This window comes from Delftia sp. CH05, from assembly GCF_009827015.1.
Lineage (GTDB): Bacteria > Pseudomonadota > Gammaproteobacteria > Burkholderiales > Burkholderiaceae_C > Comamonas > Comamonas tsuruhatensis.
In genome coordinates this window covers 1-55,377 of sequence record NZ_WUMG01000011.1, presented here as the reverse complement: position 1 = coordinate 55,377, position 55,377 = coordinate 1, and the positions used below count along the sequence as shown (strand labels likewise).

Below are 55,377 nucleotides of genomic sequence, written 5' to 3'. Positions count from 1 at the left end.
CCACGCCCAGTTCCACCACCAGCGCCATGGCATACGACAGCATGGGCAGCGGCAGGCCCGCCTTGGCGATATAGGCCATGGTGCCCTCCGGCCCCATCAGCTTGCCGATGCCGCTGTAGATGAACAGCAGGCTCAGCAGCACCCGGGCCAGCAGCGGTGCGAAGTCGGCCCAGGGCGATGCGGCGGCATGGGCAGTGGAATGCGTGGCGGCGCGCGTCATCGCATCAGCCCGGGACACGGCCGGAACCCTGGCCTTCGGCCGCTTTCACCGAGCCGCCCAGGCGCTGCACTTCGGCCAGGTACTCGGGGCCGCTGCGCATGCGCTGGTACTGGGCCAGGCGCTGCTGGTAGTCGGCATCCCAGTGGTTCACATCGGACTCGCGGTAGACGTTGAGGCCGGCGCGGTTCCACAGGGCCAGGTCGGCCTGCACTTCGGCGCGCGACCGCGCGGGGCCGGAGCTGGCGGGCTCGGCGCCGAACCAGGTTTCTGCAGATACCGTGGCGGCCGGTGCGGCCGAGGCCATGCCCGGCCACAACGCGGAGGAAAGTGCGGCAGAAAGGGCGGTGATGGCGAAGAGGGTCTTTGCGTGCTTCATGGCGAATCCTTTGTCAAATCCTGCAGCGCGTGATTGCGTTCTGCATGGCTGCAGTCTCGTCTTCGCCCGCCTGCACGTCAGTGCCTAAACGCACAGCTTTGCGCAAACTCTCCGGTTCCCGCGCCCACCATCCACGCTCAGGGCCACTGCAGGCCGGGCCGCGCCACATGCAGGGCCTGCAAGGGCTCGGAGCGCCCGCGCACCTGCACCTGCCGGACTTCACCCAGGCCATCGGCCACGCCCGCGCGGCGCGCCACCTCCAGCGACAGCACCAGCCGCGCCTGGGCGCTCTTGGTGTATTCCTGCAGGCGGCTGGCCGTGTTGACCACCTCGCCCACGGCCGTGAAGGTGGTGGTGTGCTCGAAGCCCACGCGCCCCACGGCGGCGCGCCCCGCGTGCAGCCCCATGCCGAAATCCACCGGCTGACCGAACTGCGCCTCGAAGCTCGCGCTCCACTCCTGCATGCGCCGGTCTATCAGGGCACTGGCCTGCACGGCCTGGCGGCAGGCCGTGTCCAGGTCGGTGTCCAAGCCGAAGATGGCCATCACGCTGTCGCCGATGAACTGGTTGGCCATGCCGCCGCTGTCGTGCACGGCCTGGCCCACGCGCTCGAAATACTGGTCCAGCACCCAGGACAGGTCCACGGGCCATTGCCGCTCGGCCAGGCCGGACCAGCGGCGCAGGTCCACGAACAGGATGGCCACCTCGCGCACTTCGCGGACCTCGCGCTCCTGGCCCGCGCGCCCGGCCTGGGCGGCTGCCGGCGAGCGAAACAGCGGCGCCACCTGCACATCGCCCGTGGGCCGCAGCTGGCAGGCCAGCCGCACGTCCTGCGGCGCACCCACGCGCTCCAGCGTGAGGCGCTCATCGCGCCCCGGCGCGGGCAGGTGGGCCGCCGGGCCGGACACGCGCACCCGGCAGGTGGAGCAGCGCGCCCTGCCGCCGCACAGCGACAAATGGGCAATGCCATGCTCGCGGCTGGCTTCGAGCACGCTCATGCCCTGGGGCACCTGCACCGTGCGGCCCGGATAGTGCAGCAGCACCTGGCGGGCGCCGCGCAGGCGCATGCGCCGCCACAGCCAGGGGCCGGCCAGCAGCGCGGCCAGGCAGGCCAGCCAGCCCTGGCGCAGCCCGGTCGTCAGCGCGCGCAGCCACTGCGATGCCTCGGGCGAGGGGCCGGCCGGCGCTGGCACACCGGCCGCCGCGATCTCGCGCGCCATGGAGACGATGCCCAGCGCCGCCAGCACGGGCAGCAGCACGGCGGCCGTGAGCAGCAGCGGCTGCCAGCGCCGCCACCAGCCGCGCGCACGCAGGGCCATGTGCAGGCCCATGCAGCCATGGGTCCAGGCAGCCGTCATCAGCAGCAGCTGGATGGCCATGCTGGATGGATTCCAGGAAGAACGCACGATGCGCGCATATGAGGGGTCCACGCCCCAGGCCTCCTGTGCCAGCCGCGTGGCCGGCACGTGCAGGGCCAGCAGCAGCGGCAGGCCCAGGCCCAGCAGCAGCCGCACGGCCTCCAGCGCCGGCATGCGCAGGCTGCGCCGCCGCGCCAGCGCCTGCAGCGCCAGCCCCATGTGCACGGCCAGCGCGCCGTAGAGCAGCAGGCTGCCGGGCAGGGATCGCCACACGCCGTGGATCACCTCGCGCACGGCCTCGGCCGTGGCCAGCGAGACCAGGCCCAGGGCATGGTTGGACAGGTGCAGCGCCGCATAGGTCCACAGCACCAGGCCGGTGGACCAGTGGAGACTGCGCAGGGACGGAGGAAGGACACGGGCCATGGAAACGGATGATGCGCCCGACGGCAGGACAAGACAGGAACAATGGCGGCTTGAAGGAACTTGGGACAGCGCAGCCCGATCCAGAATCTTTGTACATTCCGCCCGCTATTGGTTCCATGGCCCACCCCACCCAGCCCTCCAGCTTCGCCCTGCGCGGCATCACCCTGTTCGAGGGCCTGGGCACCGCCAGCCTGGACCGCATCGCCGCCGACTGCGAATGGCGCCCGCTGCAGGCCCGCCAGCCCGTGTTCAACCGCTGCTCCACGGGCAGCGACGTGTTCTTCCTGGTCAGCGGGCGCGTGCGCATCACCACCTATTCGCCGGGCGGGCGCGAGGTCAGCTTCCGCGACTACGGGCCCGGCGAGCACTTCGGCGACCTGGCGGCCATCGACGGCCAGGCCCGCTCCACCGATGTGGTCACCCTGGAATCCTCGCTGCTGGCCAGCCTCTCGCGCCAGGACTTCCTGGCCCTGCTGGCGCGCGAGCCCGCCGTTGCCCTGCGCATGATGGAAGGTCTGGCCGGCCTGGTGCGGCGGCTGACCGACCGCGTCATGGAACTGAGCACCCTGGGCGTGCCCACGCGCCTGCACAGGGAGCTGCTGCGCCTGGCCCGGGAGGCGGGCGTATCGCCCGAGCACACGGCCCTCATCAGCCCCGTGCCTTCGCACTCGGTGCTGGCCAGCAAGATCAGCACCAACCGCGAGCAGGTCACGCGCGAGCTGGGCGCCCTCACCCGGCGCGGCCTGCTGCGCAAGGAGGGGCGCCAGGCGCTGCTGGTGACCGATGTGCGCGCACTGCAGGCGCTGATAGCGCAGGAAAGCTAGGCGGGCTCCATTCGCCAGCCCTGCGGCGACCACACCAGGCGTTCGGTCAGCCCGATGGCCTGCAGAAAATCCTCGTCATGCGAGACCACAACCAGCGTGCCGGCGTAGCCGCGCAGCATGGCCTCCAGCGCCTGCAGGGAAGGCAGGTCCAGGTGGTTGCAGGGCTCGTCCAGCAGGAGCAGGGGCGCGGGCGGCTCGGCATGCAGCGCGCAGGCCAGGGCGGCCTTGAGCTGCTCGCCGCCGCTGAGCCGCCCCGCGGGCTGCTCCACCTGCCGGGCCGCCAGTCCGAGCCAGGCCAGGCGCGTGCGCAGCACATCCACGGGGGTGCCGGGGCAGGCGTCCTGCAACTGCTCCATCACCGTGCGCCCGGGCTGCAACAGGGACAGGCGCTGGTCCAGGTAGGCACAGGCCTGCATGCGGCGCACCTCGCCCGCCTGGGGCGCAAGGCGGCCTGACAGCACATCGAGCAGGCGCGTCTTGCCGCAGCCGTTGGGACCGGTCACGGCCAGGCGCTGGCCGCCGTACAGAGACAGGTTCAGGCGCGGCCCCGGGGAAAACGGCAGCAGCACATCGTCCAGCAGCGCCACCACGTCGCAGGCAGCGCCTACCGGTGGCGGCGCCTGCATGCGGATGCCGGCCTGCAGATCGATCTGGCGCGCCGCCTCGCGCACGCGCTGGTCCAGCGCCTCGCGCGTGTCTGCATGCTGGCGGCGCAGGCGGCCGGCCGACGCTTGGCTGCGCTCCTTTTGCCGGTCCAGCAGAATGCGCGCCTGGTTGGCCTCCTGGCCCTGGCGGCGGCCGCGCGCCTCGCGGCGCTGCTGGCGCTCCTGCTGCTCGCGCAGCTGCTGCGTTTCGCGGCGCCGCTCCAGCTTGCGCTGCTCCAGCAGTTGCACCGCCGAGGCCATCTCGCGCGCCTTGGCTTCGGCATAGAAGGCGTAGCCGCCGCCGTAGCTGCGCAGCCCCTGCGGCGACAGCTCCACGATGCGTTCCATGCCCTGCAGCAGACTGCGGTCATGGCTGACCACGACCAGGCCACCGGGCCAGCGCTGCAGCTGCGCGGCCAGGGCCTGGCGGCTTTCGCGGTCCAGGTGGTTGCTGGGCTCGTCCAGCACCAGGTGGTCGGCGCCCGACAGCAGCGCGCCCGCCAGGGCCGCGCGCATGGCCTCGCCGCCGCTGAGGGCGTGGCCCGGCGTATCGGCACGCAGATGGCCCAGGCCCGCCAGCTCCAGCTGGGCCTGCAGGCGCTGGCGCAGGTCCCAGCGGTCGGCCAGCAGCTCGAAGTCGCGGGGCTCGCAACTGCCGGCCTCGATGCGGGCCAGCGCCTCCAGCGCGGGCTGCAGCCCGGCCAGCGCCGCCACCGAAGGCTGGTCGTGCCAGTCCGTGCGCTGGGCCAGGTACAGCACCTGCCCCGAGCGCAGGCAGCGGCCCTGCGAGGGCGCATCCAGCCCGGCCAGGATGCGCGCCAGCCGCGACTTGCCCACGCCGTTGCGCCCCACCAGGCCGGTGCGGCGGTGGTCCAGGGTTTCGGAAAGATCGGAGAAAAGGGGGCTGCCATCGGGCAGCACGCAGGAAACGCCGTCGAGCGTGATCGTGGTATTCGTCATATCGCGGTTCATGGATGCCAACGCAGTTCCTTGCCGCTTTGCATGCATTGCGCGTGCGGTGGGCAGGGTCGGGAAAAGCGGGCCGCTGGGACAGCGGCAGCATCAATGGCGCATGGGACGAATACCTCCTGCAATGGTGAACGAAGCCGCCATTATAGAAATCATGGGACGGACGTGCTGGCCGTGCCGGAGGGGGCGCCATCGGCGCCGTCGGCGCCAAGGGGGCCGGCATGCGCACCGGCGTTTGCACGCGGCGGCTCGGGTCCGGTGGGCCCGGCCTGCCGCGCGGGGGCTGCAGGCGCCGATGGCGCGCAAGGGTTCGAAGACTGTGCCGGCGGGCGGCCCTGAAAGCACAGGGCGTTGAGCGCGATCCAGAGGGGCATGTGTTTATGTTCCGGGGTCCGCAGCGGGCGGCGGCCGGCGCGCGCTGCCGCGCGGCCCGGCGATGCGCCGCTGCCATTCAAGGACGAAGACGAAGAAGACGGGCACGAAGAACACGGCCAGCACCGTGCCGCTGACCATGCCGCCGAACACGCCCGTGCCGATGGCGTGCTGGGTCTCGGCGCTGGCGCCCGAGGCCAGCATCAGCGGCACCACGCCCAGCGCAAAGGCCAGCGAGGTCATGAGGATGGGCCGCAGCCGAAGGCGCGCGGCCTTGATGGCGGCCTCGCGCAGGTCCTGGCCTTCCTCGCGCAGCTGCTTGGCGAATTCCACGATCAGGATGGCGTTCTTGGCCGACAGGCCGATGATGGTGATCAGGCCCACCTTGAAGAACACATCGTTGGGCATGCCGCGCAGCAGCACGGCCGCCACCGCGCCCAGCAGGCCCAGGGGCACGACCAGCATCACCGACAGCGGGATGGACCAGCTCTCGTACAGCGCGGCCAGCACCAGAAAGACCACCAGCATGGACAGGGCCATGAGCAGGGGCGCCTGCGCGGCCGACTGGCGCTCCTGCAGCGACTGGCCGGTCCAGGCCACGGCAAAGCCGGGCGGCAGCTGGGCCACCAGCCGCTCCATCTCGGCCATGGCCGCGCCGCTGGATGTGCCGGGCGCAGGCGTGCCCGAGATGCGCGACGCCAGGAAGCCCTGGTAGCGCACCAGCTGCAGCGGCGTCTCGGACCACACGGGCGTGGCGAACTCGGCCAGCGGCACCATGCCGCCCGCAGCGTTGCGCACGTTCAGCCGGAGCACATCATCGATCTGCATGCGCGCGGGCGCGTCGGCCTGCACGATGACCTGCTGCATGCGTCCCGCGTTGGGGAAGTCGTTGACGTACAGCGAGCCCATGGCCGTGGACAGCGTCTCGCTGATGGCGGCAAAGCCCACGCCCAGGGCCTGGGCCTTCTGGCGGTCGATCTCCAGCCGCACGCTGGTGCCCGAAGGCAGGCTGTCCTGGTAGGCCGAGCCCAGCACGCTGCTGCTGCCGGCCAGCGCCAGCAACTGGTCGGTGGCCGACTTGAGCGCGGCATGGCCCTGGCCCGTGCGGTCCTGCAGGTACATGGTGAAGCCCGAGGAAGTGCCCAGCTCGTCGATGGCCGGGGGCTGCAGCACCATGATGGCGCCCTCGGGCGCGTGTTCCATGGCCTTTTGCGCGAGCGAGACTTCCTCGCCGGCCGTGGCGCCGTTGCGCTGGTCCCAGTCCTTGAGCGTGGTGAAGGCCATGGCCGCGTTCGGGCCCGAGCCCGCGAAGCTGAAGCCCAGCACCGAGATGCTGGAGGCGATGCCGGGGCGCTGCGCCACATGCTCCTCATAGCGCTTTACCACGTCCAGCGTGCGCTCGGCCGTGGCATCGGCCGGCAGCTGGATGGAGGTCATGAAGTAGCCCTGGTCCTCCTCGGGCAGGAAAGCCGATGGCAGCTGGCGCAGCGCAAACACCAGGATGGCCACGATGGCCGCGAACAGCAGCATCATGCGGCCCGTGCGCCGGACCAGGCCCGTGACATGGGCCTCGTAGCGGTTCGTCAGCCGCTCGAAGCCGCGGTTGAACCAGCCGAAGAAGCCTTTCTTCTCGTGGTGGCCTGCCGCCACCGGCTTGAGCAAGGTGGCGCACAGCGCCGGCGTCAGGCTCAGGGCCAGGAAGGCCGAGAACAGGATGGACACGGCCATGGACAGCGTGAACTGCTGGTAGATCACGCCCACCGAGCCGCTGGCGAACGCCATGGGAATGAACACCGCCGTCAGCACCAGGGTGATGCCGATGATGGCGCCCGTGATCTCCTTCATGGCCTTGAGCGTGGCATCGCGCGGCGACAGGCCCTCCTCGGCCATCAGGCGCTCCACGTTCTCGACCACGACGATGGCGTCATCCACGATGATGCCGATGGCCAGCACCATGCCGAACATGGTCAGCACGTTGATGGAAAAGCCCGCCACCAGCATCACGGCGAAGGTGCCCAGCAGCGCCACGGGCGCCACGATGGCCGGGATCAGCGTGTAGCGCAGGTTCTGCAGGAACAGGTACATCACCAGGAAGACCAGCACCATGGCCTCGACCAGGGTCTGCACCACCTTCTCGATGGAGATCTTGACGAAGGGCGCGGTGTTGAACGAGATGGTGTGCTGCATGCCCTTCGGCAGGATGGAGGCCAGCTCGGCCATGCGCTTTTGCACGGCAGCGGCCGTGCGCACGGCATTGGCGCCGGGCGACAGCTGCACGGCGGCGCTGGTGGCGGGCTTGCCGTCCTCGCGGTTGGAGAAGGCATAGGACTGCGCGCCCAGCTCCACGCGCGCCACGTCGCCCAGCACCAGGCGGGAGCCGTCGGCATGGGCGCGCAGCACGATGGCCGCGAACTGCGCGGGCGAGGTCAGCTGGCCCTGCACCGTCAGCGGCGTGGTCACGCGCTGGCCCGGCGCGGTCGGCGCATCGCCCACGCGGCCCGGGGCGATCTGCATGTTCTGCTGCTGTATGGCCTGGGTGAGGTCGCCCATGGACAGCCCGTAGGAGATCAGCTTGGCCGGATCGACCCAGACGCGCATGGCCTGCTCGGTACCGAACAGCTGCACGCGGCCCACGCCCTCGATGCGGCGCAGCTCCTCCACGATGTTGCGCGCCATGTAGTCATTGAGTGCCAGCTCGTCGAACTCGCCGCCCGGCGAGATCAGGCCCACCAGCAGCAGAAAGCTCGACGTGGCCGACTCCACCTGCAGCCCGTTCTGGCGCACGGCCTGCGGCAGGCGCGGCTCCACGGCCTTGATGCGGTTTTGCACATCCACCTGGGCCAGCTCCGGGTTGGTGCCGGGCTTGAAGGTGGCCTTGATCTCGGCCGAGCCCGAGGTGTCCACCGAGGACTCGAAGTACAGCAGGTGGCGGACGCTGGACAGCTCGCGCTCGATCAGCGAGACCACGGAATCATTGAGCGTCTTGGGCGTGGCGCCCGGATAGGTGGCATACAGGCTCACCGTGGGCGGCGCCACCGTGGGATAGCGCGATATCGGCAATTGCGGGATGGCAAGCACGCCCAGCAGCACGATGAACAGCGCGATGACCCAGGCAAAGACGGGCCGGTGAATGAAGAACTGTGGCATGGACGCGAGGTCTGGTTTTCAATGCGCGCCAGGGCGCGCTGCGGAAAAAATACGGCGCCTGGCGCCGAATCATCTGAGGGGCCATCCGGATGCAAATCCAGATTGCCAGGAGGCATGGGGATGAAGGAAACTCCTGCCGGTGCGGCTTCGGCCTGCGGCGTGTTGCCGCAAGGGCCATTCACTCAGGGAGCCGCTGCAAAAGCTGAACGCTCCACCCGCTCATACGGCACTGCCGCTGTGACTTCATATTCATCGCTTTGTTTCGCATGCCGGCCAATGGCGGCGGCACAGGGAAACAGCTTGCGTTCTTTCGATGGCATTTCGGCCCGGGAAATGTGGAAGAACGATGGAGATGAACACAGCCGCCGCCGCGACCCAAAATGGCTTCTATCATTGCCCAGCCCTTGCCTTTCCAGCCATCGACATCGCTCATCCTCGTTGCCGAGGACGAGCCCGAGATCGCAGACATCCTGTGCGCCTACCTGGCCCGCAGCGACCTGCGCACCGTCCATGCCGCCGATGGCCAGCAGGCCCTTGAACTGCACCACCACTTGAAACCCGATCTCGTTCTTCTCGACGTGCAGATGCCACGCCTCGACGGCTGGCAGGTGCTGTCCGAAATCCGCCGGCGCGGCGACACGCCCGTCATCATGCTCACCGCCCTCAACCAGGACGTGGACAAGCTCATCGGCCTGCGCATTGGCGCGGACGACTACGTGGGCAAGCCCTTCAATGCGGCCGAGGTCGTGGCGCGCGTGCAGGCCGTGCTGCGCCGCTGCGGCCAGGGCCGGCTCCGCGATACCAAGCTGCTGCAGGCCGGCCCCTTTCGCGTGGACCTGGACAGCCGCGAGGTCAGCGTGCAGGTGCAGGGCGCCACGCACGTGCCCGAACTCACCGTGACCGAATTCAACCTGCTGGCCAGCCTGGTGCGTTCGCCCCGGCGCGTGTTCAGCCGCGCCGAGCTGCTGCTCAGTTGCCTGCCCGAAGGCCACACGCTGGAACGCACCGTGGACAGCCACATCAGCAAGCTGCGCAAGAAGCTCGAAGGCCTGGGCCTGCAGGGCATGCCCGACAGCGTGCGCAGCGTGGGCTACCGGCTGGGGATGGATCCATGAGCGCAGTGCCGGGCCTGCGCCGGCAGGTGGTGCTGACCATGTCGGCCGTCACGCTGGCCGTGGTCGTGCTGTGCGTGCTGGGTTCGTACGCCTTCTATGCACTGCTGCTGACCTTTCACCCGGCCAGCGTCTCCGACGGCTGGATGCCCTCCAGCGTGGAGCTGGCCTGGGTGCTGCTGACCCTGGTCATCGCCCTGCTGATCGCCATCTTCGTGGCCACGCGGCTGTCGCGGCGCATCCTGCCCTCGCTGGACTCGGTGGCCATCAGCCTGCGCCAGCTGGCCCAGGGCGACCTCTCGGCGCGCGCGCACACCGACGACAGCGCGCTGCACGAGGCCGCCCAGCTGGTGCACGACTTCAACAGCCTGGCCCAGCGCCTGGAAGGCATGGCGCAGGAGCGCGCCTTCTGGAGCGCGGCCATCGCCCATGAGCTGCGCACGCCCGTGACCATCCTCAGCGGACGGCTGCAAGGCCTGTCCGATGGCGTCTTCCTGCCCAGCAAGGACATGCTGGCCAGCCTGATGACCCAGGTCGAGGGGCTGACCCGCCTGATCGACGATCTGCGCCTGCTGGGCCTGCAGGACAACGGCCACCTGCATCTGGAGCTGCGCCAGACCTGCCTGGCCGGCGAGGTGCGATCGGTGACCCTGGCCGTGGGGCCGGCGCTGGAGCAGGCGGGCCTGCAACTGGCGCTGGAGCTGGACGAGCAGCCCGTGGTCTGCGACCCCGTGCGCATACGCCAGGCCCTGCTGGCCCTGCTGGAGAACGCCATGCTGTATGCGCAGCCCGGCCCCCTGCTGGTGGCCGCGCGCGTGCGCCAGGGCCTGTGCACCGTGCGCGTGGAAGACAGCGGCCCCGGCGTGGCGGCGGACCTTGCGCCGCGCATCTTCGACGCCTTCCAGCGCGGCGAAGGCGCCCGCAGCCGCAAAAACGCCGGCGTGGGGGCCAGCAAGGGCAGCGGACTGGGCCTGGCCGTGGTCCAGGCCATTGCCCAGGCCCATGGCGGGCGGGCGCAATGCCTGCCGGGCGAGCGCGGCGGCGCGCTGTTCGAGCTGAGCTGGCCGGCCTGACCTCGTCAGAGCCGCAGATCAGCCTGCGAAATCATCGGCCCGCACATGGCGTGCGTCCCAGGCGGCGGCCAGCGCAGCCGCCCGGCCCAGGCGCACGCGGTCCGATTCGAAGTCCACGATGCCCGCCTCCTGCGCCGCCGCAGGCCGCGCGGGCCGCTCGCGCGTGCGGCCGTCGGTGAGCAGCCACAGCCAGCCCTGGCAGGAGGCCTCTGCGCCGCAATGGCGCTGCAGCAACTGGCCCGCCTGCTCCACGGCCGCCTGCAGCGGCGTGCCGCCGCCCCCGCCGATGGGCGCGATCCAGTCGTCATTCCAGGCCGCAGCCTTGCGCGGCGGCAGGCGCAATTCCACGCGCGTGCCCGCAAAGCAGATCAGCGCCACCTGCTCGCGGCGGCGGTAGGCCTCTTCCATCAGCGATAGCAGCACGCCCTTGGCCCGCGCCAGTGCGCCGCTGGCGGCCATGGAGGCCGAGCAATCGAGCACAAAGCAATGCAGCCGCGTGGCCTGCGGCGGCTCGCGGCGGCGCTGCAGATGTTCGGGCGCCAGCGCCTGGGCGCCGCGCGCGGCCAGCGTGCGCGGCCAGTCCCAGCTGCCGGTGGGCGGCCCGCCTTGCGCCTGGGCCAGCCGGGGCTGGCTGGCCGCCTGCTGGCCCGCCCTCGCATCCCTTGCCTGTGGCGCGGGGCCGCGAGGGCTCAGGCTTTTTTTGCGGCGGGCGCTCCGGGCTTTGCGGCCTCGCGGGCCAGCAACGAAGGCACGGCGACACGCAGCAGGCCCACGGGCTCGGGCGGCATGGCGCCCCAGTCGGCCTCGGAGGGTTGGCTGCCGCTTTCGCCGTTGGCCGTGGCCTGGTCAGGCGGCCGGCTTTGTGCCGGCGACTGCGAAGGCGGATTCGATGGCGCCTGCTGTGGGGATGGCTGCTGCGGCTGTGGCTGCTGCGGCTGCGGCGCCCCCGGCTTGCGGCGGTGCACCAGCACCAACTCGGCCACGGCCTGCACATGGTCGGGCGTGACCTCGGCATCGCCCAGCCAGGCGGCCCAGGCGCGTGCGGCACGCAGCAGCACCAGGTCGGCCCGCAGGCCATCCACCTGGGCGGCAATGCACAGCGCGCCTGCGGCCTGCAGCACCGCGTCGGACCAGGGCAGCGCGCCGGCCGGCTGCAGGCGCTCGCGTGCCGTGCGCAGCTGCGCGGCCAGCGCGGCCTGGGCGTCTGCATGGCGGGCGCGGAAGGCTGCGGGGTCGGCATCGAACAGCAGCCGCGCACGCACGATGGCCTGGCGCTGGGCCGCATCCTGCACATTGGCCAGGCGCACGCACAGGCCCAGGCGGTCCAGCAGCTGCGGGCGCAGCTGGCCTTCCTCGGGGTTCATGGTGCCCACCAGCACGAAGCGCGCCGCGTGGCGGTGCGAGATGCCGTCGCGCTCGACCACGTTGACGCCGCTGGCGGCGGCATCCAGCAGCACATCGACCAGGGCATCGGGCAGCAGGTTGATCTCGTCCACATAGAGCACGCCGCCATGGGCGCGCGCCAGCAGGCCGGGCGCGAATTTGAGCGCATGGCCGGCCATGGCCTGGCCCAGGTCCAGCGAGCCGGCCAGATGCTCCAGCGAGGCGCCCAGCGGCAGCGTGACGAAGGGCGCGGCATCGATGAGCTCGGCCAGCGCGCGCGCGGCCGTGGACTTGGCCGTGCCGCGCGGCCCCTCGATCAGCACGCCGCCCAGTTGCGGGTCGATGGCGGCCAGCAGCAGCGCCTGGCACAGCAGGGGCTGGCCGGCAATGGCGGCAAAGGGAAACAGCGGCGGCAGCGCGGGCGGGGCGCCGCTGCCCAGGTCAGGAGATGCGGTCATGCGCGCAATCCTTCGAGATGGTTTTCATGTTCCAGCAGCAGGTCTTCCAGCTGCTGGCGATAGTCGCCAGGCTGCTCCCACAGGCCGCGCTGCATGGCTTCGAGCAGGCGCTCCAGCATGTCGCGCAGGGCCTGCGGATTGTGCTGCACGAGAAAGTCGCGCGTGGCCGCGTCCAGCACATAGGCGTCGGCCACCAGGGCGTACTGGTGGTCGCCCACCTGCTGCGTGGTGGCGTCGAAGCCGAAGAGATAGTCCACCGTGGCCGCCATCTCGAAGGCGCCCTTGTAGCCATGGCGCTTGGCGCCGTCCATCCACTTGGGATTGGTGACGCGCGAGCGCACCACGCGCGCAATCTCCTCCTTGAGCGAGCGCACGCGCGGCTGGGCCGGGTTGGCATGGTCGCCGTGGTAGAGCGCGGGCTGGCGGCCCGAGAGGTGGCGCACGGCCGAGGCCATGCCGCCCTGGAACTGGAAGTAGTCGCCCGAGTCGAGGATGTCGTGCTCGCGGCTGTCCTGGTTGTGGGTCACCACGTCGAGCTCACCCAGGCGGCGGCGCAGCGCATCGCCTGCGGGCACGCCCTCGGCGTCCTGGCCGTAGGCATGCTGGCTCCAGCCCAGGTAGGCCTGGGCCAGGTCGGCATCGCCCTGCCAGTCGCCGCTCTGGAACAGTCCGCCCAGGCCCGATCCATAGTGGCCGGGCGGCGCGCCGAACACGCGCCAGCCGGCCTGCAGGCGGGCCTGCACGGCGTCCATGCCCTGCGCCTGCAGCTGCTCGGCCTCGGCCAGGATGCGCGCGCGTATGGGGTTGTCCTCGGCGTCCTCGTCCAGCGCGGCCACGGCCTGCACGGCCGCGTCGAACATCTGCACGGCGCCGGGGAAGGCATCGCGGAAGAAGCCCGAGATGCGCAGCGTCACATCCACGCGCGGCCGGCCCATGCCCACGCGCGGCACCACCTCGAAGTCCACCACGCGCTGGCTGCCGGGCGCCCATCTGGGGCGCACGCCGATCAGCGCAAAGGCCTGGGCGATGTCATCGCCGCCCGTGCGCATGGTGGCCGTGCCCCAGACCGACAGGCCCAGGGTGCGCGGGTACTCGCCATGCTCCTGCAGATAGCGCTCCAGCAGCCTGAGCGTGGCCTGCTGGCCCAGCTCCCAGGCGGCCTGGGTGGGAATGGCGCGCGTGTCCAGCGTGTAGAAATTGCGCCCCGTGGGCAGCACGTCGGGCCGCCCGCGCGAGGGCGATCCGCTGGGCCCGGGCGGCACGAAGCGGCCCTGCAGGCCGCGCAGCAGCTGGCGCAGTTCCTCGCCGCCGCAGGCATCCAGCGCGGGCGCCAGCACGGCATGCACCTGCGCCAGCGCGGCGCGCGTCTGCGGCCAGTCACCGGCCGGGGCCTCACCTTCCAGCAGTTGCTGCGCCAGCAGCTCCAGGCGCTCGCGCGTGTCGCCTTCATGGCGCCAGGGCTCGTCGCTCACGGCCTGCAGGGCGGCGGGGCGCGCGCCGGTCCAGGGGCGTGCGGGCTCCATGCGCAACGGGTCGAACCCGGGGCTGTCCAGCAGGTCGGCGGCCAGCGCCTGTATCAGGCCCTGGCCTTCGTCCGACGGGAAGCGCGCCAGCGCCAGCAGCGTGTCGCGGCGCTGGCGGCCCTGCGGCGAGGCGCCGAAGACATGCAGGCCGTCGCGGATCTGGGTTTCCTTGAGCTCGCACAGGTAGGCGTCTATGCGTTCGAGCACGGCATCGTCGTCCTGCGCGGCACCGGACGCCAGGTCCAGCTCCTGGTCCAGGTGCTGGCGGCGCACGATGTCCAGGATCTGGCGGCGCAGCAGCGCGCCGCGCCGCGCATCGACCAGCAGGGCGTCGTAGTACTCGTCCACCAGGCGCTCCAGATCCTGCAGCGGGCCGTGGTTTTCGGCGCGCGTCAGCGGCGGCATCAGGTGGTCGATGATCACGGCCTGGCTGCGGCGCTTGGCCTGGGCGCCTTCGCCGGGATCGTTGACGATGAAGGGGTACAGGTGCGGCAGCGGGCCCAGGATGGCATCGGGCCAGCACGCGCCCGACAGCGCCAGACTCTTGCCCGGCAGCCATTCGAGGTTGCCATGCTTGCCCACGTGGACCATGGCGTCCACGGCAAAGCGGTCGCGCAGCCAGAAGTAGAAGGCCAGGTAGCCGTGGGGCGGCACCAGCTCGGCATCGTGGTAGCTCGCATAGTCCTGCGCGCCCATGCCTTTACCGACCAATGCACGCGCCGGCTGTATGCCGACAAAGACATGGCCCAGGCGCAGGCCCGCGATCATGAAGCGGCCCTGGCGCAGCAGCGGGTCGGCCTCGGGCGCGCCCCAGCGCGCCGTGATGGCGTCGGCCATGCCGTCCGGCAGCGCGGCCAGGCGCGCCAGGTACTCGTCCAGCGCATAGCTTTGCCAGGCCGGGCGCAGCGGCCACTGGGCCGGGTCGTTGGCAATGCCCTGCTGCAGGGTGTGCATCAGCGCCTCGCCATCGGCGGGCAGCTGCGCGGGGTCGCCCAGCTCATGGCCTTCGGCCGCCAGGTGCTGCAGGATGGCGATCACCGAGGCCGGCGTATCCAGCCCCACGCCGCTGCCGATGCGGCCTTCGCTGCCCGGATAGTTGGCCAGCACCAGGGCCAGGCGCTTGTCGCGCGCGGGCAGGCTGCGCAGGCGGCACCAGCGCCAGGCCAGGTCGGCCACGAAGTCCACGCGGTCGGGCTCGGGCTGGTAGGCCACCACGTCGGCCTGGGTGAAGGCGCAGCGGTGGGACAGGCCCTTGAAGCTGATGGCGCGCGTGATGATGCGGCCATCCATCTCGGGCAGCACCACCTGCATGGCGATATCGCGCGGGCGCAGGCCCTGGCTGTCGGCCCACCAGTCCTCGCGGTTGCCGCCGCTGGCGATCACCTGCAGCACGGGCGCATCGCCGGCCAGGGCCGTGCCCGATTCCAGCGCCGAGAACGCCGTGGTGTTGAGCACCAGCTGCACGGCATGGTCTTCGCAGAGCTGGCGCAGGGTGGCCAGGCACAGCGGGTCCTTGAGCGAGTCCAGCGCCACGGGCAGCGGGTTCATGCCGCGCTGCTGCAGCGACAGGGCCATGGCGTCGAAGGCCGCCGTGTTGCCCGCCAGCAGGTGGGAGCGGTAGAACACCAGGGCCACCGTGGGCGCGCCCGGCGTCCAGGCGCGCTGCAGGTCGTCGATGCCGGCCACGTCATGGGCCTGGGCCTGGGCCTGGACCTGGGCATGGCTCCTGGCAGCGAACAGCGCCGGGGGAACGTGGACAGCCGCCTGCGGCAGGGTGCGCGGCGGCAGCGGCGCCTCGCCCCGGTCCAGCCCGTGGTAGACGGTGGCCTTGAGGAATTCGCGCGCATTGGCCGCGCCGCCCGAGCGCAGGTACTGCCACAGCTGGCGGCAGGCGGCGGCCGGCAGCGTGCTGCGCGCCAGCAGGTGCGGGTCTTCCTGCAGGTCACCCGAGAACATGGCCAGGCGCTGCCCCTTGCGGCGCGCCAGCGAGCCGATCTGCTCGATGCCGTAGGGCCAGGCCGATTCCGAGCCCAGGTGGTCCACGATGACCACGCGCGCATGGCGCAGCACCTCGTCCACATACAGGTCCAGCGAGGCCGGCTGGCGCAGGTACAGCAGATTGGCCAGCCGCACCGAGGGAAAGTCCGCCGACGCCCCGGCCAGCGCGGCCACGGCCGAGGACAGCAGGGCCAGCGTGGTGTCGGCCGAGCTCAGGATGACGATGTCGGCCGGCGTCTGGTCGAGGCGGGTGACGATGCTCTCGTCCTCGACAAAGCCGCCGGGGCGCGTGGACAGCAGGTGCATGGAACAGGTTTCAGTACGGAATCGGAAGGTCAGGCGGCCACATTCTCCAGGCCCTTGCGCAGCGCTGCTTCGTCAAGGTCTTGCCCGATGAACACCAGGCGCGTGCCGCGTGCCTCGCCCTCGCGCCAGGCGCGGTCGAAGTGGTGGTCGAAGCGGCGGCCCACGCCCTGCAGCAGCCAGCGCATGGGCTTGCCCGGAATGTCGGCAAAGCCCTTGACGCGCAGGATGCTGTGCTGCTCCACCAGCGTCTCCAGCGCAGCCAGCAGGCGGTCGCGGTCCACGGCGGGCAGGTCGATCACGTAGGAGTCGAAGTCGTCGTGGTCATGGTCCTCGTCGTGGTCGTGGTGGCTCACGCGCTGGTCGATGGTGGTCTCGGCCGCCTTGGCCAGGCCCAGCACCACGTCCAGCGGCAGGCGGCCCTGGGACGATTGCACGATCTTGACCTCGGGCGGCAGCTCCTCGCGCACCAGGGCGGTCACGCGCGCCAGGGCATCGGCATCGGCCAGGTCGGTCTTGTTGAGCACCACCAGGTCGGCCGCGCCCAGCTGGTCCTCGAAGAGTTCGTGCAGCGGCGATTCGTGGTCCAGGTTGGGGTCGGCGCGGCGCAGCTCGTCCACGGCCTGGGGATTGGCGGCGAACTGGCCGCTGGCGGCCGCCGGCGTATCCACCACGGTGACCACCGCGTCCACGGTGAACACGTTGGCGATCTCGGGCCACTGGAAGGCCTGGACCAGGGGCTTGGGCAGGGCCAGGCCCGAGGTCTCGATGATCACGGCGTCGATCTGGTCGCGGCGCTCGGCCAGCGCGCGCATCACGGGGAAGAACTCTTCCTGCACCGTGCAGCACATGCAGCCGTTGGCCAGCTCGTACAGCGCGCCTTCGCGCTCGTTGCCCTCGTCGTCGCAGCCGATGCCGCAGCCCTTGAGGATCTCGCCGTCGATGCCCAGCTCGCCGAACTCGTTGACGATGACGGCAATGCGCCGGCCGCCCGCGTTGTCCAGGATGTGGCGCAGCAGCGTGGTCTTGCCGCTGCCCAGGAAGCCGGTGACGATGGTGGCGGGAATCTTGGCGGTTTGCATGGAAGGTTCTCCAGAAAAAAGAGGAAGTCAGACGGTGGCGAAAGGCACGGCGCTGCGCAATGAAGGAAGAACCTCCTGCGCAAACAGCTCCATGCCGGCGAGGGCCTGGGCGTCGCTCCACAGGCCGTTGGCGTTGAAGACGCAGCGCAGCTGGCCAATGCCCGTGCGCTCGCGCAATGCGGTGATCTGCGCATGGCACTGCTCGGGCGTGCCATGGATGAATTGCTCGGCCAGCACGCGCGTCACATCGATGGGCAGCACCTGGTCGGCCGGCACGCCGCGCTTGCCCGCAAAGTACACGCGCCGCTGGTACAGCTGCGGCCACAGCGTGGCCAGCTGGGCCTGCACGGCGGCCTCGTCGGCACCGATGCAGACATAGCGCGCCAGCGATGAACGCGCACGCAGCGCGGCGGCATCGCGCCCGCGCTCCCGGGCAGCGGCCTCCAGGCGCTCCAGCTGCATGCCTTCGGGCGGCTCCAGGCTCAGCAGCAGGGGCAGATTCTGATCGACGGCAAAGCCCAGGGTCTCAGCCGTGGAGCCGGCCACATACAAGGGAGGATGCGGACGCTGCACGGTCGAAGGCAGGGCGGGCCGGTCCTCGAAGCTCCACGGCCCCTGCCCCGCCACGATGGGCTTGCCCGACAGCGCCTCCACCAGAATGCGGCAGGACTGCTCGAAGCGCTCGCGCGTGCTGTCAGCATCGATCTGCAGGGCGCGCAGCGCGGCCGGCTCCGTGCCCCGGCCCACGCCCACGTCGATGCGGCCCGCGCTTTGCAGGTCCAGCTGGGCAATCTCCTCGGCCAGCATCAGCGGATGGTGCAGCGGCAGCACCAGCACCGAGGTGCCCACGCGCAGCCGCTCGGTGCGCGCCAGCACGGCGGCGGCCAGCAGCAGGGGCGAGGGATAGGGCCAGGCGGTATCGGGCACGCGGAATTCGTTGAACCACACGCCCTGGAAACCCAGGCGCTCGGCGCGCTCGAACAGCGCCAGGAATTCACGGTGGTCGCCGCGCGTGGCGTCGCGCGTCCAGCCGGCCAGATCGATGCGCATGGGGTCAGTTCTCCTGTTTCAGCCGCGCGCGCAGCAAGGTTTGCGGGGGTGCGTCGATGCGCTCGAAATCCACGCCGAACACGGCATCCAGCCCCGGCGCATGCAGCAGCTCGGCAGGGTCCCCATCGAGCGCAATGCGCCCCTGGTCCAGCACGATGACGCGCCCGAAGTGCGCCAGCGCCAGGTCCAGGTCATGCATGACCACCAGCACCAGCCGCTCGCGCCCGCGCTGCGCCAGCGCCTGCACCAGGGCCAGGCGGTGGCGCACGTCCAGCGCGGCGCCGGGCTCGTCGGCCAGCAGCACGGGCGGGTCGGTGGCCAGCACGGTGGCCAGCAGGGCACGCGCCTGCTCGCCGCCGGACAGCGTGGACCAGCGCCTGCGCGCGAAATCCTGCAGCCCGGCGCCTGCAATGGCCGCCTCGACATCACCCCGGCCCGCCAGCCGCATGTGCATGAGCTCGGCCAGCGTCAGGTCCCAGTGCGGCGCAAAGCGCTGGGGCATGTAGCCCACGCGGCGTGCGCGCTCGGCCACGGGCAGGGTTGCAATGTCTTGCCCGTCCAGCAGCACGCTGCCGGATGCAGGCGCCTGCAGCCCCGCCAGCAGGGACAGCAGGCTGGACTTGCCCGCGCCATTGGGTCCGACCAGGGCCACGGCGCCGCAGGCGGGCAAATGCAGCGAGACGGCGTCCAGCACACTGCGGCCACGATGGCGCAGCGTGAGGGACCGGGCCTGCAGGCGCGGTGTGACGGAAGGGATGGCACCGTTCATGCGGACCTCAGCCTGCGCGCCAGCAGCACGATGAAGAAGGGCCCGCCGGCCACGGCCGTGACCAGACCCAACGGGATTTCGGCCGGCGGCAGCATGCTGCGCGCAATCGCATCGGCCAGCGTGACGATGATGGCGCCCGTGAGCGCCGACGCCGGCAGGGCTGCGCGGTGCAGCGGTCCCGCCATCCAGCGCGCGATGTGCGGCGCAGCCAGACCCACGAAGGCCACCAGCCCGCCATAGGCCACGGCCACGGCCACCACCAGCGAGCCGGCCAGCACGGCCAGCGGCGTGAAGCGCGCCACATCCAGGCCGAAGCCCTGGGCCGCATCCTGCCCCAGGCCCAGCAGGTCCAGCCCGCGCGCCAGCGCCATGGCACCGGCCAGGCAGGCCAGGGAGGCACCGGCCAGCAGGCCCAGGCCGCTCCACGACGGCGTCTGTATGCCGCCCAGCACCCAGCTGAGCACCACCTGCAGGCTCACCGTCTCATCGGACAGCGCCAGCATCAGGAACGAGCGCAGCGCGCCCAGCACGGCCGCCAGCGCCACGCCGGCCAGCAGCATGCCGGCCGCATCGGTGGCACCGGCCACGCGCGAGACGGCCAGCACCAGCACGGTCGAACCCCAGGCGCCCGCAAAGGCCAGCACGGGCAGCGTCCATGCCTGGGGCAGGCCGAACAATAGATGCATGGGAACCAGCAGGGCGACAGTCGCCCCCAGTGCCGCGCCGCCCGAGGCGCCCAGCAGATAGGGCTCGGCCAGCGGATTGCGGAACACGCCCTGGAAGATGGCGCCCGACAGGCCCAGCAGCGCGCCCACCAGGGCGGCTGCCAGCACGCGCGGCACGCGCCACTGCAGCAGCAGCCGGCTGCGCAGGCTGTCTTCGCCGCCCAGCGCGGCCAGCAGGTCGGCAGGGCTGGCCCACTGGTGGCCCGCGCAGGCGGCGATCAGCAGGCTGGCCAGCAGCAGCAGGACCGCACCGGCCCAGGGGCGCCACGCAGGTGGATGTGAAAGGGAATTCATGCGGCCTCCCCGGCCCAGGCCGCAGGGTGCAGCCAGCGCGAGAGCTTTTCCACGCCGCCGAAGGTGCGCGGCCCGGGAATCAGGAACTCGGCACGCGCCACCGTGGTGGCCCGGCCGCCGCGCACGGCACGCAGGTCGCGCCAGCCGCGCTGGCCGATCAGGTCCTGCATGGCCTCCTGCGTGCCCGCGAACAGCAGCACATCGGGGTCGGCGGCCAGCACGGCCTCGGGCGAGACCTGGGGCACGGTGCCCAGGCCGTCCAGCGCGAACGAAGCGCCCGCGCGCACCATGGCCTCGCCGGTATAGGTGCCAGGGCGTGCCGCCAGCAGCATGCCGTTGCCCAGCCGGCCCGTGACCATGAGCGCGCGCGGCCGGGGCTGGCCGGCCACCTGCCGGTCCACGCGCAGCAGCCGCGCCTCCTGCGCCAGGGCCAGCGCCTGGCCGCGCGCCTGCACGCCCGTGGCGCGGGCCACCAGGCGCAGGTTGTCCATCACCTCGGCCAGCGAGCGGCTGAGCAGCACCATCACCGGCACGCCGATGCGCTCCATGGGATCGACCAGCTGGTGCGCCGCCTGGCGCGCGGGCGTGACGATGACCAGGTCCGGCTGGCGCGCCACCACGGCGTCCACCGAGAACCCCAGCCGCCCGCCCACCTTGGGAATGCGCTCCACGCCCGGTGGAAAGCGCGTGAAATCCTCCACGCCCACCACGCGGTCCAGCAGGCCCAGCGCGGCCACCAGCTCGGTATTGGAGGCAAAGATGGAGACGATGCGCTGCGGCGGCGCGGCAATCTCCACGCGCCGGCCCAGCGCATCCTGCAGCACCACCGGACCGCCTGCAGCGACGGTGTCGGCCCAGGCCGCGGGCAGGCCGCAGGCCAGGGCCGCTGCCGCGCCCTGGCGCAGCAACTGGCGGCGCGTGGTGCTGGATTGCCTCATGCCATGGTCCTCAAAACTCTGCTTGCAGGCCGACCATGAGTTCGCGGCCCGCCATCGACGTTCCGCAGCCGCCGTTCTGGTACGCCGGGTTGGCGATGCAGGGCGCACGGTCCAGCGCGATGAAGATGGGGTGGCGGTTCAGGTCGAACAGGTTGTTCACGGCCGCGAACAGCTTGACGCCCGGCGACACGCGGTAGTCGGCACGCAGGTTCCAGATGGTGAAGGCGCCCTTGCGGTGGATGAAGGTGCTGCGGGGCTCGCCCTGCGGGATGAGCAGCGACTCTTCCGTGTCGTACCACATGGGACCGCGCAGCAGCGTGGACAGCTGCAGGCTCCAGTCGCCCTGCAGCCGCCCGCTGCCGCGCCCGTAGCGCACGCCGGCCGAGGCCTCGTAGCGGTACATGCGCTGCACCTTGTCGGTATTGGCCGACGCCGGCGATCCCTTGTCCCGCATGCTGAAGTGGTAGTAGCCGCCAGCCCAGGCCTTGAGCTGGTGGCCCGTCAGGTTCAGCGCCCGCGCCAGGTCCATGTCGGCCTGCATTTCCAGGCCGCGCGCCACGATGTCGGCCGCGTTGTTGGCGTAGTCCGAGGTATTGGTCGTGGCCCCGCGCGAGACGGTGATGATGCGGTCGCTGATGGTGTTCTGGAACAGGGCCGCATCCACGCGCCAGCCGGGCTGCTGCAGCGCGGCGCCGACCTCGATCTGGCGGCTGGTCTCGGGCTTGAGGTTGGGGTTGCCGAAGGTGCGGCCACCGCCGACGGCCGTGAAGTCCGAGGCCAGCTCCGTGGCCGTGGGCGCGCGAAAGCCCGTGGAGGCCGCAGCGCGCAGCGTGAGCCGGTCCGTGGCCTTCCAGGTGGCGCCGGCCGACCAGGTGTGGTTGTCGTAGTCGCGCGTGCTGGCCTGGGCCAGGGCCAGGTTGGGCGTCTCGTCGAAGCGTGTCGTGCCCCAGGTCTTGCGCAGGCCGGCGCGCAGGGTCAGGCGGTCGTCGAACAGGGTCTGCGCGTCCTCGACGTACAGCGCGTGCACCTGCTCGGTCTGGTTGTTGTCGTAGGGCGCAACCTGGCCCGCCGGGCCGCCCGGCATGGCCACGCGCAGGCGGTCGGAGCGCAGCTTGCTGCGCTCCCAGTCGAAGCCCATCAGCAGGTCATTGGTCTGGCTGACACGCAGGCGCGGCTGAAAGCGCAGGCCCGTGGCGTCCAGCTGGCGGTGGTTGTAGTCGCGCGCCGTGCCGGGCACGGCGCTGTTGCCCGAGCGGATCACGGGCGATGCCCAGTTGAACTCATCGGTATCGACCAGGCTGTAGAGGTGGGTCGTCCAGCTCAGGCGCTGGCCGGGCAGTGCGCCCTCGTAGGTCAGGTCCAGCGAGCGGTTGCTGCGGTTGTCTCGGCTGTAGATGTTGGCGCCCGATCCGCGAAAGCCCGCGTTGTAGATGCCGTCCGTGCGCAGCTGCAGCTCCACGCGGTGCAGCTCGTGCAGCTGCCAGCCCAGGGCGCCGCTGGCGCCGCGCCGCTTCCAGCCCGTGTTCTCCATGCGCGTGCCGCCATCGCCCGACTCGTAGTCGCCGCGCCCGCCTGCGCTCACGCCGAAGTACCAGTCGAAGCGGTCATTGGCGCCGGCCGTCTGCGCATCGGTGCGCCACAGGTCCCACGAGCCGGCCTGGACCTGGGCACGCGTGCCGGGCGCCGTAGCCCCCGTCTTCATGATGATGTTGACCACCCCGCCCATGGCCTGGCTGCCGTAGATCACCGAGGACGGGCCGCGCACGATCTCGATGCGCTCCACATCCGAGGGGCTGAGCTTGGACAGGTTGGCCGTGCCCGCGCGCCGGCCGTTGACCAGCACCAGCACCTGGCTGCGGAAGTCGCGCCCCTGGCCGTCGGTGGAGGCGCCGCGCAGGTTCATCGAGGTCTGGGCCGCCGTCCATTCGCTGAGAAAGCCCACGGCGTTCTCGGCCAGCAGGTCGGTGACCGAGCGCGCGCTGGAGCGCTCTATGGCCTCGCGGTCGATGGTCTGCGTGGTGCCCGCGATGCGGCTGCGCGCCTCGGGCCGCGCCGTGGCGGTCACGAAGACGGCGTCCAGCGCATCGTCGGCGGGTGCACCGGCTTTGCCGGCCGCCGGTTCCTGTGCGGCGCCGGCCGCCGCGGCGCAGCAGGCCAGCACGGCCGCAGCGGTGGCCGGGCGCAGGAAGGGAGGAAGGGGAAAGGGGCCGGAACAATCGGCGGCCAAAGAAGCGAAGCGCATGCGTTGAATCCAACTGCCCCAGTCACCCGTGGGGCCTATCGTCTGAACCACGCCGCACGGCGCGCACGCCGGAGCCGGCCACGGCAGCGCAGGCTGGGGCCGGACCGGACAGGCGCACTCCCGCGGCGTCCGAAAGCAATGCAGAAGGCCGGTATCCGGGCTTGCGGAACGCTGCGGCGCGCATCGTGGGCGCGCTGCAGCAGGCATCCCCGCCTTCCCATGTCCGTCCAGACACAGTGGCTTGCGGCGCGCAACCGGTGGGTGGCGCGCCAGCGTGGGGAGTTGTATTCCGCTGACCGTTGCGGGGGCAGCGCAGGCATTGCGAGCGGCCACCTCGATGGCATCGCGCACCTGCTTCCCGTTGAACCCCTGGCCGGCAAGCGGCATGGGGCACCTTCAGCAACAGCGCACCGCCACGGCCCAGGGGCTGCGGCGGTGCGCCAGCGGCGGATTATCGCTGATGCGGTCTAGGCCCAGAAGCCCGGCACGTGGGCCAGCGCACGCAGCGCGCGGCGGCTGCTGCGCGCGCTGGTGGCCAGGCGGGCCTGCAGGTAGCCGGCGGCAAACCAGGCGCGCGGATCCGTGCCGGCCTGGTCACGAAAAAGCGCGGCCGCCACGGCCATGTCGTTGTGCAGGCCCAGCGCGTCCTGGGCGGGCACCAGCGCCTCGGCAAAGCGCCGGCCCTTTTTGCCGGGCCACATTCCGGGCGCGAATTCCCGCGCGAAGTCCGCCAGGTAGCGCAGGCGCTTGAGCCGCTTGCGCACGCGGTGCTGCTGCGCCAGCGGCAGGCGGTCGAACTGCCGGCCGTCGCGCAGCACCTGGCGGTGCAGGCGCGCCAGCCGCCGTGCCAGGTACTTGCGCGTGCCTGCGGCGGACAGGCTGACCAGGCCGGGCTGCCGCTTGCCTGCAGGCGCCTGCGCCAGCGCATGGATCTCGGCCAGCGTTTGCAGGAACTGCAGCTCGCGGACCGCAGCGGCCGCGTCCGCGTCGGCCTGCCCGGCATCCGGCACGGCCCATTCGCACAAGGGCGCATCGGCGTCCTGCAGCAGCGGCCGCACCACGTCGGCCAGGGTGCCGGCATCGCGCAGCGTGCCCAGGCGCGCAAAGGCCAGGGCCAGCGGGGCATCCCATTCGGCGCGCATGCCGGGCGCCAGCCCTGCGCATTCGCGCAGCAGGGTGCGCAGGCGCCGCAGGGCCACGCGCAGCTGGTGGATGCGTTCGGCCTCGCCGCTGCCGGCGTCCACGGCATCCATATGCGACTGCACCTGGGCCAGTGCGGCAGCCAGCGTCGCACGCACAAAGCCGGCCGCATCGGGCCGGTCGGGGAACTGCCTGGCAGGGGTGGTCATGGTCAGGAGAGGATGTGCGGGCGTTGCTGCGATTGTGGGCACCGCCCGGCCCCCGGGTCAATCGGCGCCATCCCCGCTCAGGCTGTGCAGCGCGGGCCGGGCAATGCGCACATAGTCGGCCGAGTCCAGCACGATGGAGCGGTCCAGCCGGCCCGCATTGAAGGCGATCTCGGCAAAGCGCTCCACCAGTGCCGGGTCCACCACCAGGCGCACCTGCGGGTTGAAGGAGAACGGCGGCACCGATCCCATCACGCAGCCGGTGGCGGCCTGGGCCTCCTCGGGCGAGGCCAGCGTGGCCTTGCGCACGCCCACGGCCTGGGCCAGGCGCTTGAAGTCCAGCTTGCGGTCGCCGGGCAGCACGGCCAGGAACAGCTGGGGATCGCCCGCACCGGCCGCATCGCGGCTCTTGCAGAGCATGGCCTTGGCGCCCTGGCCGGGGGCGGTGCCCCGGATTTCGGCGACGAGGTCGGAGCGGCCCTCGGCAGGGTGCTCGATCACGCGAAAGCGCGCGTCCTGGGATTGCAGCAGGTGAACAAGGGTGTCGAACATGGCAGGGAGCACAAGAAACGGACAAGGAGGCAGGTCGCCTGGGTTTTGACATTTTGTCCAATTCAAAACAAAATGTCCAATATGACACAACGCACTCCCGAGCAGCGCCAACTGCTGGAACAGGTGGCCAAGATCGCCGAAGGCCTGGGCCAGACCCTTGCCCCGTTCTGCGAGGTGGTGGTGCATGACCTGCTCGACCCGTCCCATGCGGTGCTGGCCATCCACAACAATCTCTCGGGCCGCGAGGTCGGCCAGGGCGCGACGGAGCTGGGCCTGGCCCGCATCCAGGACCCCGGCTACGAGCAGGTCATCGCCAACTACCCCAACCAGTTCGCCGATGGCCGCCAGGCCAAGAGCACGTCCATCGGCATCCGCGACTCCGAGGGCCGCTACATCGCCGCCCTGTGCATGAATGTGGACCTGACGATGTTCCAGGGCTTCCAGAGCATGCTCAACCGCTTTGCCGCCGTCAGCGGCGACACGCCGGCCCGCGAAATGCTGGCGCCCATGGGCGCCGGGGCCGGTGCCGACGCGGTGCGCGCCCGCATCGACCAGTTCGCGGCGCGCCTGGCGACCACGCCGCGCGCCCTCAAGCCCGAGGAGCGGCGCGCCCTGGTCCGTGAACTCAAGGGCGACGGCCTGCTGGACCTTCGCCGCTCCATGGAGACCATTGCCGCCCACCTGGGCGTGTCGCGCGCCACGGTCTACAGCTACGCCAAGTAGCTCCCGGCACCCCGCCGATCAGCAACCCCTTCTCTCCCGTACCGATGACAAGCCTTCCCACCTATGACGACGTGGCCGCAGCGGCCCAACGCATCCAGGGCCATGCCCACCGCACGCCCGTGCTCACCTCGCGCACGCTGGACGAGGCGCTGGGCGCCCGCGTCTTCCTGAAGTGCGAGAACCTGCAGCGCATGGGCGCCTTCAAGTTCCGTGGTGCGTTCAACGCCCTGTCTCGCTTCAGCCCGGCGCAGCGCAAGGCCGGCGTGGTGGCGTTTTCCTCGGGCAACCACGCCCAGGCCATTGCACTGGCTGCCAGGCTGCTGGAGATTCCCGCCACCATCGTCATGCCGCATGACGCGCCCGCCGCCAAGGTGGCGGCCACCAAGGGCTATGGCGGCCAGGTGGTGGTCTACGACCGCTATACCGAAGACCGCGAGCAGATCGGCCGCGACCTGGCCGAGCGCCACGGCCTGACCCTGATCCCGCCCTACGACCATGCCGACGTGCTGGCCGGCCAGGGCACGGCCGCCAAGGAACTGTTGGAGGAAACCGGCCCGCTCGACGCCCTCTTCGTGCCGCTGGGCGGCGGTGGCCTGTTGTCGGGCACCGCCCTGTCCACACGCGCGCTCAGCCCCGGCTGCGCCCTCTACGGCGTGGAGCCCGAGGCCAGCAACGACGGCCAGCAGTCGCTGCGCGCAGGCCGCATCGTCCACATAGACACCCCCAAGACCATTGCCGACGGCGCCCAGACCCAGCACCTGGGCGGCATCACCTTCCCCATCATCCAGCGCGACGTGACCGACATCCTCACCGCCAGCGATGCCGAGCTGGTCGATGCCATGGGCTTCCTGGCCACGCGCATGAAGCTCGTGGTCGAGCCCACCGGCTGCCTGGGCCTGGCCGCCGCGCGCCAGAAAGGCGAGGAGCTGCGCGGCCGGCGCGTGGGCATCATCCTGAGCGGCGGCAATGTGGACATGCAGCGCTTTTGCAGCCTGCTGGGCGCCTGATCCTGATCGAAGGTCGCCCTCACCCCCGCGGGCTGAAGGTGCGCGGAAACACCACGGGCGCGCTGCGGTCGGCCAGGCAGTAGCCCATGGCGGGGCGGCGTGACGTGCCCTCCACCTGGCCGGCCTCCACCAGAAAGCCGGCCGCCATCATGCGCGTGCGAAAACCGCTCTTGTCCACGGGGCGGCCCAGCACCACTTCGTAGGCCTGCTGCAGCTGCGGCAGCGTGAAAGGCTCGGGCAGCAGAAAGGCCGGCAGCGAGGTGTATTCCACCTTGCCCCGCAGCCGCTCCACCGCTGCGCGCAGGATCTCGCCGTGGTCGAAGGCCAGCGCAGGCGCGCGCAGCAGTTCATCGACGGCAAACCACGACACATCGGCCGCATTCGCGCCCTTGGCCAGGATCAGGTCATGGCCCGGGATCAGCGCGAAATACACATGCGTGGCCGACCAGCCACGCGGGTCGCGCGCCGCGCCGCCCCAGCTTCCCAGTTGCTCCAGGTAGGGGCTGTCCACGCCCGTCTTGTCCAGCAGCTTGCGCCGCGCGCAGGCCAGCAGGTCTGCGTCCTGGCGCACATCCACAAAGCCGCCGGGCAGCGCCCACAGCCCCGGGAACGGCTCGCTGCCCGCCGTGGGGCGCTGCACCAGCAGCACCTGCAGGGCATCGTCGGCCACCGTGAAGATGACCACGTCCACCGTGGTGAACGGGCGCGGGAAGTCCAGCGCGCCCTGCGGGGATGGGGAATTTTTTTCAGCCATGGGATGGATTGTGCTTGACGTGCCTGATTTTAAGTTGCACTATGCAACCCACACGAGTTGTACAGAACAACTTAAAAGGAGAAGCACCATGTTCGGCATCCGTTTCATCAAGTCCCAACCCACGGTCCACCTCATGCAGTTCCGCGCCGGCAAGGTGGTGCGCGAGGGTGCGGGCCAGTCCTTCTTCTACTACGCCCCCACCACCACCCTGGTCGCGGTGCCCGTGGGCAGCCAGGACTGCCACTTCATGCTGGAGCTGGTGACGGCCGACTTCCAGAGCGTCACCGTGCAGGGCCAGGTCACCTACCGCATCAGCACACCGCGCCAGACCGCCACGCTGATGGACTTCTCCCTGGCACGCGACGGCCAGAAATACATGTCCGAAGACCCGCAGCGCCTGGGCGACCGCGTGACCATGCAGGCCGAGGTCATCATCCAGCAGGCCGTGCAGGCGCTGGAGCTCAAGCAGGCGCTGCGCTCCTCGGCACTCATTGCGCGCACGGCCCAGCAGGAGCTGGCCGCCCAGCCCGAGATCGAGGCGCTGGGGCTGGAGATCCTGGGCGTCTCGGTCATGGCCGTCAAACCCACGCCCGACATCGCCCGCGCCCTGGAGGCCGAGGCGCGCGAGTCCAACCTCAAGGCTGCGGACGACGCCGTCTATGCCCGCCGCATGGCTGCCGTGGAAAACGAGCGCGCCATCCGCCAGAACGAGCTCGATACCGATGTGGCCGTGGAAAAGAAAAAGCGCCAGATCCGCGAGGCCCAGCTGGAAGCCAAGGCCGCCCAGATGCGCAAGGAAAACGAGCTGCGCGCCGAACAGATGTCCGCCGACGTGGCGCTGGAGACCAGCCGCCGCGACTTCGTCGAAGGCCAGGCCGCCAACAGCCGCACCCTGGCCGAGGCCGAGGCCTACCGCGTGGGCGCCGTCATGCAGGCCCTGGAAAAGGCCGATCCGCGCATCGTGCAATCGCTGGCCGCCGTGGGCATGCAGCCGGGCCAGCTCATCGCCCAGGCCTTTGGCGGCATTGCCGAGAAGGCCGAGCGCATCGGCCAGCTCAACGTCTCGCCCGAGCTGCTGCAGTCGCTCATGGGCGCCGGTGCAGGCCATGCAGCTGCCGTGGCCGATCCCGAACCCGCAAGGAGCCGCCGTGAACGCCAATGAACGCAAGACCGTGCTGGTGGTGCGGCGCACGCGGCTCGATGAGCTGGTGGCCAGGTACCACACGCTGTCCCAGGCGCGCTTCTACATCGAGCACCTGGGTGCCGACTTCGGCGACTACCTGCGCGAAAGCGCCGCCTACGCCGCCGCCCTGCAGGCCGTGGTGCAGGCCCTGGAGGCACGCGGCCGCTACCAGATCGTGGACCGCGCCCTGGTGCCCAACTTCGTCTTCGGCGCCGACGACATCGTGGTGGCGCTGGGCCAGGACGGCATGGTGGCCAACACCATGAAATACCTGGACGGCCAGCCGCTCATCGGCGTCAACCCCGAGCCCGCGCGCTGGGACGGCCTGCTGCTGCCCTTCGCCCCCGCCGACCTGGCCGCCCTGCTGGGCGACGTGGCCGCCAACCGCCGCCCCACGCGCGCCGTCACGCTGGCCGAAGCACGCCTGAGCGACGGCCAGGTGCTGCGCGCCGCCAACGACCTGTTCATCGGCCCGCGCAGCCATACCTCCGCCCTGTACGACATCGCGCTGGGTGACCGGCACGAATCCCAGTCGTCCTCCGGCCTCATCGTCGCCACGGGGCTGGGCTCGTCTGCATGGATCAAGAGCATCGTCACGGGATCGATGGGCATTGCCCGCGCCGTGCGCGGCGCATCCACCGACTTCGACTACCAGCCCTTCGCCTGGGATGCGCCACGCCTGGACTTCGCCGTGCGCGAGCCCTTTCCCAGCCGCTCTTCCACGGCCGAGCTGGTCTACGGCCAGGTCACCGCCGGCCAGCCGCTGACCCTGCGCTCGCGCATGCCCGACCATGGCGTCATCTTCTCGGACGGCATGGAGGCCGACTACCTGCAGTTCACGGCGGGCATGCAGGCCACCATCGGCCTGTCGGACCGGCAGGGCTGCCTGGTGGTGTGAAGCCCGAAGCACGGACAATCATCGACACAACAAGAAAATCCATGGAAATGGACCGTATGAACAACAAGAACACACTGACATCGACCAGCAAATTCATGAGCCTGGTCCTGCGCCACAACCCCGGCCGCGCCGGGCTCGCCCTCGACGCCCAGGGCTGGGTCTCCATAGACGCATTGCTGCGCGGCGCCCAGGCGGCCGGCCGCAACATCTCGCCCGCACTGCTGATGGAGGTGGTGCAAAGCTGCCCCAAGCAGCGCTTTGCCATCAGCGCCGACGGCCTGCGCATCCGCGCCAGCCAGGGGCATTCCGTGCAGATCGACCTGGGCCTGCAGGCCAGCGTGCCGCCGCAGCGCCTCTACCATGGCACGGCCACGCGCTTTCTGGACTCCATCCTGCGCACCGGCCTGGACCGGCGCAACCGCCACCACGTGCACCTGACCGACAACCTGGCCACGGCCCGCTCCGTGGGCCAGCGCTATGGCCGGTTGGTGCTGCTGGAGATCGATGCGGCGCGCATGCATGCCGATGCCTGCCCGTTCTACCGCTCGGACAACGGCGTCTGGCTCACGGACAGCGTGGCACCGCACTACCTGCGCGTGCGAGCCGAAGAGGAACACGATGAAACCCATCATTGCCCTTGACGCCGATGGCGTGCTGCTGGACTACAACCGCGCCTATGCCGGTGCCTGGGAGCGCGCGTTCGGCCAGCGCCCCGCCGAGGCCGACCCCCATGCCTACTGGGCCATGGACCGCTGGGCCGTGCAGGCGCTGGACGGCGAGCGCCTGCAACAGTTCAGGGCCTGCATGGACGATGCCTTCTGGCGCAGCATTCCCGCGCTGGGCAATGCCTTGCAGGCCTGCCACGACCTGCAGGGCGCCGGCTACGAACTGGTCTGCGTGACGGCCCTGGCGGCGCGCTTCGAACAGGCCCGCCTGGGCAACCTGCGCGACCTCGGCTTTCCCATCGACCGCGTGATCGCCACGGGCCGGACCACCGGCGTGCGCAGCCCCAAGGCAGACGCCCTGCAGCGGCTCGGCCCGGTCGCCTTCGTGGACGACTATCTGCCCTACCTCCGGGACATTGGCCCGGGCATTCACGCGGCCCTGGTGTGCCGTGGCCCGAACGGCACGCCCAACACCGGGCCGGACCTGGTCCACGCCCACTCGCAGCACGCAGACCTGATGGCCTTCAGCCAGTGGTGGCTGCAGCAAGCTCCATCGCATTCCTGAAACGGCACACACGGCAACGAGACAGCCCATGACTACGACAGACCACATCGCCTCCCTGCAAGACCTCCAGCACGCCATGGCCCAGGGTCTCACCCCGCGCTTCCTGCCGTTCTGGGGCCACCAGCCTGCGGCCGATGGCTCCATCGGCAAGACCTGCATGAGCCAATGGTTCGAGGCGGGCTTCGAGGTCGATGGGCAGCACTACCCCACGGCCGAGCATTTCATGATGGCGGGCAAGGCACGGCTGTTTGGCGACGAGGCGGCGCACGCGGCCATCGTGCGCTGCCGCACGCCGGGCGAGGCCAAGAAGCTGGGGCGTGGCATCCAGGGCTTCGATGAAGCGGCCTGGGTGGCCGCGCGCATGGACATCGTGGTGCGCGCCAACCAGGCCAAGTTCTCCCAGAACCCCGCCCTGGCCCGCTATCTGCTGAACACTGGCGACCGCGTGCTGGTGGAGGCCAGCCCCGTGGACGCCATCTGGGGCATTGGCCTGGCCGCCGACGATGTGCGCGCCACCGACCCCGCGCGCTGGCAGGGCCTGAACCTGCTGGGCTTTGCCCTCATGCAGGCGCGCGCGCGGCTGCGCAGCACCGCTCCTGACCGACCATGAGCGGGAGCACGGGCATGGCCATGGACACGCTGGACCGATACCGTGGCGCCCTGCTGGGCCTGGCCTGCGGCGACGCCGTGGGGACCACGCTGGAATTCCAGCCGCGCGGCAGCTTTGCGCCGCTGACCGACATGGTGGGCGGCGGCCCCTTCTCGCTGCCCGCAGGCAAGTGGACCGACGACACCTCCATGGCCCTGTGCCTGGCCGAAAGCCTGCTCCAGCGCGGCGGCTGCGACCCGCAGGACCAGATGGCGCGCTATGCCAACTGGTACGAATGGGACTACTGGAGTTCCACCGGCAACTGCTTTGACATCGGCATGGCCACCAGGGCGGCCATCCAGCGCTTCCTGGCCTCCGGCGATCCGCTGGCCGGGTCGCCCGACCCGGACCAGGCCGGCAACGGCTCCCTGATGCGGCTGGCGCCCGTGCCCATGTTCTTCGGCCCCGACGAGGACCTGGTGCAGCGCATGGCTGAACTCAGCTCACGCACTACCCACGCGGCACCTGAATGCCTGCAGGCCTGCCGCCTGTTCGCCGTGGCGCTGTGCCGGGCACTGCAGGGACTGCCCCGGCAGCAGGTTCTGGACCTGGGCGGCGTTCTGCAAGACGGCGCCAACCCGCGCCTGCGGGAGATTGCCCGTGGCGACTATCGCGACAAGCCGGCCGCACAGATTCGCGGCAGCGGCTACGTGGTGGACAGCCTGGAGGCGGCCCTGTGGTGCTTTGCGAGGCATGACAGCTTTGAAGGCGCAGTGCTGCAGGCCGCCAACCTGGGCGATGACGCCGACACCACGGCAGCCATCACGGGCCAGTTGGCCGGAGCCTTCCACGGCGCCAGCGGCATTGCGGGCCGCTGGCTGGAACGCCTGCACCTGGCCCCTGAGATCACAGCCCTGGCCGATGCGCTCTGGCAAGCCGCCAGAGGTGCCAGGGACGCTTCTCCGACCGCACCTCTCAGCACCTGAGCGGCCTGGCGCGCTCACGACAGTCGCCGGGGCCGCGAGCGGACTGAACCAGGCTTGTCTGCGCGACCTCCCACGCGCCCGAGCTCCGTGACACTCGGGCCTTGCTCTTTACGAATGGCGTGCATGGGTGGCTTTTGACTGAGCCACGCTCCATTTTCAGAACAATCTGATTGCATCAACTCATATCTTCGGCGTAGAGTGTGAAATACCTAAGAGGCCACACATCGAATGATTCGATGCTTTCATTTCCACCACTCCTTAGTCACTCAAAAGTTCGATAAAACTATTGCGTGATATTTTCGAGAATCATACTTCAGCAATGGAGCGAATCAGTATCATGCATTTTTCTTTCATTCCCTCATTTCCTTCGCAAGTACGCCGCCTTGCATTGATCGCCCTTCCATTTCTCATCGCCTTTTCAGCGGCAACGATGAACACCAATGCCTTTGCCGGTGGCGTATTCTCCCCCACCAGCTCCAGCATTTCACTGCCCGAGGAAATAACAGTACCCGGAAATTACGCCAACGGATCGACGCTATGGAAGTCTACGGTAACCGTATTTAATCTGCGAGCAGTGCTGAACACGGCATTCGAGTACGATGTTGAAAAAGCCGTTGTAGCTGCCAATGTCCAATCCGGAAGCAAGACGCCCGGATACAATAATGTCTACAGCACCAATATTCCCGGCATTGGAATCCGCTGGTGGGCCACATGGCGCGGCCCCGGGGCTCCCAGTGGCAGAACCGTGCCCATTACTACCGAATCAGAAAATAATTCGGGCGCGCTGGGTTATTTCTGGAATGCTTCATCCCGCCAGGATGTCTGGATCGAGCTGGTGAAAACCGGCAACGTTTCCGCTGGCACGCTAACGGGCTCCGGGATGAACGTCGAGATGCGATTCCAGTGCCCCGGCTGCACCGCAGGATACGTCAACCTGTCCGGCCGCACCAGGGTGGTGGTCGGTCCCTCCTGCTCGGTGGCCGCCTCGGCCATCTCCGTACCCATGGGCGCTGTGCCCATCCTGCGATTCACGGGCCTCCAATCCACCTCCATCCCCCAGCACTTCGACATCACGCTGGAATGCAAGGGCGGTGCGCCCGCAAGCGTTCTGCACCCCCACGTCACGCTCACCGATGCCAACGACACCAGCAATCGGAGCACCGTCCTGACCTTGAGCCAGGCCACGTCAGGCGGCAAACCGGTTGCCACCGGAATAGGCATACAGATACTGAAGGATGGCACCGCACTCGCATACGGCCCCGACTCCAACGTGCCTGGCAACACCAACCAATGGAGTGCGGGAACCATCGTTCAGGGCGTTGCCCAGTTCAAGATCCCGCTGACTGCCAAATACGTGCAGACCGCTGCGGCAGTCACGACGGGGCAGGCCAACGGCAGGGCCACCTTCACGCTGAACTACCAGTGAGCAGCGTCCCCGCCCTCAGGGCTTCTTGTCCAGCTGCATTTCCCAGGACTTGAGCTGCTTGGCGCGGGCGCGGGCGAAGTCGCTCCAGCAGTTGGTGCGCGCATCGTCCTTGGCAAAGCTGGCCGAGTTGAACTCGGAAAGAAACTCGCAGGCACTGCGCGCGTACTGCACCCAGTTCCTCTGCGCCACTTCCAGCTCTTCCGAAGCCTGGGGCATGCGCGCCTTGAGCTTGAGCGACAGCGAGACGTAGGCGGCATTGACCAGGGCCACGTTCTGCTCCTGCAGGCAGGCACGCACCTCGGACATGTTGGTGGAGCTTTCCTCGCAATTGCCAGAACTCGTGGGATTGGCGGCCCGGGCCGCGGGGCTGCCACACAACAGGGCAGCGCAGGCGAGAGGGGCGAGTAGGGACGCTAGGGCTTGGTGCATGGAAGAGGGCTCGCTGGGAGGTGCCGGTGGGCGCAGCACCCCGGCCGTCGCGATTACACCATCGACCCGCCCTGCCTCGGGCCCACATTTCCCTGGTGATCACCCTGATGCAGCGACGCAAAGCGCATAAACATGCTCCCAAAGCTTTGTTGCCGTGGGTCAAGGGCGGCCAGAAGATGCAGGCGTACGCATCTTTCGTTCGTCCCGACCGCCCCGCTCCCGCCATGCACACAAGCCCCACCCTGCGCCGCCAGCCCCGCGCCACCCTTTCCGCATCCCTGACCTTCATCGCCGCCGCGCTGGCCCTGGCCTGCACCCAGGCCCGGGCCGATGCCACGCTGGACAAGATCAAGCAGCGCGGCAAGGTCACCATTGGCGTGCTGGTCAATGGCGGGCCCTTCGGCTCCATCGACCCGTCCACCCAGCAGCTCGTGGGCTGGAACCCCGAGCTGGCACGCGCCCTGGCCAAGGGCCTGGGCGTGGAGGCCGAGCTGGTCCAAGTGCAGACCGCCACGCGCGTGCAGTTTCTGCAGGCCGGCAAGGTGGATCTGCTGATCGCCTCCATGGAGCTGAACCCCGACCGTGCCGAGACCCTGGGCTACGCGCCCACACCCTTCTACCGCGTGGGCGGCACTGCCGCCGTGCGCAAGGGCAGCGGCATCGCCAGGTGGGAAGACCTTCGCGGCAAGCCCGTGTGCGTGTCCCAGGGCAGCAGCTTTGCCAAGCCGCTGGCCAGCGAGTACGGCGCCCAGGTGCATGGCTACAAGAGCTCGTCGGACTCGCTGCTGGCGCTCAAGGGCGGCAACTGCGTGGCCGCCGTGCATGACAGCACGCTGATCTACCCGCTGCTGCGCAGCAACCCCGAATGGGCGCAGTACTCGGCTCCCATCGCCGGCGAGGTGCTGCCCGCGCCTTCCGTGGTCTGGACCCGCAAGGGCGAGGCCGACACCATCGCCGCCGTGGACAAGGTGGTGCAGGACTGGCACCGCACGGGCTGGCTGATCGCCGCCGAAAAGCGCGTGGGCATAGAGCCGGCCAACCCGCTGCTGCCCGAGCTGCAGGCCCCCGATGTGCGCGCCCAGCTGGAGCACATGGGCTTCAAGGTGGCGGGCGGCTCCCCGGCCGACCTGGGCCAGAGCCTGCAAAGCGAGCGCCCGCGCTACGCCCGCGCGATCCAGTCGGCAGGGCTGTCGCTGCGCTGAGATGCAGGCAGGTCCTCAGAGGGGAGAGGGCCGATTGTCCAGGCGCCACTTCTCCCCCTCGGGCGTGCCCGGCACGGGCGGGCGCAGGCCCTGGATGCTCCACAGGCTGAAGGGCGTCTCGTCCACATGCATCTCCCAGCGCAGGCCACGGTCGGCAATGAAGGGGGACAGCTGCCGCCGCACGCCTTCGAGGAACCGTGTCTTGGTCTCCTCGTCGCGTATCTGCCGCGCGATGTGGTCCACGGAGATGCGCACGAAATCGTCGGCAGGCTCGCCGCCGATGAAGAACGAAGTGCGCGCCACGGCCTCGAACACCACGCCCACGTAAAAGCGCGGCAGGTCGCCGTAGACGGCCGTGATGCGCTGGGCGATGGCCTGTTTGTCTTCATCGCTGAAGGCGTTTTCGGGGTGGTAGATCTTCCACAGGGGCATGGCTTTCTCCGGGGGCAAAAAGAGGAGTACGGGAATCCGGGGTGGCGACGCAGCGCGGCCGTCAGGCCGGCTGGCCTGCATCCGCAGCCTGGTAGCGCGCCGCCGGCACGCCGCTGAGCGTCAGCGCCTTGACGAGATTGGCGCGCGATTGGTCAAAGTCCAGCCAGGCGGTCGTGCTGCCCAGCGTGGGAAAGCAGATGGCCTCGCCCTGATCCAGCGCCGCCAGGGCCGTGTCCACCAGGGTCTCGGGCGACATGAACAGGTGCTCGGGAAAAGGAGAAGGCTTGCCCCCGAAGAACTCCGAGCGCACCAGGCTGGGCATCACGGCCTGCACGGTGACGCCGCTGGGTGCCAGCTCGGCCTGCAGCGAGCGCGTGAAGCTCAGCACATAGGCCTTGGAGGCGCTGTAGCTGGAGGCGCCCGGCAAGGGCATCAGGGCCAGGATGGAGCCGATGTTGATCAGCGTGCCCCGGCCGCGCGTGGCGAACAGCCGCGCTGCCGCCAGCGACAGCCGCGTCAGTGCCTGGATGTTGACCATGACCAGGCGGTCGACTTCGCGCGCATCCACCTGGGCCGCCGGACCCAGGGCGCCCAGGCCGGCGCAGTTGACCAGCATGGCTATGTCGCGCTGCCCATCGAACAGGGCCTCCACGCGCTGCAGGCCGGCGGCGTCGGCCAGGTCGGCGGCCACCACCTCGACCTGGCGGCCATGGTCGTCGCGCAGGCGCTGTGCCAGCGCCTGCAGCCGGTCCAGGCGGCGTGCGACCAGGATCAGGTCATGGCCGCGTGCGGCCAGGCGATCGGCATAGACGGCGCCGATGCCGGAGGAGGCGCCAGTGACGACGGCGGTGCCTTGATGCGTGCTCATGGGAGAAGTCCTTGCTTGGATCAAGCGGTGGTTGAAAGTGGCTTCAACTATAAACTTCAATCATTAGAGTTACAAGCACGCAATCCACCTCTGCGGGCCGGGCTTGCGTTTTGCTGAGACACTCCAGGCCTGCGACAACGCGAACAGACAACGAGGAATTCCATGCGATCCAAGAGCTTCGAGGGCATGGCCTGCTCGATCGCCACCACGCTGGAGGCCGTAGGCGACCGCTGGGCCATGCTGGTGCTGCGCGACCTGATGCTGGGCCTGAGCCGCTATGACGACCTGAGAAAGTCCACGGACATCACCAACGCCACGCTGACCGACCGCCTGCGCCAGCTGGAGCAGTCCGGCCTGGTAGAGCGCCGCCTCTACCAAAGCGGCCCGGACCGCTACGAGTACCTGCTCACACCCAAGGGCCGCGACCTGTCCCTGGTGATCCAGGCGCTGGCCCAGGTCGGCGACCGGTGGCGCCTGCAGCAAGAAGCGCAGCCGCCCATGCGCTTTGTGCGTGCGCAGTCGGGCACGCCCCTGCGGCTGGCGCTGGTGGAGGAGGAATCGGGCCGCAGCGTGCCTTTTTCCGAGCTGCGCGTGGAGGCCGGCCCCGGCGCGGACGACCTGACGCGCTGGCGGCTGTCCAAGCTAGCCGCGCAGGCCGGGACGCCGGCAGCGGCTTGCGGCGTTGCGCCCGCAAGGCGCATGGCGAAGGCACAAGGCTCCGGCCACTGACCACGGCGGTCAGTGGCCGGCCCGCTCGCTGCCGGTGCCGCTCACTTGGGCAGCAGCACCTTGTCGATCACGTGGATCACGCCGTTGGACTGGTAGACGTCGGGGATGGTCACCGTGGCCGTGCCGCCCTTTTCATCGGTCAGCATGATCTTGGAGCCGCTGGACTTGGCCACCAGCGTGCCGCCGCTGACGGTCTTGATGCTGGCCATGCCCTTGCCGTCCTTGATCATCTTGGACAGCGCCGCCGCATCCCACTTGCCGGCCACCACGTGGTAGGTCAGCACGGTGGTCAGCGTGCCCTTGTTCTCGGGCTTGAGCAGGGTGTCCACCGTGCCTGCGGGCAGGGCCTCGAAGGCGGCATTGGTGGGCGCGAACACGGTGAACGGACCCGGGCCCTTGAGCGTATCGACCAGGCCCGCCGCCTTGACGGCTGCGACCAGGGTGGTGTGGTCTTTGGAGTTGACGGCGTTGTCGATGATGTCCTTGGACGGCAGCATGGGTGCGCCGCCCACCATCACATCGGCCATGGCAGCCACGGAGGCAGCCGACATCACGATGGCCAGGCCGAACGAGGCCAGCTTGCGGGTGTTTTGAATCGAGACCATGGAATGCTCCTAGCGGGTTGATGACAAGCCGAACGATTCCGGCTGATCTGGATACGCAGCGCAGCGGGGTCTGGATTCAAAAAAAACGGCGATCGACGTCAAACACAAAAAATTACAACCACTTTCAATTACGGCACATCCAGACCTGCGCGGCCTGCGTACTGCCGGATAGCGGGGACGCATCCCATTCCCCTGGAGCAGGTGGCCACCTCTTCAGTGGAACGCGCTTTCGCCACACCCGTGTGCTTTCGGCCGGAGGCGCATTCTTCACGTTGACCGTTCGCGCCTGCCGCGAACCGAGAGGAACCATCATGTCCGACGAATCAGTGTTGATAGGGGTTTTGCAAAAACGTGCCAAGAAGCTGGAGGACAGGCGCCAGTTCTTCCGCAAGACCAGCGGCGTGGCCGTGGGCATGGCGGGCGGGGTGATCCTGTCCGCCTGCGGCGGTGGCGGGGGCGATGCGAATGCGCAGGCCAACGGGCCCACGGATGCGGAGATCCTGAACTTCGCCCTCAACCTGGAGTATCTGGAGTCGCAGTTCTATCACTACGCGGTGTTCGGCACCGGCCTGCCCGCCAACCTGCAGTCGGGCGTGGGCACGCAGGGCGCCATCACGGGCGGCCGTGCCGTGGCCTTCAAGGACCCCGTGGTGGCGCAGTACGCCAAGGAGATCGCCCAGGACGAGATCGCCCACGTGGCCTTCCTGCGCGCGGCGCTGGGCTCGGCCGCGGTGGCGCAGCCGCAGATCGACATCGGCGGAACCGACCCGAACGGCGCGTTCTCGGTGGCCGCGCGAGCGGCCGGGCTGGTGGGCGCGGGCACGGCCTTCGATCCCTATGCGAGTGACGAGAACTTCCTGCTGGGGGCCTTCATCTTCGAGGACGTGGGCGTCACCGCCTACAAGGGCGCATCGCCGCTGATCACCAACAAGACCTATCTGGAGGCAGCCGCCGGCATCCTGGCCGCCGAGGCCTACCACGCAGGCCTGGTGCGCACGGTGCTGTACGCCAAGGGACTGGCCACGCCCGCGCTGCGCACGGCGGCCGGCGCCATCTCGGATGCGCGCGACAGCCTGGACGGCTCCACCGACGTGGACCAGGGCATCACGGGGGATGCCACCACGTCCAACATCGTGCCGCTGGATGCCAACGGCATCGCCTACAGCCGCTCGCCGGGCGACGTGCTGAACATCGTGTACCTGACCAAGGACACGGCGACCAAGGGCGGGTTCTTCCCGTCCGGCGTGAACGGCTCGCTGGTGATGAGCAGCGCCTACGCCTGACGCGGACCGCCCGCCTGCCCCGCACCGGCCTGGGCAGGCGGGCTTCCCCGGGGCTGGCCCGAGACAAGCGTTCCCCTGCCAAGGAGTTGCCATGATGTCCCTTCTGCCTTCCTCATCCGCCCCCCGCACGCCGGCCAGCACGCCGGGCCGCACGCCGCGGCGCCTGAAACCTGCCACCGTGGCGCGCCGCTGCGTGGGCAGCCTGATTCTGCTGGCCGGCGCGGTCATCGTGACCGCAGATCTCGTGGCGCTGTGGCGCGGCGCAGGCACTGATGCCGCACCCGCCGCCGCAGCCATTGCGCCCGCCAGCGGCCTGGTGCCGACGGCCCGATAGGCATCCCCCCTGCAACCGCGTGCCCCCGCCGGCGGAAAGGCCCCCATGAACGACACCGTGCTTGCGGCTGAACAGGGCCGCTTCGGCGCCATCGAACCGGACCACGGCCACGCGGGCACGCCCAGCCTGCCGCAGGTGCATCGCAGCATTGCCGTGCCGCGCGGCGACAGCCGCTCGGACAACGCGCGCCGCGTGCTGGCGTTTGCCGGGCCCGGCTACATGGTGGCCGTGGGCTACATGGACCCGGGCAACTGGGCCACCTCCATCGCGGGCGGCTCGCAGTTCGGCTACTCGCTGCTGGCGGTGATCTTTGCCTCCAACCTGATGGCCATGCTGTTCCAGGCGGCGGCCGTGCGCCTGGGCCTGGCCAGCGGGCGGGACCTGGCCCAGGCCTGCCGCGCGCAGTTTTCACCGCGCATCAACCTGGTGCTGTGGTTCTTCTGCGAGATCGCCATCGTGGCCTGCAACCTGGCCGAGGTGCTGGGCATGGCCATCGGCCTGAACCTGCTGTTCGGCCTGCCGCTGCTGGCCGGCGTGTGCATCACGGTGGTGGATGTGATGCTGATCCTGGCGCTGCAAAGCCGGGGCTTTCGCTGCCTGGAATCGGTGGTGATCGCCCTGGTGGCATTGATCGGCCTGTGCTTTGCCGCCCAGCTGGTGTGGCTGCAGCCGCCCGTGGCGGCCGTGCTGCGCGGGCTGCTGCCGGGCATGGAGATCGTGGCCGATCCGCAGATGCTGTACCTGGCCGTGGGCATCGTGGGGGCCACGGTGATGCCGCACAACCTCTACCTGCATTCGTCCATCGTGCAGACACGCCGGCATGACACCACGCTCCAGGGTACGCGCCAGGCCATCCGCCTGGCCACGCTGGACTCCACGGTGGCGCTGGGGCTGGCGCTGTTCGTGAACGCCGCCATCCTGGTGGTGGCGGCCGGCGCGTTCAACCGGCCCGGCCAGGCGCCGGTGACCGAGCTGTCGGACGCCTACCACCTGCTGTCGCCGCTGCTGGGCGTGGGCATCGCCAGCGCGGTGTTCGGCGTGGCGCTGCTGGCCTCGGGGCTGAGTTCTTCGGTCACGGGCACGCTGGCCGGGCAGATCGTGATGGAAGGCTTCTTGCAGATCCGCCTGTCGCCCGCGCTGCGCGCCCTGCTGACGCGCTGCATCGCCATCGTGCCCGCCGTGGTGGCCACCGCCTGGTTCGGCAGCACCGGCGCCAGCGCCCTGCTGGTGTTCAGCCAGGTGGTGCTGAGCCTGCAATTGCCGTTTGCCATCGTGCCGCTGCTGCTGTTCACCACGCGGCGCAAGACGCTGGGCGAGCTGGCCTTTGGCCCAAGGATGTCGGCAGTGCTGTGGGGCTGCGCGGCCCTGGTGGTGTCGCTGAACCTGTGGATGCTGCAGCGGGTGCTGACGGCCTGATCACCCGAACCGGGCATGGCGCCGCGCGGCGCCTTCATAGACGTTTTGCTTCTATCAAACGCCGCTCTTGTTCGTTGGTGGCTTGCCGCGAAGTTCTTAGATTGGTGCCCATAGCCACCAACCCGCGAACTCTCCGCAAGGACGACGACATGACAGCCCTCACTTTGGAAACCGCCTTGCCCCGGGCGCTGCAGGAGGCACAGGACCACGCCCGCGCACAGGGGCTGGGCCACGCAGGCGGCGTGCGCCCGCCCGTGGCCTGGGCGCTGGTGCAGGCCGGCCAGGCCGTGCTGGTCGATGTGCGCACGGCCGAGGAACGCAAGTTCGTCGGCCAGGTGCCCGGCACCCTGCACGTGCCCTGGGCCACGGGCACGGCGCTGACGCGCAACCCGCGCTTTGCCCGCGAGCTGGAAGCGCGCCTGGCCCCGCACGGCGGCAAGGAGGCCGTGGCCCTGCTGCTGTGCCGCAGCGGCAAGCGCTCGGTGCTGGCGGCCCAGGCGGCCGCCCACGTCGTTGGCGCCGCTTGCGCCAGGTGTGCCGCAGGCCGGACCCGGTGGCAATGCCGCGCCACGGCAGCGCACGGAACACGGCATTGGAGTCATGAAAAAGCATTGCCAATATCAGAATGATCCTATGGATTTTCATCAATCATAGGAATAGACTTTGGAGCACGCCCATCAAACTCTCCTGCATCGTTTCCGGTTTCATTCATATGAAAAAAATCAGATATTTTCTCATTCCGGCAACGCTTTGCTTTTCTGTAAGCTCCATTTATGGAGGCATATTTACCCCGGCGTCGTCCACCATCCAACTACCGGAAATCATCAACGTTCCCGCAGGAAATATCATGAATGGATCAGTGCTATGGGAATCGCCCATGGTCAAATCCACCCTCGACACAATTTCCTACAGTGTGCTTTCGGGGCCATCTTCAGAAATATGGCCCAAAATCATGAACCCCACCACGCTGGACGGCGATATCTACTCCACATCTTTGCGCGGAATAGGAGTCCGTTGGCGTGCCATATGGAAAGCCAGGAATTTCCCCAATGGCAAAACCATGTCCATCACCACTACGTCCAACAATGCAGGGGCCACGGGATGGCTAAGGAATGATGTACATGAGCAAACCATATGGATGCAACTCATCAAGACAGGCGCCGTTCAATCGGGCACTTTCAGCGTCAGCAGCTATTCATCCGCCCAGTTTGACTGCAATAGCCTTTGCAATAACTGGCTCGTGAAGGCGACCGGCAGCACCGTGGTGCGCACAGGCGCCAGTTGCCGGGTGAAGACGAGCAACATCGCCGTGAACCTGCAGCGAATCAATAGGTCACTGTTCAACGGGATAGGCGCTACCTCCGCGCCCCAGCCATTCGATCTGGAATTGATCTGCACCGGGGGCGAAGCCAATTCCACCCTGCGCCCGTTCGTCACGCTCACGGATGCCAACGATGCCGCCAACCGCTCCGATGTGCTGACGGTGACCGGAGGGGCTGCCGGCATCGGCATCCAGATCCGCAGCAGCGACAAGGTCATCAGCTACGGCGAGGACTCCGCCAACTTCGGCAATCCCAACCAGTGGCAGGCGGGCACCATCACCCCAGACACCAGAAACCACGTGATTCCATTGACGGCGCGCTATGTCCAGACCCAGCCCTCCGTCACCACGGGCCTGGCCAACGGACGGGCCACCTTCACGCTCAATTACCAGTGACCTACCAGTGACCTGCCAGTGACCTGCCAGTGACCTGCCAGTGACACGCTGGCTGCATTGCGGCTGTGCAGGCGCCCGTGCCGATCCTGCGCTGCCGCACCCGGCTGCGCTCACTCGGCCCTGGCCCCCGACACCCGCACCTGCTCGGCCGCCACGGGCATCTGCTCGCGCACGAAGCGCCAGAACGCGTCCACGCCCATGGGCTTGACGGGCAGCGAGCCTTGGTCGATGAACTGCTTTTGCACCTCGGGATTGCGCAGCGCCGTGGCCAGTGCGCCGTTCAGGCGCTCCAGCGCCGCGCGCGGCGTGCCGGCCGGGGCAACCAGGCCGTACCAGGAGTCGGTGTAGAAGCCCTTGACGCCTGCTTCCTCGAACGTTGGCACATCGGGCAGGGCCGGCAGGCGCTGGCGCGAGGCGACGGCCAGGGCGCGCAGCTTGCCTGAACGGATGAAGGGGATGGCACCGGTGGTGAGCACGAAGTCCACGCGGCCCGCCATCAGGTCGGTCATGGCCGGGGCCGTGCCCTTGTAGGGGATGTGGGTGACATCCACGCCCGTGAGCTGCTTGAAGCTGGCGCCGGCCAGATGCTGGCTGGAGCCCACGCCGCCCGAGCCGTAGTTGAGCTGGCCCGGCCTGGCGCGCGCCGCCTCCAGCAGATCGTTGACCGAGCGCAGCGGCGAGGCCACGGGCACCAGCAGCACGCTGGGCGAGGTGGTGATCATGCCGATGGGCGCGAAGTCCTTGAGCGGGTCGTGGTTCAGCTTGGCGTAGAGCGCGGAGTTCAGGCCGTGCGAGGCCACGGTGGCCAGCATGATGGTGTTGCCATCGGGCCTTGCGCGGGCTGCCGCGTCGCTGCCCAGGTTGCCGCCCGCGCCGGCCCGGTTGTCGATGGTGATGGGCTGGCCCAGGGCCTCGCTCATGCGCGTGGCCGCCAGCCGCGCCACGTTGTCGGAAGGGCCGCCCGCAGGCCAGCCCACGATGAGGGTGATGGGGCCTTGCGCCAGCGCGGGCAGGGCCAGTGTGCACAGGGTGAGCGCAGCCAGGCTGCGGCGCGACAGAGGGGTCATGGCAGTTGTCCTTGTCCATTCAAAGGTTTGCATGGCCAGGGCCTTCAGGGCTTGCCGTCCTGCCAGGGCATTTCGGTCCAGAGCTTGCGAAAGCCGGCCTCGGTGCGCTCCAGTTCGGCCGCGTAGGCCAGTGGCGCCAGGTAGCGCAGCGGCGCGTACATGGCCTCGGCCTGCTGCCTGAACTGCGGGTCGGCCGCGATGGTGGCCACGGCATCGACCAGCTTTTTGCGCACGCCTTCGGGCAAGCCCTTGGGCGCGGCCAGGCCGCGCAGGGAGGCCAGCTCGATATCGATGCCCTGCTCCTTGAATGTAGGCACCTGGGGCGCCAGCGAGCTGCGCGCGGCCGACATCTGGCCCAGCAGGCGGATGGGAGTGCCGCCCTTCTGGTAGGCCAGCACCTCGCCCACGTTGATGGCGCCGATGGTGATCTGCTGGCCCGTGGCGGCGGCGCGCACCTCGCCCGCGCCCTTGTAGGGCACATGGGTGAGCTGCGTGCCGGTGGCCTTGGCGAACAGCAGCATGGCCAGGTGGTCGTCCGAGCCCGTGCCCGTGGTGCCCACGGTCACGGCGCCGGGGTTGGCCCGGGCGTAGGCGGCCAGGCCGGCCAGCGTGGTGATGGCGTTGCTGTTGTGGATGGCAAAGCCGCCCGGGTCGTCCACCAGGTTGCCCAGCAGGTCGTACTGGCTCCAGTGGAAGCTGCTCTTGCGCTCGATGGGGATGGTCAGCACGTTGGGCGTGTTGATGAAGCCGATGGTGTAGCCATCCGGCTTGGCGCGCGCCAGTTCGCCAAAGCCGATGCCGCCGCCCGCGCCGGGGCGGTTGAGCACGACCACGCTGCCGCCCAGCTTCTTTTCCAGATGGCGGGCCAGCAGCCGCGCCACCAGGTCGGTGCCGCCGCCGGGCCCGTAGGCCACGATCATCTCGATGTTGCGCGAGGGATAGGGGGCCTCGCCCTGAGTCTGGGCCTGGGCCAGGGCCGGCAGCGCCATGCAGGCGGCGGCCAGGCCTGCGCACAATGCGCGCCTTGCTTGCTGTGTCATCTTTGTCTCCTGGGTCGCCTCTTGCAGTGGTCTGAGAGGCTTTGTAGTCATGGTGAAGGAAGCGGCTAACGGGACGGGGAAAAGGACAGGGAACGGGACGGGTCCAAGGCCCGGGCGATGCGCTCGCGCGCATGCGGCCAGACCTCGGGATTGACCAGGCGCGCGGGCCGCTGGCCGTCGGCCAGCAACTGCACGATCTGGGTGGCGGCCAGCTCGGCGTTGTTGCGCCGGGCCTCGTGCGTGACACCGGCGGTGTGGAAGGTGGCCACCACCTGGGGCAGGGCCAGCAGCGGATGGGAGGCGGGCGGCGGCTCCTGGTCCCAGACATCGAGCCCGGCGCCGGCCAGGTGGCCGCTGGCCAGGGCGGCGTGCAGGGCGGCCTCGTCATGGATACCGCCGCGCGCCGTGCTCACGAAAACGGCGCCCGGCTTCATGGCCGCAAAGGCAGCGGCGTTCATGAGCCCCAGCGTGGAGGCATCGCGCGGGCAGTGCAGGGAGACGATGTCCGCGCGCTGCAGCAGTTCGTCGAAGCCGACGGCCTCGGCCCCGCGCGCCGCCAGGCCGGCCGCGTCGTAGGCCGGGTCGCAGCCGATCACCTGCATGCCGAAGGCCCGGCCCAGGGCCGCGACGCGGCTGCCGGCCTCGCCCACGCCCACCAGGCCCAGGGTGCGGCCGCGCAGCTCGTGGCCCATCACGTCCTCGCGGCTGAAGCCCCGGGCAGGGGTGCGCAGCAGGCGGTCGGATTCGTTGATGCGGCGCAGCACGGACAGCATCAGCCCGATGGCCATCTCGGCCACCGAATCCGCGTTGCCGCCCGACTGGTTCATCACGGCCACGCCGGCGCGCGTGCAGGCCTCGATGTCGATGGTGTCGCAGCCCGAGCCGCTGGAGGACACGGCCAGCAGATCGGGGCAGCGCGCCAGCAGGTCCGCCGTGGCGAACCAGTGGCGCGGCAGCTCGTCCTTGGCGGCCGTGATCTGGTAGACCTGTGCGCCGGCCAGGGCCTGCCAGGCGGCGGCATCGTCGCCCTCGCGCCGGCAGGTGATCAGCTGCACGCCAGGCGCGGCCGAGACGATGCGGTCGAAGGCCGCGTCCAGCCAGTAGTCGAAACGGACAACGCGGCGGTCCATCACAGCACCCCCTTGGCGGCCAGCGTGCGCACCACCCAGGAGCGGTCGGCGCGGCCTGCAGCAATGGCGGCGAGCACGTCGGCCTCGTCGCGCTGTATGGCCTCCACGCGGTCGGCAATGGCGACGGCCTCGGCGGCGGGCACGGCCAGCAGGCCGTCGCCGTCGCCCAGCACCAGGTCGCCCGGGTGGACGACCATGCCGTCAATGCTGACGGGCACATGCAGCTCGCCGGGGCCGTCCTTGTAGGGGCCACGGTGCGAGACGCCGCGCGCATACACGGGCAGCTCATGCTGGCCGATGGTGTCGCTGTCGCGGATCAGCCCGTCGATGACGATGCCGGCCGCGCCGCGCGCCATCATCAGCGCCAGCATGATCTCGCCAATGATGGCGTTGGGCCCGGCGCCGCCCGCGTCCACCACGATCACGTCGCCGGGGCCGCAGATGTCGATGGCCTGGTGCACCATGAGGTTGTCGCCGGGCCGCGTGCGCACGGTCAGCGCACGGCCCACCAGCGGCCCCTGGCTGCGGTGGAAGGGCCGCAGCGCCGAGGTGCCCGTGGTGCGGCTCATGGCGTCGCTGACATTGGCGACCGGAAAGCCGCGGTAGCGCTGCAGCAGCGCATCACCAAGGGCGGCCTCGGGCCGGGCGTGGATATGGAATCCGGGAATCTTGCTCACTGCTGTGTCTCCGTCTGTGTCCGTATCTGTGTCTGTGTCTGTGTCTGTGTCGATGCCGCTGTCTTGCCGCTCAGAACGCATCCCAGGCCTGCGCATGGCGCACGCAGGCCGGCGTGATCTGGTCCAGGCGCGTGGCGCCCAGCATGGCCATGTCGCGCAGCACCTCCTCGCGCAGCAGGGCCATGGCGTGGGCCACGCCCGCCGGCCCGGCCACCGAGGCCGCGTAGTTGAAGGGCCGGCCCACGAACACGCAGCGCGCGCCCAGGGCCAGGGCCTTGAGCACATCGGTGCCCCGGCGCACGCCGCTGTCCAGCATCACCGGCAGGCCGGGCACGGCGCGCACGATGCCGGGCAGCACGCGCAGCGGTGCCACGGCGCCGTCGAGCTGGCGCCCGCCGTGGTTGGAGACGATGAGGCCGTCGGCGCCGTGGTCGCGCGCCAGCACGGCGTCTGCGGCCGAAAGAATGCCCTTGACCACCAGTTGCCCCTGCCAGCGCTGGCGGATGGCAGCCAGATGCGGCCAGGCCAGGTGGGAACGGTCCGAGAAATCGCGCATCACGCTGGCCGACAGGATGGGCGCGCCCCGGTGCGCATAGTTGTTCTCGAAATGCGGCATGCCGTGCCGCCACAGGGTCTTGAGAAAGCTGCCGAACAGCCAGCGCGGGTGGCTGATGCCCTGCCAGGCCAGGCCCGGCCCGGGCCGCAGCGGCGTGGAGAAACCGGCGCGCACATTGTTCTCGCGGTTGGCGGCCACGGGCGTGTCCACGGTGATCACCAGGGTCTGCACGCCGGCGGCGGCCACGCGGTCCAGCAGCGCATCGATCTGGCCCTGGTCGCCCGGCAGGTAGGCCTGGAACCAGGTGTGGGGCGCGGCCGCCATCACCTCCTCCAGCCGGATCAGCGAGGAGCCGCTCATGATGGCCGGCACGCCCGCCTGCTGTGCGGCCTGGGCCAGCACCAGGTCGCCCCGGTAGGCCGACAGCGCGGCAATGCCCATGGGCGCCACGCCGAAGGGCGCTCCGTAGCGGCGCCCGAACAGCTCGAAGGAGGGGTCGCGCTGTGCCACGCCCACCAGCGCGCGCGGCACGAAGGCCAGCTCGGCAAAGGCGCGGCGGTTGTCCGCCAGCGAGGCGTTGTCCTCCACCGCCCCGCTGATGTAGGCATGGATGGGGCGCGGCAGATGGCGCCGCGCCAGCCGCTCGAAATCGTCAAGCGACAGCACGCCGCGCAGGCGGCGCGGTGGCGTGGCGGAAGCGGCAGGGACGGCAGGCGTAGGCATTGCCAACCAATGTAGGAGGGCGCAATTCCAAAGAAAAGCGAAATAAATCGGAATCAATGTTTCGCTTTTGTGAAAATATCGCCATGACCCTCAAACAGCTCGAAGCCTTCTACTGGGCCGCCACCTGCCTGAACTTCAGCGTGGCCGCCGACCGCGTGCACCTGTCGGTCTCATCGCTGTCCAAGCGCATTGCGGAGCTGGAGGCCTCACTGGGCGTGCAGCTGTTCGACCGCAGCGGCCGCGCCGCCGAACTCACGCCCCAGGGCGAGCAGCTGCTGCCGCGCATCCGCGAGCTGCTGCACGGCGCCGCCCAGCTGCGCGAGGCGGCGGGCCGCAGCGTGGGCCTGCAGGGCCGCTGCCGCATCGGCTTTGGCGAACTCAGCGGCCTGACCTGGCTGCCCCGACTGGTGCAGAAGGTGGCCGAGCTGCACCCCGACCTGCAGCTGGAGCCCCACACCGACATCGGCCAGGTGCTGGAGCAGCGCATCGTCGATGGCGAGCTGGACTGCGTGGTCATCGCCGGGCCATCGTCGCGCAGCAGCCTGGCCTTCGAGCAGGTCGCCCAGGTGCGCTTCGTCTGGGCCGCCAGCGACGACTTCATTGCCCGCGCCGGCACCGGCCTGCCCCGGCGCCTGGTGCGCGAGCAACTGCTGATCGCCCTGCCCACCGGCTCGGGCGCCACGCGCACGCTGGACGACTGGCTGGGCCGCCACGGCCTGGCCGTGGAGCGGCGTCTTTCCTGCAACAGCTGGGGCGCCGTGGTGGGCATGGTGGTGGACGGCCTGGGCTTCACCTACATGCCCGAGCAATGGGCCCTGGCCCTGCAGCAACGCGGCCGCCTGCGCGTGCTGGACGGCAGCGCCGAGGCCGCAAAGCACAGCGCGCTGGTTCCGCTGACCTACACCGTGCAATGGCGCCGCGACGATGCCCGGCCGCTGATCACGGAAATGCGCGAGATCATCCGCAGCGTGATCGATTTCCCGGCGCCGCGCTGTTTGAGTTGAACTTGCACCCTGGCGGCCCCATGCCCTTTAGCCCGCGCGCAGCAGCCACGGCAGGAGCTGCTGGACAATCACCCCCATGACCACCGCGCCTCTCCCAGATTCCGCAGATCCCGCCGCCTCCGCCGACCCCATGCCCCAGCCGCCCGAGCAGCCCGACCTGGACGCCTGCTGCGGCAATGGCTGCGACCCCTGCATCTTCGACAGCTATGACCTGGCCATGGACGAGTACCGCCAGGCGCTGCGGGCCTGGAAGGCGCGCAACGAAACGCCGGCGGGCCAGGGATAGGAATAGGGATAGGGGTAGCGCGATCAGTCCACGCGGGCGATCAGGTCCAGCTCCACGGCCGCACCCTTGGGCAGCTGCAGCACGCCCACCGAAGTGCGCGTGTGGGCACCCACGGGGCCCAGCACCCGGGCGATGAGGTCGGAGGCGCCATCGGCCACCTCGCTTTGCTGGGTGAAATCGGGCGCCGAGCGCACATAGACGGTGATGCGTGCAACGGCGCGCACGGCATCGAGCGAGCCGGCCGCGCGCTGCACGAAGGCCAGGGCCCGCATGGCACAGATGGCGGCGGCCGTTCTGGCCGATGCCAGGTCGATCCCGGCGCCGACCGTCCCCACGTAGAGCACTTCATCGCCCACGCGGGGAATCTGCCCGCTGACGAACAGCTGCTGGCCGTCGCGCACGACGGGGCTGTAGTTGCCGCCTATCTTGATCTCGCCATCGAAGCGGTGGCCGAGCTCAAGGGCGGCCTGGGCGAAGCGTTCATCTGCTGTCATGGTCTGGTGTCCGGAGTAAGGCAAGCGCGCAGTCTAGAGCGTGTGGTGCACCGGCGCCTGCGGCGGCTTCAACTGCCCGTGGACGCGTAATGCCTCACCCCCATGCGCCAGGCGCCCGAGGCCAGCCAGAGGAAGGCAAAGCCGGCCAGCGGCGAGACCCAGCCCAGCCAGGCTGGTGCACCCAGCGGGTCGGGCTTGCCCAGCACAGCCAGCGCCGGGTAGTAGGCCACGCAGGCCAGCGGCACGGCGAAGGTCAGCAGGCGGCGGAACCACTGCGCGTACAGGGCCAGCGGGTACTGGGCGGCCTCGACGCTGCCGTAGCTCAGCACATTGGCGGCTTCCAGGCTTTCCACGGTCCAGAACGAGAGCGCACCCTGCAGCACCAGGATGCCCAGGAACAGCGCCACGCCGCCCGCCACGGCGAACAGCGCCACGGCGACGGCCTGGGGCGTCCACACCACGGCGCCCTGAGCCGTGGCAAAGCCCAGCACCAGCAGGCCCTGCAGCAGGCGGCCCAGGCGGCTGATGCGCACGTCATGGCCCATGAGCTGCAGCCACACGGGGCGCGGACGCAGCAGCAGGCGGTCGAAGGCGCCGGTGCGCAGGAACTGCGTGCCCAGCACGTCGAAGCCCCGGCCCAGCGCATCGGCCAGGGCGAACATGCAGTTCACCAGGCCATAGAACACGGCCACTTCGCCGATGCGCCAGCCCTGCACCTCGCCAAACCGGTGGAACAGCGCCCAGACGGCGATGACCTCGATGCCCGTGACCAGGAACTGGCCCAGGGTCAGCATCAGCGCCGAGGCCGGGTAGCGCGCCTGCCCGCCCAGCGAGGCCAGCGCCAGGCGCAGGAACATGGACAGCGATCCTTTTTGCTTGGCCATGGCGCTCACCCGCCCTGCACTTCGAGGCCGCGCATGGTGCGCGCCATGGCCACGCGGCCCAGGGCCACGATCACGGCAATCCACAGGGCTTGCAGCGCCAGGCAGGCCAGCATCTGCGCACCGGCCATCTGGCCGAAATAGATGCGCGCAGGGATGTCCATCACGCCGGCCAGCGGCTGCAGCAGCAGCGCGGTCTGCCAGGCGTCGGGCATCAGCGCCAGCGGCAGCAGGTTGCCCGACAGCACGATGACCACGGGCGCGGCCAGCGTGTTGATGCCTTTTTCATTGAGCGCGGCGGCAGCAGCAACATTCAGCAGCATGACCAGTGCCGTGGACAGCAGCAGCGCCAGCAGCATGGAGGCGGCAAAGCCCAGGCCTGCGGCCCAGCCGGCCGGCGGCTGCCAGCCCCAGGCGCCCAGCCCCATCAGCGGCAGGGCCAGCCCTGCAAACGCCACCATCAGCGCCACGCGCGGCAGCACGCGCGCGGCGATCCAGCCAGCCGAGCGCACGAACCACAGCGCATAGGCATCCACGGGCCGCAGCCGGTCATAGGCAACGGCGCCCGTGCGCACGGCCAGGGCCACGTCGGGGTCACCGCTCCAGGGCAGCAGCGCGAACAGGCCCTGCGCCACCCAGGTGTAGGTGATGGCGTGCTCCAGCGAAATCGGCGCGCCGGCCGATGCCGAGGCACTGCCGTAGAACGCCGCCAGCACCATGGTCTTGATGGCGCCCCACCAGCACTGCGTGGCAAAGCCCGCGTAGGCGGCCGTGCGGTATTGCAGCATCACCAGGAACCGCGATGCAAAGGCCGCCACATAGGGGCGCAGGAGTTCACGCAGCGTCATGCCGGCTCAGCCTTCGGCCGCTCCGTGCATGGCGTAGAAGCGGGCGATCACGGCCTCGATGGCCATGTCTTCTCCATTGCCTTCGCCATCACCACCTCCACGATCCTCGCCCTGCGCTGCCACCACCTGGGCGCGCAGCGCATCGACCGCGCAGTCGGCCAGCACGCGGCCATGGCCGATGACGATCACGCGCCGCGCCAGCGCCTCGATGTCGTGCATGTCATGCGTGGTCAGCAGCACCGTGGTGCCGCGCTCGCGGTTGGCGCGCAGCACGAACTCGCGCACGGCCAGCTTGGAGGGTGCGTCCAGGCCGATGGTGGGCTCGTCCAGGAACAGGATCTCGGGCTCGTGCAGCAGGGCCGCGGCGATCTCGGCGCGCATGCGCTGGCCCAGGGACAGCTGGCGCACGGGCTGGTCCAGCACGCGCTCCAGGTTCAGCAGCGCCACCAGCTCGTCGCGCGTGCGCCCGTAGCGTGCGGGATCGACGCGGTACAGGTCGCGCAGCAGGTTGAAGCCATCGCCCACGGGCAGGTCCCACCACAGCTGCGAGCGCTGTCCGAAGACCACGCCGATGCGGCCCACATGGCGCTGGCGGTCGGCGAAGGGGTCGCGCCCGTCCACCTCCACGCGCCCGCCATCGGGCCGCAGGATGCCCGACAGGATCTTGATGGTGGTGGACTTGCCCGCGCCGTTGGGGCCGATGAAGCCCAGCAGCTCACCACGCTCCAGCGCAAACGACACGCCATCCAGCGCCTGCACCGTGCGATGGCGCGGATGCACCAGCGCGCGCAGCGCGCCCATCACGCCGGGGTCGCGTTCATGGATGCGGTAGGTCTTGCGGAGGTCGTGGACGAGGATCTGGGGCATGGCGCTGGGCGGTGAGGTAAGCGCAGAGAGGGGCACAGAGGGTGGCACAGAGGGGGCGCGATTCTACACAGGCCCGGGCTTTGCTATCCTGCGCGCAAATTCGCGGATGGAAATCCGCCTTGCCGCACGCACGCACGCACGCACGCACAAAGGAAACACAACATGGCCGCTGAAGGCAATGCAAGCCAGCTCGTAGGAATCGTCACGCTGCTGGGGGCCGCCGTGGTGGCCGTGCCGCTGTTCAAGCGGCTGGGCCTGGGCGCCGTGCTCGGCTACCTGGCCGCCGGGCTGGCCATAGGCCCCTACGGGCTGGGCCTGGTGACGGACGCGCAGACCATCCTGCACGTGGCCGAGCTGGGCGTGGTGATGTTTCTCTTCGTCATCGGGCTGGAGATGAAGCCTTCGCACCTGTGGGACCTGCGCGGCCAGATCTTCGGGCTGGGCAGCCTGCAGGTGGTGGTGTGCGCGCTGCTGCTCACGGGCGTGGGCATGGCCTTCGGCTTTCCGTGGCAGGTGGCCTTCGTGAGCGGGGCGGGCTTCGTGCTGACCTCCACGGCCATCGTCATGCAGGTGCTGGCCGAGCGTGGCGACATCCTGGCGCCGCGCGGCCAGCGCATCGTCTCCATCCTGCTGTTCGAGGACCTGCTCATCGTACCGCTGCTGGCCGCCGTGGCCTTTCTGGCGCCGGCCGATGCGGCGCCCGTGGCCACCTCGCCCCTGTGGCAACGCGCGGGCGTGGCCCTGCTGTCGCTGGGCGCGCTGGTGGGCGCGGGCCTGTGGCTGCTGAACCCGCTGTTCCGCATCCTGGCCAAGGCCAAGGCGCGCGAGGTGATGACGGCCGCCGCGCTGCTGGTGGTGCTGGGCGCCGCCCTGCTGATGGAGATGGGCGGCCTGTCCATGGCCATGGGCGCCTTTGTGGCGGGCGTGCTGCTGTCCGAATCCTCGTTCCGCCACCAGCTGGAGGCCGATGTGGAGCCCTTCCGCGGCCTGCTGCTGGGCCTGTTCTTCCTGGGCGTGGGCATGGCGCTGAACCTGGAGGTGGTGGCGCTGAACTGGCGCATCGTGGGCATGGGCGTGGTGGCGCTGATGCTGGGCAAGGCGCTGTGCATCTACGCCGTGGCCCGCGTGGCACGCAGCAGCCATGCCGATGCGCTGGACCGCGCCATCCTCATGGCCCAGGGCGGGGAGTTCGCCTTCGTGCTGTTTGCCGAGGCGCTCAAGCTCAAGGTGCTCAGCCCCGAGGTGCATGCCAACATGACGGCCATCGTCGTGCTGTCCATGGCCATCACGCCGCTGGTGGTGGTGCTGCACAAGCGCCTGGCCGGCGCCCAGGCCGTGTCGCTGGACGGCGTGGAGGCGCCGCAGGACCTGCGCGGCAACGTGCTGGTCATCGGCTTCGGCCGCGTGGGCCAGATCGCCAGCCAGGGGCCGCTGGCGCATGGGGCCAGGCTGTCCATCATCGACAACGACCCCGACGTGATCCGCAACGCCGAGCCCTACGGCTTCAAGGTCTACTTCGGCGACGGCGCGCGCGCCGACATCCTGCATGCGGCCGGCGCCAGCCATGCCAGCGCCATCCTGGTCTGCGTGGACAGCAAGGCCGCCGCCACGCGCATCGTGGAGAACGTGCGCCACGAATGCCCGCACGCCCGCCTCATCGTGCGCGCCTATGACCGCGAGCACGCGCTGGAGCTCATCCAGAAGGACGCCGACCATGTCGTGCGCGAGAGCTTCGAGTCCGCCCTGCTCATGGGGCGCCACGCCGTGCTGGCCCTGGGCGCCACCGAGGACGAGGCCCGGACGCTGGAGGCAGAAGTGCGCGGCCGCGACACCGAGCGCTTTGCGCTGGAGACCGCCGGCGGCACCTTTGCGGGCCGCGCCCTGCTGCTGGGCAACATCGAGCGCATCGATCCGCCCCGGCACGACAAGCCCACCGCCAGGGACTGAATCAGCCCCGGGCACAGCGCGCTCAGTGCCGCTGGTTGATCTGTATGAGATTGCCGCAGGTGTCGTCGAACACCGCAATCGTGACCGGCCCCAGATGCGTCGGCGGCCTGGTGAAGCGCACGCCGGCCGCGCTCAGGCGCTCGTACTCGGCCTGCACGTCGTCCACGCCGAAGAAGGTGGCCGGTACGCCGTCGGCATGCAGGGCGGTCTTGAACGGCCTGGCGGCCGGGTGCATGTCGGGTTCGAGCAGCAGCTCCACGCCATCGGCATCGCCGGGCGATGTCAGGGTGAGCCAGCGCGCGTCGCCGCCCATGGGAATGTCGTGTTTGAGGACGAAGCCGAGCACGTCGCGGTAGAAGGCCAGGGCCTTGTCCTGGTCGTCGACGAGCACGCTGGTGATGACGATCTTCATGGAATGCTCCTTGTGTCGCTGCGCAGGGCACGCACCGGGTACACACCTGCCACCACCGGCATGCCGCTATTTCAGCAGGAAGGTGACGGGCACGCGCGTCCACATGCTGTCCGGCACGCCGTCGCGCGTGCCGGGGACAAAGCGCCACGTCCGCACGGCGTCCAGCGCCTCCTGGTCGAGCAGAGGATAGCCGCTGCTGTCTGCCACATCCACGGCCAGTGCCTTTCCGCTGGCGCCCACCAGAACCCGCAGCACCACCTTGCCTTCCTGCTCCAGCCGCCTGGCTTCCTTGGGATAGGCCGGCATCTTGTTCTCGCTGGCCTGCCTGTCAGGCACAGGCTGCACCACGCCTGCCGCAGCCGGGCCACCGGCCAGCAGGCCCAGGGTCAATGCAAGGATGGCGCAGCGCATGCGGGGCATTCGGAAGGCTCCTGGATGGGGGCGGGATGGGGG

The 55,377-nt window shown here is 69.8% G+C and carries 53 protein-coding genes, 1 pseudogene and 1 riboswitch (1 of these 55 only partly in view); of the genes and pseudogenes, 22 read left to right on the top strand and 32 right to left on the bottom strand.

Going from position 1 to position 55,377, the window contains the following annotated elements:
• The 3 genes from GRX31_RS11590 to GRX31_RS11580 all read right to left on the bottom strand — a co-directional run.
• Positions 1–238, bottom strand: partial view of a DoxX family protein gene (locus tag GRX31_RS11590; RefSeq protein WP_337193890.1) — the 5' portion only. The gene continues 218 nt to the left of window position 1, outside the view; the window shows 238 of its 456 coding nt (coding positions 1–238); it begins with the start codon at positions 236–238; its stop codon lies beyond the left edge, outside the window.
• Positions 225–596: a DUF4148 domain-containing protein gene (locus GRX31_RS11585; RefSeq protein WP_160852786.1), complete on the bottom strand. Its 372-nt coding sequence runs from the start codon at positions 594–596 to the stop codon at positions 225–227. Before GRX31_RS11585 ends, GRX31_RS11590 begins: the two co-directional genes overlap by 14 nt.
• 137 nt (positions 597–733) lie before the next feature.
• Positions 734–2,377, bottom strand: coding sequence for an adenylate/guanylate cyclase domain-containing protein (locus tag GRX31_RS11580; protein ID WP_160852784.1), 1,644 nt, complete (start codon positions 2,375–2,377; stop codon positions 734–736).
• 116 nt (positions 2,378–2,493) lie between these two features.
• Between GRX31_RS11580 and GRX31_RS11575 the strand changes: the two genes are divergently transcribed.
• Positions 2,494–3,201: a Crp/Fnr family transcriptional regulator gene (locus GRX31_RS11575; RefSeq protein ID WP_160852782.1), complete on the top strand. Its 708-nt coding sequence runs from the start codon at positions 2,494–2,496 to the stop codon at positions 3,199–3,201.
• Here the strand turns inward: GRX31_RS11575 and GRX31_RS11570 are convergent.
• Both GRX31_RS11570 and GRX31_RS11565 read right to left on the bottom strand, forming a co-directional pair.
• Complete coding sequence (locus GRX31_RS11570) at positions 3,198–4,817, bottom strand: ABC-F family ATP-binding cassette domain-containing protein (RefSeq protein WP_160852780.1); 1,620 nt, start codon at positions 4,815–4,817, stop codon at positions 3,198–3,200. The genes GRX31_RS11575 and GRX31_RS11570 overlap by 4 nt on opposite strands.
• Before the next feature lie 375 nt (positions 4,818–5,192).
• Positions 5,193–8,333 (bottom strand): efflux RND transporter permease subunit, encoded by a 3,141-nt coding sequence (locus GRX31_RS11565; RefSeq protein WP_160852778.1) that lies wholly within the window; start codon positions 8,331–8,333, stop codon positions 5,193–5,195.
• Positions 8,334–8,713: 380 nt separating this feature from the next.
• Between GRX31_RS11565 and GRX31_RS11560 the strand changes: the two genes are divergently transcribed.
• A complete protein-coding gene (locus GRX31_RS11560) occupies positions 8,714–9,448 on the top strand; it encodes a response regulator (protein WP_016448779.1) in 735 nt (244 codons plus the stop codon).
• The gene (locus GRX31_RS11555; RefSeq protein WP_016448780.1) at positions 9,445–10,518 is read left to right on the top strand and encodes an ATP-binding protein; all 1,074 of its coding nucleotides are present in this window, start codon (positions 9,445–9,447) and stop codon (positions 10,516–10,518) included. Before GRX31_RS11560 ends, GRX31_RS11555 begins: the two co-directional genes overlap by 4 nt.
• A gap of 18 nt (positions 10,519–10,536) precedes the next feature.
• Here GRX31_RS11555 and GRX31_RS11550 read toward each other — a convergent pair whose 3' ends face one another.
• The 11 genes from GRX31_RS11550 to GRX31_RS11500 all read right to left on the bottom strand — a co-directional run bounded on the left by GRX31_RS11550 (position 10,537) and on the right by GRX31_RS11500 (position 25,181).
• On the bottom strand, positions 10,537–10,998 hold the full coding sequence (locus tag GRX31_RS11550; protein WP_337193889.1) for a vWA domain-containing protein: 462 nt from the start codon (positions 10,996–10,998) through the stop codon (positions 10,537–10,539).
• 209 nt (positions 10,999–11,207) lie between these two features.
• Positions 11,208–12,359 carry an ATP-binding protein gene (locus GRX31_RS11545; protein WP_160852776.1) on the bottom strand — a complete coding sequence of 384 codons (1,152 nt, stop codon included), beginning with the start codon at positions 12,357–12,359 and terminating at the stop codon, positions 11,208–11,210.
• Positions 12,356–16,186: a cobaltochelatase subunit CobN gene (gene cobN, locus GRX31_RS11540; protein WP_160852774.1), complete on the bottom strand. Its 3,831-nt coding sequence runs from the start codon at positions 16,184–16,186 to the stop codon at positions 12,356–12,358. The genes GRX31_RS11545 and cobN overlap by 4 nt, the downstream gene beginning before the upstream one ends.
• 29 nt (positions 16,187–16,215) lie before the next feature.
• On the bottom strand, positions 16,216–17,265 hold the full coding sequence (gene cobW / locus GRX31_RS11535) for a cobalamin biosynthesis protein CobW (protein WP_160852772.1): 1,050 nt from the start codon (positions 17,263–17,265) through the stop codon (positions 16,216–16,218).
• Between the two features lie 27 nt (positions 17,266–17,292).
• Positions 17,293–18,315: an LLM class flavin-dependent oxidoreductase gene (locus GRX31_RS11530; RefSeq protein WP_160852770.1), complete on the bottom strand. Its 1,023-nt coding sequence runs from the start codon at positions 18,313–18,315 to the stop codon at positions 17,293–17,295.
• A gap of 4 nt (positions 18,316–18,319) precedes the next feature.
• On the bottom strand, positions 18,320–19,084 hold the full coding sequence (locus tag GRX31_RS11525; RefSeq protein ID WP_160852768.1) for an ABC transporter ATP-binding protein: 765 nt from the start codon (positions 19,082–19,084) through the stop codon (positions 18,320–18,322).
• Complete coding sequence (locus GRX31_RS11520) at positions 19,081–20,103, bottom strand: FecCD family ABC transporter permease (protein ID WP_160852766.1); 1,023 nt, start codon at positions 20,101–20,103, stop codon at positions 19,081–19,083. Before GRX31_RS11520 ends, GRX31_RS11525 begins: the two co-directional genes overlap by 4 nt.
• The gene (locus GRX31_RS11515; RefSeq protein WP_160852764.1) at positions 20,100–21,041 is read right to left on the bottom strand and encodes an ABC transporter substrate-binding protein; all 942 of its coding nucleotides are present in this window, start codon (positions 21,039–21,041) and stop codon (positions 20,100–20,102) included. Before GRX31_RS11515 ends, GRX31_RS11520 begins: the two co-directional genes overlap by 4 nt.
• A 10-nt stretch (positions 21,042–21,051) precedes the next feature.
• Positions 21,052–23,283: a TonB-dependent receptor gene (locus tag GRX31_RS11510; RefSeq protein WP_160852762.1), complete on the bottom strand. Its 2,232-nt coding sequence runs from the start codon at positions 23,281–23,283 to the stop codon at positions 21,052–21,054.
• Positions 23,284–23,412: 129 nt separating this feature from the next.
• A riboswitch (cobalamin riboswitch) is annotated at positions 23,413–23,696 on the bottom strand.
• 54 nt (positions 23,697–23,750) lie between these two features.
• On the bottom strand, positions 23,751–24,632 hold the full coding sequence (locus tag GRX31_RS11505; protein WP_160852760.1) for a CHAD domain-containing protein: 882 nt from the start codon (positions 24,630–24,632) through the stop codon (positions 23,751–23,753).
• Positions 24,633–24,689: 57 nt separating this feature from the next.
• Positions 24,690–25,181, bottom strand: a complete 492-nt coding sequence (locus tag GRX31_RS11500; protein WP_016448791.1) for a YbaK/prolyl-tRNA synthetase associated domain-containing protein — start codon at positions 25,179–25,181, stop codon at positions 24,690–24,692.
• Between the two features lie 81 nt (positions 25,182–25,262).
• Between GRX31_RS11500 and GRX31_RS11495 the strand changes: the two genes are divergently transcribed.
• On the top strand, positions 25,263–25,904 hold the full coding sequence (locus GRX31_RS11495; RefSeq protein WP_046985177.1) for a helix-turn-helix transcriptional regulator: 642 nt from the start codon (positions 25,263–25,265) through the stop codon (positions 25,902–25,904).
• A gap of 44 nt (positions 25,905–25,948) precedes the next feature.
• Positions 25,949–26,911, top strand: a complete 963-nt coding sequence (locus tag GRX31_RS11490; RefSeq protein WP_160852758.1) for a threo-3-hydroxy-L-aspartate ammonia-lyase — start codon at positions 25,949–25,951, stop codon at positions 26,909–26,911.
• Positions 26,912–26,930: 19 nt separating this feature from the next.
• On the opposite strand, the gene GRX31_RS11485 is transcribed toward GRX31_RS11490, so the two are convergent.
• On the bottom strand, positions 26,931–27,665 hold the full coding sequence (locus GRX31_RS11485) for an NUDIX hydrolase (protein WP_160852756.1): 735 nt from the start codon (positions 27,663–27,665) through the stop codon (positions 26,931–26,933).
• 88 nt (positions 27,666–27,753) lie between these two features.
• Here GRX31_RS11485 and GRX31_RS11480 point away from each other — a divergent pair, with 88 nt between their 5' ends.
• The 7 genes from GRX31_RS11480 (at position 27,754) to GRX31_RS11450 (ending at position 33,977) form a co-directional block, all read left to right on the top strand.
• Positions 27,754–28,827 carry an SPFH domain-containing protein gene (locus GRX31_RS11480; protein ID WP_034397141.1) on the top strand — a complete coding sequence of 358 codons (1,074 nt, stop codon included), beginning with the start codon at positions 27,754–27,756 and terminating at the stop codon, positions 28,825–28,827.
• Positions 28,814–29,746, top strand: a complete 933-nt coding sequence (locus GRX31_RS11475) for a sugar kinase (protein ID WP_070080872.1) — start codon at positions 28,814–28,816, stop codon at positions 29,744–29,746. Before GRX31_RS11480 ends, GRX31_RS11475 begins: the two co-directional genes overlap by 14 nt.
• A gap of 56 nt (positions 29,747–29,802) precedes the next feature.
• Complete coding sequence (locus tag GRX31_RS11470) at positions 29,803–30,387, top strand: RNA 2'-phosphotransferase (protein WP_160852754.1); 585 nt, start codon at positions 29,803–29,805, stop codon at positions 30,385–30,387.
• Complete coding sequence (locus GRX31_RS11465; RefSeq protein WP_160852752.1) at positions 30,365–30,976, top strand: HAD family hydrolase; 612 nt, start codon at positions 30,365–30,367, stop codon at positions 30,974–30,976. The genes GRX31_RS11470 and GRX31_RS11465 overlap by 23 nt, the downstream gene beginning before the upstream one ends.
• Before the next feature lie 28 nt (positions 30,977–31,004).
• Entirely contained in the window at positions 31,005–31,586 is a 582-nt protein-coding gene (locus GRX31_RS11460) for an NADAR family protein (RefSeq protein WP_160852750.1), read from the top strand.
• A complete protein-coding gene (locus tag GRX31_RS11455; RefSeq protein WP_237426662.1) occupies positions 31,583–32,551 on the top strand; it encodes an ADP-ribosylglycohydrolase family protein in 969 nt (322 codons plus the stop codon). The genes GRX31_RS11460 and GRX31_RS11455 overlap by 4 nt, the downstream gene beginning before the upstream one ends.
• A gap of 286 nt (positions 32,552–32,837) precedes the next feature.
• On the top strand, positions 32,838–33,977 hold the full coding sequence (locus GRX31_RS11450) for a fimbrial protein (protein WP_272918442.1): 1,140 nt from the start codon (positions 32,838–32,840) through the stop codon (positions 33,975–33,977).
• Between the two features lie 15 nt (positions 33,978–33,992).
• Here the strand turns inward: GRX31_RS11450 and GRX31_RS11445 are convergent, their stop codons facing one another.
• Positions 33,993–34,406 (bottom strand): lysozyme inhibitor LprI family protein, encoded by a 414-nt coding sequence (locus GRX31_RS11445; protein ID WP_016454419.1) that lies wholly within the window; start codon positions 34,404–34,406, stop codon positions 33,993–33,995.
• A gap of 224 nt (positions 34,407–34,630) precedes the next feature.
• On the opposite strand from GRX31_RS11445, the pseudogene GRX31_RS11440 reads away from it, so the two are divergent.
• Positions 34,631–35,470, top strand: a pseudogene (locus GRX31_RS11440) (transporter substrate-binding domain-containing protein); the annotation flags it as partial.
• 153 nt (positions 35,471–35,623) lie between these two features.
• Here GRX31_RS11440 and GRX31_RS11435 read toward each other — a convergent pair.
• Positions 35,624–36,040, bottom strand: coding sequence for a tautomerase family protein (locus GRX31_RS11435; protein ID WP_013800576.1), 417 nt, complete (start codon positions 36,038–36,040; stop codon positions 35,624–35,626).
• A gap of 61 nt (positions 36,041–36,101) precedes the next feature.
• A complete protein-coding gene (locus GRX31_RS11430; protein WP_160852748.1) occupies positions 36,102–36,908 on the bottom strand; it encodes an SDR family NAD(P)-dependent oxidoreductase in 807 nt (268 codons plus the stop codon).
• Positions 36,909–37,070: 162 nt separating this feature from the next.
• On the opposite strand from GRX31_RS11430, the gene GRX31_RS11425 reads away from it, so the two are divergent.
• Positions 37,071–37,637, top strand: coding sequence for a winged helix-turn-helix transcriptional regulator (locus GRX31_RS11425; RefSeq protein WP_016452655.1), 567 nt, complete (start codon positions 37,071–37,073; stop codon positions 37,635–37,637).
• 41 nt (positions 37,638–37,678) lie between these two features.
• On the opposite strand, the gene GRX31_RS11420 is transcribed toward GRX31_RS11425, so the two are convergent.
• Entirely contained in the window at positions 37,679–38,242 is a 564-nt protein-coding gene (locus tag GRX31_RS11420) for a fasciclin domain-containing protein (protein ID WP_013800571.1), read from the bottom strand.
• Between the two features lie 311 nt (positions 38,243–38,553).
• Here GRX31_RS11420 and GRX31_RS11415 point away from each other — a divergent pair, with 311 nt between their 5' ends.
• From GRX31_RS11415 to GRX31_RS11395, 5 genes are all read left to right on the top strand, one after another.
• Entirely contained in the window at positions 38,554–39,525 is a 972-nt protein-coding gene (locus GRX31_RS11415) for a ferritin-like domain-containing protein (protein WP_016450780.1), read from the top strand.
• Between the two features lie 91 nt (positions 39,526–39,616).
• A complete protein-coding gene (locus GRX31_RS11410; RefSeq protein WP_074922396.1) occupies positions 39,617–39,859 on the top strand; it encodes a hypothetical protein in 243 nt (80 codons plus the stop codon).
• A 45-nt stretch (positions 39,860–39,904) separates the two neighbouring features.
• Entirely contained in the window at positions 39,905–41,275 is a 1,371-nt protein-coding gene (locus GRX31_RS11405; RefSeq protein ID WP_043790998.1) for an Nramp family divalent metal transporter, read from the top strand.
• Positions 41,276–41,424: 149 nt separating this feature from the next.
• A complete protein-coding gene (locus GRX31_RS11400) occupies positions 41,425–41,904 on the top strand; it encodes a rhodanese-like domain-containing protein (protein ID WP_237426660.1) in 480 nt (159 codons plus the stop codon).
• Positions 41,905–41,987: 83 nt separating this feature from the next.
• The gene (locus GRX31_RS11395; protein WP_202396559.1) at positions 41,988–42,992 is read left to right on the top strand and encodes a fimbrial protein; all 1,005 of its coding nucleotides are present in this window, start codon (positions 41,988–41,990) and stop codon (positions 42,990–42,992) included.
• Positions 42,993–43,102: 110 nt separating this feature from the next.
• On the opposite strand, the gene GRX31_RS11390 is transcribed toward GRX31_RS11395, so the two are convergent.
• From GRX31_RS11390 to GRX31_RS11370, 5 genes are all read right to left on the bottom strand, one after another.
• Complete coding sequence (locus tag GRX31_RS11390) at positions 43,103–44,059, bottom strand: Bug family tripartite tricarboxylate transporter substrate binding protein (protein WP_063328434.1); 957 nt, start codon at positions 44,057–44,059, stop codon at positions 43,103–43,105.
• 44 nt (positions 44,060–44,103) lie between these two features.
• The gene (locus GRX31_RS11385; RefSeq protein ID WP_160852746.1) at positions 44,104–45,099 is read right to left on the bottom strand and encodes a tripartite tricarboxylate transporter substrate binding protein; all 996 of its coding nucleotides are present in this window, start codon (positions 45,097–45,099) and stop codon (positions 44,104–44,106) included.
• 65 nt (positions 45,100–45,164) lie between these two features.
• Positions 45,165–46,229 (bottom strand): hydroxyacid dehydrogenase, encoded by a 1,065-nt coding sequence (locus GRX31_RS11380; protein ID WP_160852744.1) that lies wholly within the window; start codon positions 46,227–46,229, stop codon positions 45,165–45,167.
• Positions 46,229–46,906: an RraA family protein gene (locus GRX31_RS11375; RefSeq protein WP_160852742.1), complete on the bottom strand. Its 678-nt coding sequence runs from the start codon at positions 46,904–46,906 to the stop codon at positions 46,229–46,231. Before GRX31_RS11375 ends, GRX31_RS11380 begins: the two co-directional genes overlap by 1 nt.
• Before the next feature lie 70 nt (positions 46,907–46,976).
• Complete coding sequence (locus GRX31_RS11370) at positions 46,977–48,185, bottom strand: alpha-hydroxy acid oxidase (protein WP_160852740.1); 1,209 nt, start codon at positions 48,183–48,185, stop codon at positions 46,977–46,979.
• A gap of 83 nt (positions 48,186–48,268) precedes the next feature.
• On the opposite strand from GRX31_RS11370, the gene GRX31_RS11365 reads away from it, so the two are divergent.
• Together GRX31_RS11365 and GRX31_RS11360 are read left to right on the top strand one after the other, a co-directional pair.
• Positions 48,269–49,189: a LysR family transcriptional regulator gene (locus GRX31_RS11365; protein ID WP_017406231.1), complete on the top strand. Its 921-nt coding sequence runs from the start codon at positions 48,269–48,271 to the stop codon at positions 49,187–49,189.
• Between the two features lie 76 nt (positions 49,190–49,265).
• Complete coding sequence (locus tag GRX31_RS11360; RefSeq protein ID WP_126311022.1) at positions 49,266–49,475, top strand: oxidoreductase-like domain-containing protein; 210 nt, start codon at positions 49,266–49,268, stop codon at positions 49,473–49,475.
• A gap of 23 nt (positions 49,476–49,498) precedes the next feature.
• Here GRX31_RS11360 and GRX31_RS11355 read toward each other — a convergent pair whose 3' ends face one another.
• The 4 genes from GRX31_RS11355 to GRX31_RS11340 all read right to left on the bottom strand — a co-directional run bounded on the left by GRX31_RS11355 (position 49,499) and on the right by GRX31_RS11340 (position 52,565).
• The gene (locus GRX31_RS11355; protein ID WP_012207603.1) at positions 49,499–49,969 is read right to left on the bottom strand and encodes a RidA family protein; all 471 of its coding nucleotides are present in this window, start codon (positions 49,967–49,969) and stop codon (positions 49,499–49,501) included.
• 68 nt (positions 49,970–50,037) lie between these two features.
• On the bottom strand, positions 50,038–50,853 hold the full coding sequence (locus tag GRX31_RS11350; RefSeq protein ID WP_043796569.1) for an ABC transporter permease: 816 nt from the start codon (positions 50,851–50,853) through the stop codon (positions 50,038–50,040).
• Between the two features lie 5 nt (positions 50,854–50,858).
• Positions 50,859–51,698 carry an ABC transporter permease gene (locus tag GRX31_RS11345; RefSeq protein WP_160852738.1) on the bottom strand — a complete coding sequence of 280 codons (840 nt, stop codon included), beginning with the start codon at positions 51,696–51,698 and terminating at the stop codon, positions 50,859–50,861.
• A gap of 6 nt (positions 51,699–51,704) precedes the next feature.
• Positions 51,705–52,565 (bottom strand): ABC transporter ATP-binding protein, encoded by an 861-nt coding sequence (locus GRX31_RS11340; RefSeq protein WP_074922408.1) that lies wholly within the window; start codon positions 52,563–52,565, stop codon positions 51,705–51,707.
• A gap of 162 nt (positions 52,566–52,727) precedes the next feature.
• Here GRX31_RS11340 and GRX31_RS11335 point away from each other — a divergent pair, with 162 nt between their 5' ends.
• Positions 52,728–54,512 carry a monovalent cation:proton antiporter-2 (CPA2) family protein gene (locus GRX31_RS11335; protein ID WP_160852736.1) on the top strand — a complete coding sequence of 595 codons (1,785 nt, stop codon included), beginning with the start codon at positions 52,728–52,730 and terminating at the stop codon, positions 54,510–54,512.
• 22 nt (positions 54,513–54,534) lie between these two features.
• Here GRX31_RS11335 and GRX31_RS11330 read toward each other — a convergent pair whose 3' ends face one another.
• Positions 54,535–54,924, bottom strand: a complete 390-nt coding sequence (locus tag GRX31_RS11330) for a VOC family protein (RefSeq protein WP_012207608.1) — start codon at positions 54,922–54,924, stop codon at positions 54,535–54,537.
• 66 nt (positions 54,925–54,990) lie between these two features.
• On the bottom strand, positions 54,991–55,344 hold the full coding sequence (locus GRX31_RS11325) for an energy transducer TonB (protein WP_012207609.1): 354 nt from the start codon (positions 55,342–55,344) through the stop codon (positions 54,991–54,993).
• Positions 55,345–55,377 lie beyond the last annotated feature (33 nt).

Coding starts and splice junctions, on each gene's coding strand:
- GRX31_RS11585 (WP_160852786.1), bottom strand. CDS start 596: ATGAAGCACGCAAAGACCCTCTTCGCCATCACCGCCCTTTCTGCCGCA.
- GRX31_RS11565 (WP_160852778.1), bottom strand. CDS start 8,333: ATGCCACAGTTCTTCATTCACCGGCCCGTCTTTGCCTGGGTCATCGCG.
- GRX31_RS11365 (WP_017406231.1), top strand. CDS start 48,269: ATGACCCTCAAACAGCTCGAAGCCTTCTACTGGGCCGCCACCTGCCTG.
- GRX31_RS11510 (WP_160852762.1), bottom strand. CDS start 23,283: ATGCGCTTCGCTTCTTTGGCCGCCGATTGTTCCGGCCCCTTTCCCCTT.
- GRX31_RS11485 (WP_160852756.1), bottom strand. CDS start 27,665: ATGGCTGAAAAAAATTCCCCATCCCCGCAGGGCGCGCTGGACTTCCCG.
- GRX31_RS11350 (WP_043796569.1), bottom strand. CDS start 50,853: ATGGCCAAGCAAAAAGGATCGCTGTCCATGTTCCTGCGCCTGGCGCTG.
- GRX31_RS11515 (WP_160852764.1), bottom strand. CDS start 21,041: ATGAGGCAATCCAGCACCACGCGCCGCCAGTTGCTGCGCCAGGGCGCG.
- GRX31_RS11325 (WP_012207609.1), bottom strand. CDS start 55,344: ATGCCCCGCATGCGCTGCGCCATCCTTGCATTGACCCTGGGCCTGCTG.
- GRX31_RS11570 (WP_160852780.1), bottom strand. CDS start 4,817: ATGAACCGCGATATGACGAATACCACGATCACGCTCGACGGCGTTTCC.
- GRX31_RS11575 (WP_160852782.1), top strand. CDS start 2,494: ATGGCCCACCCCACCCAGCCCTCCAGCTTCGCCCTGCGCGGCATCACC.
- GRX31_RS11430 (WP_160852748.1), bottom strand. CDS start 36,908: ATGAGCACGCATCAAGGCACCGCCGTCGTCACTGGCGCCTCCTCCGGC.
- GRX31_RS11460 (WP_160852750.1), top strand. CDS start 31,005: ATGACTACGACAGACCACATCGCCTCCCTGCAAGACCTCCAGCACGCC.
- cobN (WP_160852774.1), bottom strand. CDS start 16,186: ATGCACCTGCTGTCCACGCGCCCCGGCGGCTTTGTCGAGGACGAGAGC.
- GRX31_RS11505 (WP_160852760.1), bottom strand. CDS start 24,632: ATGACCACCCCTGCCAGGCAGTTCCCCGACCGGCCCGATGCGGCCGGC.
- GRX31_RS11525 (WP_160852768.1), bottom strand. CDS start 19,084: ATGAACGGTGCCATCCCTTCCGTCACACCGCGCCTGCAGGCCCGGTCC.
- GRX31_RS11545 (WP_160852776.1), bottom strand. CDS start 12,359: ATGACCGCATCTCCTGACCTGGGCAGCGGCGCCCCGCCCGCGCTGCCG.
- GRX31_RS11520 (WP_160852766.1), bottom strand. CDS start 20,103: ATGAATTCCCTTTCACATCCACCTGCGTGGCGCCCCTGGGCCGGTGCG.
- GRX31_RS11395 (WP_202396559.1), top strand. CDS start 41,988: ATGAAAAAAATCAGATATTTTCTCATTCCGGCAACGCTTTGCTTTTCT.
- GRX31_RS11415 (WP_016450780.1), top strand. CDS start 38,554: ATGTCCGACGAATCAGTGTTGATAGGGGTTTTGCAAAAACGTGCCAAG.
- GRX31_RS11560 (WP_016448779.1), top strand. CDS start 8,714: ATGGCTTCTATCATTGCCCAGCCCTTGCCTTTCCAGCCATCGACATCG.
- GRX31_RS11360 (WP_126311022.1), top strand. CDS start 49,266: ATGACCACCGCGCCTCTCCCAGATTCCGCAGATCCCGCCGCCTCCGCC.
- GRX31_RS11330 (WP_012207608.1), bottom strand. CDS start 54,924: ATGAAGATCGTCATCACCAGCGTGCTCGTCGACGACCAGGACAAGGCC.
- GRX31_RS11410 (WP_074922396.1), top strand. CDS start 39,617: ATGATGTCCCTTCTGCCTTCCTCATCCGCCCCCCGCACGCCGGCCAGC.
- GRX31_RS11470 (WP_160852754.1), top strand. CDS start 29,803: ATGAACAACAAGAACACACTGACATCGACCAGCAAATTCATGAGCCTG.
- GRX31_RS11455 (WP_237426662.1), top strand. CDS start 31,583: ATGAGCGGGAGCACGGGCATGGCCATGGACACGCTGGACCGATACCGT.
- GRX31_RS11480 (WP_034397141.1), top strand. CDS start 27,754: ATGTTCGGCATCCGTTTCATCAAGTCCCAACCCACGGTCCACCTCATG.
- GRX31_RS11490 (WP_160852758.1), top strand. CDS start 25,949: ATGACAAGCCTTCCCACCTATGACGACGTGGCCGCAGCGGCCCAACGC.
- GRX31_RS11380 (WP_160852744.1), bottom strand. CDS start 46,229: ATGGACCGCCGCGTTGTCCGTTTCGACTACTGGCTGGACGCGGCCTTC.
- GRX31_RS11445 (WP_016454419.1), bottom strand. CDS start 34,406: ATGCACCAAGCCCTAGCGTCCCTACTCGCCCCTCTCGCCTGCGCTGCC.
- GRX31_RS11435 (WP_013800576.1), bottom strand. CDS start 36,040: ATGCCCCTGTGGAAGATCTACCACCCCGAAAACGCCTTCAGCGATGAA.
- cobW (WP_160852772.1), bottom strand. CDS start 17,265: ATGCAAACCGCCAAGATTCCCGCCACCATCGTCACCGGCTTCCTGGGC.
- GRX31_RS11385 (WP_160852746.1), bottom strand. CDS start 45,099: ATGACACAGCAAGCAAGGCGCGCATTGTGCGCAGGCCTGGCCGCCGCC.
- GRX31_RS11465 (WP_160852752.1), top strand. CDS start 30,365: ATGAAACCCATCATTGCCCTTGACGCCGATGGCGTGCTGCTGGACTAC.
- GRX31_RS11370 (WP_160852740.1), bottom strand. CDS start 48,185: ATGCCTACGCCTGCCGTCCCTGCCGCTTCCGCCACGCCACCGCGCCGC.
- GRX31_RS11530 (WP_160852770.1), bottom strand. CDS start 18,315: ATGCGCATCGATCTGGCCGGCTGGACGCGCGACGCCACGCGCGGCGAC.
- GRX31_RS11420 (WP_013800571.1), bottom strand. CDS start 38,242: ATGGTCTCGATTCAAAACACCCGCAAGCTGGCCTCGTTCGGCCTGGCC.
- GRX31_RS11580 (WP_160852784.1), bottom strand. CDS start 2,377: ATGGCCCGTGTCCTTCCTCCGTCCCTGCGCAGTCTCCACTGGTCCACC.
- GRX31_RS11495 (WP_046985177.1), top strand. CDS start 25,263: ATGACACAACGCACTCCCGAGCAGCGCCAACTGCTGGAACAGGTGGCC.
- GRX31_RS11335 (WP_160852736.1), top strand. CDS start 52,728: ATGGCCGCTGAAGGCAATGCAAGCCAGCTCGTAGGAATCGTCACGCTG.
- GRX31_RS11555 (WP_016448780.1), top strand. CDS start 9,445: ATGAGCGCAGTGCCGGGCCTGCGCCGGCAGGTGGTGCTGACCATGTCG.
- GRX31_RS11400 (WP_237426660.1), top strand. CDS start 41,425: ATGACAGCCCTCACTTTGGAAACCGCCTTGCCCCGGGCGCTGCAGGAG.
- GRX31_RS11345 (WP_160852738.1), bottom strand. CDS start 51,698: ATGACGCTGCGTGAACTCCTGCGCCCCTATGTGGCGGCCTTTGCATCG.
- GRX31_RS11425 (WP_016452655.1), top strand. CDS start 37,071: ATGCGATCCAAGAGCTTCGAGGGCATGGCCTGCTCGATCGCCACCACG.
- GRX31_RS11405 (WP_043790998.1), top strand. CDS start 39,905: ATGAACGACACCGTGCTTGCGGCTGAACAGGGCCGCTTCGGCGCCATC.
- GRX31_RS11500 (WP_016448791.1), bottom strand. CDS start 25,181: ATGTTCGACACCCTTGTTCACCTGCTGCAATCCCAGGACGCGCGCTTT.
- GRX31_RS11355 (WP_012207603.1), bottom strand. CDS start 49,969: ATGACAGCAGATGAACGCTTCGCCCAGGCCGCCCTTGAGCTCGGCCAC.
- GRX31_RS11390 (WP_063328434.1), bottom strand. CDS start 44,059: ATGACCCCTCTGTCGCGCCGCAGCCTGGCTGCGCTCACCCTGTGCACA.
- GRX31_RS11340 (WP_074922408.1), bottom strand. CDS start 52,565: ATGCCCCAGATCCTCGTCCACGACCTCCGCAAGACCTACCGCATCCAT.